This is a genomic window from Phycisphaerae bacterium (assembly GCA_028714855.1).
In the GTDB taxonomy this organism is placed as follows: domain Bacteria; phylum Planctomycetota; class Phycisphaerae; order Sedimentisphaerales; family Anaerobacaceae; genus CAIYOL01.
Window position 1 is genome coordinate 80,158 of record JAQTLP010000004.1, and the last position, 57,671, is coordinate 137,828.

The window sequence follows — 57,671 nt, forward strand, 5'->3', positions numbered from 1 at the left end:
GTTGGTATCATCGTAGTAGCTGATGTGCGGGTGGCCGTCTGAATCCAGGGCAATGGATGTATACCCGCCCACATCCCCTGTGCTGTCGACGGTGTTGATGTCCCAGGCCGCAAGAGCCGGACCTGCCGACAAAAAAAGCATTATACAAGTTTGAAAAAGAAATTGCCTCTTCATCTTTCGCCCTCCCCAAAAATTGTTACTATTTTTATCGCACATAATGTGCGCTGATTGCTCTTTATGGGGATTGCACACAATAGACATGATAGCTCTCTCATACCCTTTTTCTCCTTCTCTCTCTTAGCTTTTGCCCGCAGGCAAAGACAATTTTGATTATACGCTTTACAGCCGGACAGTCAAGGAAAAAACAGGCGAAACGGTGCCTTATAAGTGTAGCCACAGGTGAAACCTGGGGCTAAATATTTTTGAGATTGTTAGCTCTGTTTCGACGTAGGCGGACAAGTATTGACAATAGTGCCTGCGGGAGTTAAGGTATTACCACTATGAAAATTTCGCTGAATTGGTTAAATGATTATATCGAAACGGGCTTATCGGCTGAGAAAATCGTCCAGGTTTTAAGTGATATCGGCCTGCCTTGCGAAGGCGTCGAATCCCTGGGTGACGATACCGTAATCGATATTGAGGTAACCAGCAATCGCGGCGATTGTTTAAGCTATATTGGTATTGCCCGCGAACTGGCCGTTGCAACAGGCAAACAATTAAAAACCCCCGATGTTAAATTAAACGAATCAGCCAAAGATGTTACCAAACTTGCCTCTGTTGAGATTGAACAGCCGGGATTGTGCGCCCGATATACCGCCCGGATTATCAAGGGCGTAAAAGTCGGGCCATCGCCTGACTGGCTCAAAAGCAGGTTAAAAGCGGTCGGCCTGCGGAGTGTTAATAATGTGGTTGACGCGACGAATTATGCGCTGATGGAGACAGGCCAGCCGCCGCACGCCTTCGACTACGAAAAAATAAGCGGAGGCAAAATAATAGTAAGATGCGCCCGCGCCGGCGAGGAGCTTGTCAGCATCGACGGCACTAAATGCAAATTGACAGCCGATATGCTGATTATCGCTGACACGAAAGGCCCTGTGGCTATAGCAGGCGTTATGGGCGGGGCAGATACCGAAGTAAACGAGAAAACCACGACAGTCCTCTTAGAGGACGCGTATTTCGACCCTGTAAGTATCCGTAAGACTTCCCGCCAGCTCGCGCTGCCTTCGGAGGCATCTTATCGTTTCGAGAGGACTGTTGATATCGAAATGGTGGACTGGGCCTCGAAACGCACCGCTCAATTGATTACGCAGGTCGCAGGCGGGAAGGTCGCCAAAGGCGTAGTCGATATTTATCCGAAGAAGCCGGCCAAAAAAGAGATAACGCTGCGACTATCGCGGTTGAACAAGGTGCTCGGTATCGAAATCCCGCAGGCGGAGACGCTGGAAATTCTGTCGGGATTGAGTTTCCAGCCGAAGCAGAAGGGCGATTCGATAACTTGTGCCGTTCCTTCGTGGCGCAGCGATATTTATCGTGAGATTGACCTGATAGAGGAAATCGCCCGCCTGTACGGCTATAACAGGATACCAACTGAACAGAAAATCCGGATTAAGGTCGTCCCCGTCGATTCACGTCAGAAGCTGGCTGAAGCCGTGGGAACATATCTTAACGGCAGCGGCTTTTACGAGACGATTACCGTTTCTTTCATCGATAATTCGATTGCGGAGCTATTCGCTGCTGAGGGTTCCGGCGAGCATTTGAGCGTAAAAGACATAACCAGGAAAAGCGATAACCTGCTTCGCCAGACGCTATTGCCTTCTTTGCTTACCGTTATCAAGACAAACCTCAATGTTAAAAATACTCCATGCAGGATATTCGAGGTAGCCGATACTTTCGTGCCTCGTCCCCAGCAGAGTAAAGAGAATGTCTTGCCGATTGAAAAAGCCAAGCTGACTATTGCCTGCGATGGTGATTTTTCTCTCCTGCGGGGTGTGGTCGAGGGATTGATAAAGAATGTCAACAGGGATGCGGCAGTGGTTTTCGAGGCCGCCGATTTGCTTTGGGCACAGACCGGAGCGAGAATCCTGGTGAACTCGGAGCTTATCGGCACAGCGGGGATTATTTCTCAGGCAGTCAAAGATAAATTCGATTTCAAAGACGTAACGCCCGCGGCCGCGGAGCTGGATTTTGAAATGCTTTCTGTTTTACAGGCCGGCCCACTCAAGGTGGAACCTATCCCGAAATTCCCGGCGATAGAGCGCGACCTTTCGATTGTTATCGATGAGCAGGTCCGCTGGACAGACATTGCCGGGGCGGTGAATAAGAAAGCATCCGACGAACTGGAAGACGTTAAGTTTGTCGGTATATACCGCGGCAAAGGCATTCCCGCCGGCCAGAAAAGTCTCACCCTTACGCTTCGCTTCAGAGACAGCGACGGCACATTGACCCACGAGATGGTTGACCGCTTCCAGGCAGATATTCTGAACAGTCTCACCGAATCCACCGGCGCACAACTGCGAACCATCTAAATTTGCGTTCATAATTTATCTGTGCTGCTGCACTTAAGGAGGCGGGTAAATTTTCTAAATTTTGCTGCAGAAGAAGCGGTCGAAAATCCGAAAGTTTAGGTAAAGGCGAAGCTAAAGATTTTAATTTGCCGCTTTGATTTGCCGATATTCTTATTGATTTTTGTTTTGAAATTTGGTATAAGAAATATAGCAGGCTGACCCCTGCGGTGTGCGTATAGAAAATACGATTTTGAAAAAACCGATACCTATTATTCAGGGAAATCGGGCCTTGATGGGTCGGAAACGCCTACTCGATAGGACTTCTGAACACAAGCAACGATTACCCACTTGGAAATAATGGGTTTTCTTCAAAAGTTTTCTTACGGCACCGGCGGAGGAAAGCCTTGCATTTAGAAAGGCCTGTTTGTTGCAGGCCTTTTTTATTGCCCATTTTTAGCTGCTAAAGTTGGAAATATCGGACTAACAGCGCCCTCCGGAGTATCGTTTCCTTGTGTTTTTGGCCTTAAGCTGAGTGCTGTATTTGTCGATTAAAAAGTAGCGCAAAATATAACTATATAGGTAATAAAAGTGTAAATAAAAGCGTAACGTATGACATTATAAGCCGTTGTGCACCTGTGCTCTTTTTGTTGGAGAGGTAAAAATGCCAAAAGTTTGTAGTTTTACGGTCTTACCCGCATTGCCGGATGCTTTGAAAGCCCTTGAGGGTATTGCCCGGAATTTATTTTGGTGCTGGAACACCGACTTTATAGAGCTGTTTAAGCGCATTGACGGTGACTTATGGGCAGCTTCCGGCCGTAATCCGGTCAAACTTCTCGCAAGTCTCCCGCAGCGTCGCATAAATGAATTGGCCCAAAATCAGGCGTTTTTGTCTGAAATGCGGCGGGTTGAGGAAAAGCTGAAATCATATCTTGATGGGCCGACGTGGTTCGAAAAAAATTATTCAAGATCCGCCAAACCCGTTATCGCATACTTTTGTGCCGAGTTTGGAATTCATGAATGTTTGCCTTTTTATTCGGGCGGTTTGGGGCTTCTGGCAGGTGACCATTTAAAAAGCGCCTCTGACCTTGGTATTCCATTGGTCGGCGTCGGTCTTCTCTATCAAAAAGGTTATTTCCGCCAGTATTTGGACGTCGAGGGCTGGCAGCAGGAAACGTATAGTGAAAGCGATTTCTACAGTATGCCGATCGAGCTGGTTAGGGACAGCAGCGGCCAGCCGTTGACTATCAGCGTGGAATTCCCGGACAGGGCTGTGCACGCCCAGATTTGGTCTGTTTCCGTAGGCAGGGTTAAATTGTATCTGTTGGATACCAACATACAGGCTAATTCGTCCACAGACCGTATGATTACATCCAGTTTATATGGCGGCGACGTTGAAATGCGCATTCGCCAGGAGATTGTTTTGGGCATCGGCGGCTCAAGGGCCCTGGCGGCGATGGATATTAAGCCGGCCATCTGCCATATGAATGAGGGACACGCTGCTTTTATGGTGCTCGAACGAATCCGGCATCTGCGAAGCGAAACGAATATGACTTTTGCCGAGGCTGTTGAAGCCACCAAGGCCGGCAATGTTTTTACGATACATACGCTTGTAAAAGCCGGTCTCGATGAATTTTCAGTCGAGCTCATCGATAAGTATTTTGCTAACTTCTTCCCGGCTCTTGGGATAAGCAGAGAGCAGTTTCTGTCGCTGGGCAGAATCCTTCCTGACGATGCCGGCGAGTCATTTAAAATGCCGATTTTGGCATTACGCCTCAGCAGTTTCGTAAACGGCGTAAGTAAATTGCATGGGCAGGTATCGCGCGAGGTATGGTCGAGTCTTTGGCCGGCGGTTCCTGTTAGTGAGGTCCCCATAATCTCGATTACAAACGGCGTACATACTAAAAGCTGGCTGTCGGATGAAATGAGTTCTTTGTACGGAAGGTATCTTGGGCCGAATTGGACTGATGAAATCGTCAATAACACGGTTTGGGACGGCATCGACCAAATTCCCGAAGAGGAATTCTGGCGGGTACATCAGCAGTGCAAAGGCCAGCTGATTGCTTTTACGCGTAACTGTCTTAAGGCCCAGGTAAAACGCAGAGGTACTTACCATTCTGAATTGAACTGGGCTGAGGAGGTCCTCGATGTTGAGGCGCTGACGATTGGTTTTGCCAGAAGGTTTGTAAACTATAAAAGAGGCAATCTTCTGCTTAGAGACCCAGAGCGCTTCGTAAGGCTGCTTAATAACCCCGATAGACCTGTTCAGATTATTTTTGCAGGCAAAGCTCACCCGAGAGATACCGGAGGCAAAGAGATAGTACGTCAAATTATTAACTTTGCGTCAAAGTATGATGTCCAGCGACGCATCGTCTTTCTTGAGGATTATGATATTAATGTAGCCAGGATGTTAGTCCGCGGCGTGGATGTGTGGCTTAATAACCCTCGAAGACCTATGGAAGCCTGTGGAACAAGCGGTATGAAGGCGGCAATAAACGGTGCTTTGAATATGAGCACCCTGGATGGATGGTGGTGTGAAGGTTACAGGCCTGACGGGGGCTGGGCTATCGGTGCAGAGCAAACTTACAGCAACTCGGATTATCAGGATGAGGTCGAAGCTCGGGCAGTCTATGACCTTCTCGAAAACGAGGTTATTCCTTTATTTTACACCCGCTCGGCGGATGACCTGCCGCGGGCTTGGATAAGCAGGGTTAAAAACTCAGTCAAATGGATAGCGCCGCGCTTCAACACTCACAGGATGGTTGCTGAGTACACACAAAGGTTTTATAACCCGGCTGCGGCTAAATGGCGTTATTTGACTGCGGAAGCTATGGCAAGAGCCAAGGTGCTTTCTACGTGGAAATCCAATATGAAGAAAGCCTGGCCTGAATTTGCCATTAAAGATGTGCAGATACAGGTTTATAATAATGGTGATGGCGGCAAACAGTTGGATATCAGGCAGCCGCAGCTCAAAGTCGGTTCGAAATTGTCTATCAGCGCACTGGTTAAGCTGCCTAAGGTTAGCCCGGATGATGTTTCAGTTGAGCTTTATCATGGGCCGGTAGATTCACATGGAAGTATTAGAAACGGCTCAATTGTGAGAATGGCTTACAAAGAAACTACAGACCGGGACAGTGAGCATTGGTTTGTCGGCTCGATGTCTTGTGGAGAAACAGGCCAGCATGGAGTGGCCGTGAGAGTTTTGCCCAGACACGCTGACCTTGTTAACCCATATGAGCTGGGCTTGGTTCTCTGGGAAACAACGGACGACACAAACGTTAAATAAAAACTCCTCCCCGGCAGACGGAAACGATACGCGGTTTCACTCCTCTTCTTTATTGCGCATAAGCTCATAAACTTCCTCGGGCGAGGTTGCTTTTTCGAGCTTTTGTTTGAGTTCTTCATTAAGCATCAGTTTGCTTATTTTAGCCAGTGCCTGAATGTGCGGGCCGGTCTGGTTGGCTGGTGAGGCCAGCAGGATAATGATTGTTACTGGTTTTTCGTCGATGCTTTCAAAATCAATCGGCTCACTTGCTACTCCGACTGCCATAACCAGCTCTTTGACGGCGTCGCACTTGCCGTGCGGCACGGCGATTCTCGAACCGATTCCGGTGCTGCGGGTTTGCTCACGTGCCAGAACCGCTTTTAAAACCGTTTCTCTGTCTAACAGTAATCTGTTGGCATCGAGCAAATCCACCAATTCTGTTATTGCGGATTGCTTGTCTTTGCTTCCCAGCGGAACTTTGATACAATTCGGTTGCAGAATTTCTTTTAAGGTCATTTCAATCGTTAAGACGGCTTACGCCATTGCTAAAAAGTATACTGTACTGCTTCTAATTTACATAAACCTTCTATTATATGTAATTATCGGTTCAATTGCAACAACTTTGCAAAAAATTTGTAGCCTGTGCCCTCCGAAAACCTGCTTTCTGTACGTTGTTTTCCCCTTTACTTACCTGTTGTAATGGGCTAAAATGGCGTTTCGTTTAATTCACAGGCTATCAACTGCGGATACAGGCGATTTGGAGATTTGGTTATGGAAAAGATAAAACTCTACGATACCACCCTTCGCGACGGCATGCAGGCCGAGGGCGTCAGCTTCTCACTCGAGGACAAGCTCTCAATCGCCGCCTGCCTCGACGAGCTTGGCCTTGATTATATTGAAGGAGGTTTCGCCGCTTCCAATCCCAAGGAAATGCAGTTCTTTACCGAAGTGGCCAAGCTCGGTCTGAAGAATTCTAAAATTGTGGCCTTCGGCAGCACCCGCAGGGCTGATGCGAAAGTTGAGGCTGACGTGTCACTTGCAGCCATTCTCGCCTGCAAAACCAAAGTGGCTACCATTGTCGGTAAGGCCTGGGACATGCAGGTAAAAGCAGTTCTGGGCTGTTCGCTCGATGAGAATTTACAGCTCTGCGTCGACTCCGTTGAATACCTTAAAAAGCACGGCATTGAGGTGATTTTCGATGCCGAACACTTATTCAACGGATACAAGGAAAATAGCGAATATGCGATGAAGGTTCTGGCTGCCGCTGCCGAGGCCGGCGCCGATGTGCTGGTGCTTTGCGATACTAACGGCGGCTGCCTGCCGGACCAGATTTACGAAATTACAAAGGCCGTATGTGAAAAATTCCCGTCGCTCTCAATCGGCATCCATACCCATAATGACAGCGATTGCGCCACCGCCAATACTTTGGCCGCTGTTCGTGCAGGCGCTCGACACGTTCAGGGCACTATCAACGGCTTGGGAGAACGCTGCGGAAACGCAAATCTCTGCACCGTCATTCCCAACCTTGCTTTCAAAATGGGGTTCGATTGTCTGGCTCCCGAAAAAATCAAGACCCTCACCGAGGTTTCGCGATTCGTTTTCGAGCTCGGCAACCTCAACCCGGTAACGAATATGCCCTATGTAGGCGAAAGCGCCTTCGCGCACAAGGCAGGCCTCCACGTTGACGCTTTGCTGAAAGACAAGCGCACTTATGAGCACGTTGACCCTTCCGTCGTTGGCAATGAACGCCGTTTCCTCATCTCCGAGTTAAGCGGCAAATCCAACGTTCTCGCTGAGCTTGAAAAAGCAAAAATCACGCAGGATAAGAAACTGGCAAAAGAAATTCTCACCCGCGTTCAGGAGCTTGAGAACGAAGGCTATCAGTTCGAAACTGCGAATGCCTCCTTTGACCTGCTCATAAAGAAGATACTCGGCACATATAAACCCTCTTTCGAGCTTGTGAAATATTACGTAACTACGGAAAGGCGCACCTCCGGCGAAATGATTAATGAGGCCACGGTCAAACTTAAAGTCGGCGATAAAGTCCAGCATGTTGTCGGCGAAGGCGACGGTCCCGTCAACGCCCTCGATGCCGCTCTGCGTAAAGCGCTCGAAAACCCCTATCCTGTCATCAGGGACATCCGCTTAATTGATTATAAAGTGCGTGTGGTCAACGCTAAAGCCGGCACCGCCGCTCGTGTCCGCGTAATAATCGAATCACGCGACAAAACCTCGACATGGGGCACGGTCGGCGTATCCGAAAACGTCATCGAGGCTTCCTGGCAGGCCCTTTCCGACTCCATCGAATACAAACTGCAGAAAGATGCGAAGTGACCCTTGTCACTTTTCCTCTTATCTTTATGCTTGACTTCTCGTTCCGCTTCTGTATGATTGACCCCCTGTTTCACAGTGTTTTTTAGGAGATAACGCAATGGCAGATAAAAGAGCAGACCTCGCCGGCCCAGGCATCGGTGACTATAATGAGCTGGAAAAAATCCTCCCGCAGGATTACAGCTCGCTGCTGTCCCCCAAGGAAACCCAGATTGCCATTTATGCCGCCAAGGATTACATCGAGCAAAATCTCTGTAAAGAGCTTAATCTTATTCGTGTTACCGTTCCCCTGATTGTCGATGTCGAAAGCGGCGTCAATGACCTCCTTGATCGCGACGGCTCTCGAACTCCCATCGAGTTTCCCTGCGGACTCGGTCTCGATAAGCCTATACGAGCCCAAATCGTTCAGGCCGCCACCAAATGGAAACGTATGGCGCTGAAGCAATTCGGTATGAAAATCGGCGAAGGCCTCGTCACCGATATGAGAGCCATTAGAAAAGATTACTTCCTCGACCACGACCACAGCGCCTACGTTGACCAGTGGGACTGGGAGCTTGCTGTAACAGCCGAGCAGAGAAACCTGGAGTTCTTAAAGCAGGTTGTTGAGAAAATCTGGAAAGTCCTCAAAGGCGCCGAAACCTGCGTCCAGGAACTTTTCCCCAAGCTAAAGACCGATAAATACCCCGATATGCCTGAAAAATTAACGTTTATCCACGCTGAGGAGATACTCGAAAGATACCCAGACCTGCCGCGAAAACAGCGCGAGACAGAAATTGTCAAAGAGCTGGGCGCAATTTTTATCATCGGCATCGGCTGGGTACTTAATGACGGCTACCCGCACGAAATGAGGGCCGCTGACTACGACGACTGGGCAACCGATACTAAATCTCAAACCGGAAAAGATACCCACGGTTTGAATGGTGACATACTCGTCTGGAACCCTATAACAAAACGCCGGCACGAATTGACAAGTATGGGTATCCGCGTTAACGCCGATTCCCTCAAACAGCAGCTAAAGCTCTCTGGCCTGGAAGATTTATTAAAGTTCCCATACCACCAGGCCATCGTAAATAACCAAATTCCCCTCAGCATCGGCGGCGGCATAGGACAATCCCGGACGTTTATGCTCCTGTTGAAAAAAGCTCACATCGGCGAAGTCTCCGCGACCGTATGGCCGAAAGTTCTCAAGGATATTTCCGAAAAGAAAAATATCCATGTTATAGAATAACCGCTGTTTCTGATTCGGCCTCACTCTTGACTGGCTGAAAGCGCTACTGTCGTTATAGAATTCGCAGGCAGTTTCAACGGCTCACCTTTTTTGAAGCTGCCGATTTTAACGCAGTTTTCCTTTTCACTCGAACGATATACGTCTCCCTTGGAAACAGCCGAACCCTTCAAAGAAAAGTTAAGGGTGATATCAGTGCTCGGCGTGGTATTGAGCAGGACCGCTGTTAGTTTTTTGTTGTCCGGGCTGATATACGCTGAAATTCTCAGGCCGGGATTATCGGTCGAGGCTTCAACTCGCTGCCAGCCGGAATCTGTGAAAGCCGAATATTGCTTGAAAGCATAGTAAGCGGGTCTGACGCTGTAGGAATTCGAGTCATTGAGGCCGACCAATCCGTCGTTCGGGTCCCAGAACAAATCCCAGTACAAATACGAAGCTACGTTCTCCACTGTCAGGCTGTTATGTAATAAAACCGCTGTATTCATTGCGCCAGTCCACGTTTTCGGTTGGTCCTCGAATTCCGTCTGGAACACGGGCTTGTCACCATACTGTGCAATAAACTTCTTGAACCTGGTCATTTTTGGAATATATCTGTCGGGGTTTTCGGCACAGCCGCTGCAATCGTAGAGATGGTGCGCGTAGCCATAAATGCGGGATGTGTCTAATTTACTTATATAGCTTTCGATGTGAGAAAAGCCCATCGTTTCGGGGTCGAGCATTTTGGGCATGGCCGGTCCCATTTCAGCCTTCAGTTTTTGCCAGACTGCTTCGAGGGCGGCGTCATAGCCGGCCGTGTTTGGTTCTTCTGTGGGGGCGAGTTTGCACGATTCGTATGGAGCTTCCCAGTCAGGCTCATTCTGCATAGTTATATAGTCCGCTTTGACTCCTGCTTTTGCATACGCGGCCAGGCTGTCTGCCCACCATTGCGCGAATTCGCCATATACGAATTTGCCGTCTTTTTTGGCGAGTGTCCCGCCGATTAAGTTTGCGTCGCTTTTCAGCCGTGCCGGCGGCGTCCACGATGAAATCATAATCTTCAGGTTCCCGCCGAGAGCGGCTTTGCCTTTATTGGCTATTTCAACCGTATAATCGAAGTCGGCTTGGTTCATATCGTAAGTATTTCTGATGCGGAATATATCAAGGCCGAGCTCCTTGAAGAGAAGGTTGTATAATTCAGCTTTTTGTTTATGCTGAACAAGTTCCATCATCCGGAATGCGCCGGATGCCCCCAGACCTTCGATTTTTTGATGCCGTTTATCTGCGTCAATTTCACTTGTTGCGGTAGGTTTGACGGCGGCGGATTTGGCGATTGGTTCCGGGCCATATACGTTCACGTCATCAACGTAAAAATTAACGCCCGGCGCAGCGCCGTCGAAATACACGTCCAGCACCGTCAGTCCGCCGTTAACATCTAATTTGAAGTCACCTGTTAGCAGCGTCCAGTTGCTGTCCGTGACAGCGGTTGCGGTGGCTAAAGTATGATACTTGGTGCCGCTGTCGTCCTGTTGCTCGACCGATAGCAGTACCTTGTCGCTCGGAGCGTTATCGAGTCTTACCCACCCTGATATCTTGTAAGTTTTTCCATCTGTCATTGTGTCGAATACAGATTGCCTTACTCCCTGCCAGGCCGCGACTCTGCCGGTTGCCTTGACGCTGCCCGAACCGCTGTGCACCGGTGCGCTGACCGCCTCGATTGGACAGCCTCTGCCGGCCCAGCCTTCCGTCCCTTTTTCGAAGTCTGGGTTGACCAGGATGTTGGTATCGGCGTAACATGTTAATGACAGACACAATAATAAAAACAAACCTTTGTAAGACATCTGACTGCTCCTTAATCTTAAAATCTTACTTGTTTATTTTCCGGAAAGTACCAGAGTCGTTATCGACTTTGCAGGCAGTTTTAATGGCTCGCCTGCCTTGTAGCTGCCGAGGTTAACGCATTTTTCTGTCTCGCTCGAGCGGTAAACTTCACCTTCAGAAGCGGAAAAGCCCTTCGAAGAAAGGTTAAGGGTAATATCCGTATTGCCTGCGGTATTTATTATGACCGCGGTTAGTTTTTTATTGTCCGGGCTTATATATGCTGAAATTCTCAGCCCAGGATTGTCGGTCGTTGCCTCCACTCGCTGCCAGTCCGAATCTGTAAAAGCCGAATATTGCTTGAAAGCATAATAGACCGGCTTGATAGTGTAGTAGGATAGGTCCATCGGGTTAAAACTCACCATCCCGCTGCTGGGGCCCCAGAACAAATTCCAGTACACATATGCCGTTGCGTTCTCGACTGTCAGAGAATTATGAATCAAAATCACCATACTCATTGCGCCGGCCCATGTGTTCGGTTCGTTCTCGAACTCTGTCTGCATCAGCGGCTTGCTGCCGTATTTTGATTTGAGTCTTTCCATTTCAGGAATATACCTGTCAGGATTTTCGGCGCAGCCGCTGCAGCCGTAGAGATGATGTGCATAACCGTCAACGTGAGATGAGTTTTTCAATTTGTCTATATAATCAATGGTGGTATTCAAACTATACGTTTCCGGTGCGAGCATCTTCGGAATTTCCAGCTCCGGGTCTGCATTAAATTTCTGCCAGACCGCTTCGAAGGCGGCATCATAACCTGCCACGTTTGAATCCTCAGCGGGATTGAATCTGCACGAATTCCATGGGGCTTCGTAGTCCGGCTCATTCTGGATATTCAGATAGTCTATTTTCACTCCTGCTTTTGAATAAGCGGCTAAGCTGTCAGCCCACCACTGGGCGAATTCTGCATACGCATATTTGCCGTTGATTTTGGCAAGCGTTCCGCGGGCTGTATTTCCGTTGCTTTTCAATCTCGCCGGCGGCGACCACGACGAAATCATAATCTTGAGATTTCCATCGAGGGCAGCTTTACCGCCTTTGGCTATTTCCACCATCTCATTGAAAGCGGCCTGGTTGATATCGTAAGTGTTACTTATGCGGAATATGTCCATGCCCAGTTCCTTGAACAGCAGATTATACAGTTCAGCTTTTTTCTGGTGGTTTACGAATTCCATCGTGAAATGGACCCCGCCGGCCCCGAAACCTTCGATTTTTTGATGACGTGTCCCCACATCAATCTGAGCCGTTGCATTTGGTTCGATAGTAATTTTCTCAAGGGCAGCTCCTTCGGGGCCGTATGCGTTTGCGTCGTCAACGTAAAAGTTAATATTCGGGTCAGGACCTTCGAAGTAAACGTCCAGCACCGATAATGTATCGCTCACCTCTAATGTAAAATCACCCGAAAGCAGCGCCCAGTTGCTGTCGGTTGCGGTAACAGTAGCTACGTTATGGTAACTGGTTCCCTTGCCGTCCTGCTGCTCAACCGATAAGGCGACACGTCCGCTCGCGGCGTTATCGAGTCTTACCCATCCGGATATCTTGTAAGTCTTGCCATTGGCCATTTTTTCGAACACGGATTGTTTCACACCCTGCCAGTTCGCGTCTCTCTTCGAAGCTTTCGCGCTGCCCGAACCGCTGTGTACAGGTGATTTGACCGCCTCAATTGCGCAGTTTCGCCCCGCCCAGCCGTCCGTCCCGCTTTCAAAATCGGGATTGACCAGTATGTTGGTGTCGCCGTAAACTGACGCCGATGACAAAAACAGCAGTAAAAATAAAGACTTACAAAAACAATTGGAAAACATCTTGCAGCTCCTTAATCCAGAGTTAATTTAAAATTCCTTAATCAAACATATGTCTTTTTGGGCAGGGTATGATAACATATTAGCCGTTGGTTTGCAATATTGTTGAACATTTGAGGATTTTGTCTTTTATGAATACTAAATATCAAAAACTGCTCACTTTTTGCGTTGTTTTTCTGCTTATTGTAAATGTTTCCCTTAATACGCTCATCGCCGGCGGTCCTTCGGATATTCACGTATGGGAAATGGAAGAAATTGTGCTGGAAGCGGAAAATGATTATGATAATTTCTATACGGATGTGACCTGCTGGGTCGACCTGAAGGGTCCGGATTTCTCGAAACGAATTTATGGCTTCTGGGATGGCTCCAATCGTTTCGTTGTGCGTATGGTCGCGACATCACTTGGCAAATGGCAATGGACCAGCGGCTCGAATCAGCCCGATGATAAAGGCCTTACCGGCCTGTCCGGCGAATTTAACGCAGTCAGATGGACAAAAAAACAAAAGTCGCAAAATCCCAACCGCCGCGGCTTCATTCGTCCCTCACCTAACGGGCACGCCTTGCAATACGCTGACGGAACGCCCTTCTTTATGGTTGGTGACACCTGGCTTGCAGGAACCACCTGGCGCCTGCCTTTCAGGGGCGTTGCATCTCCAAAAGATTATGTGCCCGGCCCGGGTATCAGCTTTGAAGACGCCGTCGCTTACCGAAAAAGACAGGGCTACAATTCCGTCAGTATGATTGCCTGTTTTCCGAACTGGGAAGCGGACTGCCATCCCGCGACTTACGCTGATTCCAGCGGATTATTCCTGAGAAATGCGTGGGAAAAATTTGGTTACCCCGTCGGAAACGGCCATGTGACCGCGAAAGATATGCGCGACGAATTCGGCAACCTCCCCTTTGAGATGTCAACGGAGCACCAGGGCGTCGCTGATTTTGACCGTATCAATCCCAAATACTTTCGCAGTCTTGACGAAAAAATGCGTCATTTGTCCAAACAGGGTTTTGTCCCTTTGATAGAAACCGTAAGAAGAGACAACTGCCCGGCGTGGAAGGCATATTTTGACTTTAATGAATCTTACTCGCGATATGTTCAGTATCTAATCTCAAGATACGGTGCCTATAATATATTCTTTAGCGGCATTCATCTCGATTGGATTCCCAAAGAATATAGTCTCACCGCCGACGAATTCAACGCAGCTTTAACCTATCATTTGAATAAATACGGCCCGCTGCCTTTCGGCCAGCCCCACACAACACTAATCAGCGATTCCACATATACTCAATTCGGCCACGACCAGAATTGTCCTTGGCTGACTATGCACAGCGTCGGCAACAAGCCGCGCGACCATAGTGTTAAAACAGCTCTTGAAACCCTTTTTAATCTTGTCCCCACATACCCGGCCATAAACTTCGAGCCGTATTATACCGGCTGGGACCACGAAATAAATATGCCGAATGGCGAGCGTCCGCCGGCAAATTCCCCGCGTGATAACTATTTCTCACGGGCACAAATGTATGGCTCCGTTCTTTCCGGCGGCCTGTCCGGCCACGTCCACGGAACCGCCGCCTACGACATCACTACAACCGGTGAGCCTGCCGGTGCGCGTCCCCATTTCTGGGTCGCGCTAAAGTATAAATCAGGCGCCTATATGCAGCACCTCGCTGCGTTTGTCTTGTCGCAGGGCAAAAAATATCAGCAATTACAGCCCTGTTCGCAGAATATAAACCCGCAAAAAGCCCCCGGCAGCCCCGAAAGAGGTTTGGATGGCTGGTCGTTTATGTCGTGCACGCCTGAAAAGGATTTTGCACTGCTCTACTTCGAGAACCAGGCTGTCCTGCCTACATTAAGCGGTTTCAAACCTGACTCTTCTTTTTCTTTCCGGTGGTTTAATCCCCGCAACGGCCGGTGGAAAAAGAAAATCACCATTAAATCGAATGAGCAAGGAATATTGGCACTCCCGCCATTCCCGGATGGACAAAATCCTTCCACCATTGACTGGGCCGCCAAAATCACTTTACAATAAACTGCTTTTCTTGGCGGCTTAATGCTCTGCGGCGGACTTCTCGAGATAATTGAATTTCTGTCCGCCCAGCGACGCATCGACCATTAGCCCCGTGTCAGTTGCGACGAATACTGCCATTCCAGATTTATAATCAGCCTTCGCTGCCGCGCCGAGAGTGACAGCTACGCCTGTAACCTGTGCGGAAAACGTGAACTCCTCGGTCTTGAACACGTCTAAATCATTTTTAGTCTTGAAGAATATTATCTCTCGGAAGAACTCGCCCCCGAACGAGAACCCAAGCGTTGCCTGCGACATACTGCAGTACCCGACCATTTTACCCTGCTCGTAAACTTCGCCCTTGCCGTAAGCGCCGCCGGCAAGAAAAGCCCCTTTGAATACCTTCGGCAGCACCGCCCAGCCGTAGGAGTTGTCGAAGAATTTCTGTATCTTAGGGTCTTTCTCCTTGAATACCGCTATTGCCTCACTTGCCTCAGCCGACAAAACCGCTTTTCCCTCCGGCTCTTCCGGTGCAATAGCGCAGCCGGCCGATACAATCGCCAAACACAAACACATCATAATTATTTTCGTCTTCATATATCACTCCTTTCAATTGTTTCCTTTGTCTTGCTTGGTTTATAGCCGATTGCCGCCTAATTGTCAATACAAAGACCGTAAGCTCATTTGTCAGCTCGAAATTTTCGCATCCGCCCCATTTTGACAGCGTTTGATATGTTAAGACTAAAAAACTTTAGCTTGCTATACCGCAGCTAAGCACGGCACCTTAAAGCAGTCTTTTCTGAAACAGCAGTTGGTATATGGGCAGTTGCCGTTGTTTGAATTTCCATAGCAGGGCGTATTGCCTTCCGTCCTCTGGATGGTATGGATTAGCTCCGCCTTTTTCATCTTGCCGGATTTTATGCCTAATTTCTTCGCCTTCTTTTTGATGGCTTCCATCTTCATATTTGTTTACCCTTCGTCAATTTCACTCTGTTGAAAATCTAAAATTTCACGGGATTAACCTTTATTATCGTCAAAACCGTTTGTTTCAGAACAGCAAAATTTACAAAAAATATAAATCGTAAATGAATCATCCTTCTTTTCCCTTATTGGTTGGCTCCCAGCTTCGCTGGGGGTTGCATAATCTTAGTTCGAGAGAGTTATAGTTTTTTGGGAGTGTTGACATTAGCCTGTTATCATAGTAGTATCTTGCCTGTTTGTGTCTTTTTGTGTTTTACTAAATAGAAAAAGCATAAGATGAGTAGTGCTTCTCCAAGAATTGTAGAGCTTGTCGAAACTTTCGATTGTAACATCGAAACGTACCATTCGCAGCAATACTACAATGAGACCCAGCTTCGCAGAGAGTTCGTCGCCCCGTTTAAGGAAGCGCATGGAAAATATGCACAAGGCTATTGGCGAAAATGATGTTTACAAATGGGCCGGAAATGTTATTACGTAATTAACTGCTTGAAGAAAAGAACAGGAAGTTAATCAATGCAAGTTAAAGAGATAATGTCAAAGGAAGTAATAACTGTAACACGCTCTGTAAAATTGAGAGAACTGTTAGAGTTATTTAATAAATTTCATCTTTTCCCTTTGGTGCCTGTAGTTGAAGAGGACAACCGCCTGGTGGGGATTGTTTCTTTTAGCAATCTTATCGATGTATTTAGTCCGTATCATCAGGAAATATTGAAAACGGTTCCTTTCTTGGACGATCGGGAAGAAGATATATTTAATGTAGAACTGACCAGGGATATCGGAGACTTGTTAATCGTTGATGATATTATGGAGACAAAGTTCGTTTCTTTACAAGAGGATGCCTCTTTAGAGGAAGCTTTTAAGTTAATGAAGTTACATCTTAAAGAAGAATTTCTGGTAACAGATAAAACAGGAATATTAGTCGGAAAGATTGGCATATTCGACATAATTCGGAGAGTATTTCAGGAAAAGGGCGTTATTTAAGTGAATACTATATTAGGATTGGGGTTTATTCTGCTTGCAGGTTTATTTTCGGCAAGGCTGATAAGCAAAATTAGATTTCCAGCGGTAACCGCTTATCTTGTAATAGGTATACTTACCGGGTCTTCGCTGTTAAAACTCATTCCTGTAGAAATTATTAATGCATCAGGACTAATTTCAAATATAGTTTTAGGAATAATCGCCTTTAGTATTGGCCAAAATTTTTCTCGAGATAACTTTAGAAAGATTGGCAAATCAGTGGTATGGATTTCAGTTCTGGAGGCATGCGGGGCCTGGCTTTTAGTTACATTAACTTTCTTATTGATACTAAGGCAGCCTTTTTATATTTCTCTTCTTTTCGGAGCGCTTTCTTCCGCTACTGCCCCGGCGGCAACGGTAATGGTGATAAGAGAATATCGCGCTAAAGGCATTTTTACTGATACGCTTTTAGGGGTCGTTGCTATTGATGATGCCTGGTGCCTTATTATTTTTGCTGTTTCCTTGGCAATATCCCAGGCCGTTTATAGCCACAGGTTGGCTGCATTTTTTTTGATTAGGGTATTTTTAAACTCCATCTTGAGTATACTTGGTGCCTTTATCTTAGGAAGCATCAGTGCAATCCTGTTATCTTATCTCTCTCGTTTTATTCGTACGCAGGCAGAGCTCCTGATTTTCACCCTCGGATTTGTTCTTTTAAGCATAGGAATAGCTATTTGGCTGCACTTGTCCGTCCTTTTAGCAAATATGTTTTTAGGGGCAATCTTAGTCAATATCAACAAATCTTCATTCAGCTCTTTTGAAGTTTTAAAAACAATAGATTCCCCGCTATTCTTGCTTTTCTTTGTTTTGGCCGGGGCAAATTTGGAAATAGGTCTTCTGCCCAAATTGGGATTAATTGGTTCGGCATATTTAGTATTTCGCGTGGCAGGTAAGGTAGCTGGCGCAAGATTAGGAGCTCGTATTTCTAATGCATCCGGTAGCATAAGAAAATATTTAGGCCTGGGCTTAGTGCCCCAGGCAGGCGTTGCTTTGGGCTGCGCTTTAGTTGCTAAAAGTGACTTTCCAAATATAGGCGGTATGATTTTTACTACGATTGTTGCTACTACAGTTGTTTATGAATTGGTCGGTCCTTTATGTACAAAATATGCCTTGCAAAAAGCAGGAGAGATAAACGTTGAACACCACCAAATGGTGTGAAAATCCTTTTGAGCATTTGGATGATTTGAAAGAAGAATTGAGGGATAAGTATGTTCTGCTGGCCAATAAGATAATGGAATAACTCCATTCAATTTTTTAGTGAGGTGTATATGTTTACATTATTAAAGATTAGCGGAATGGCCGTGACAGCCATTATTATTGGTGCTGTAATTTTGATTGTTTTGGCTTTCGGAGCAGTAAAAAAGTTTTTCCCTGAAAAGCCGCGTAAGCCCTTGGGAAAAGCATAAAATTTTGTCGAGCCCTTGCTGCAGTGTCCCGTCCGCCGACTTGCCTGCCCTCGAATGTTGTCGTCGGGGTTCGTTTGGGCGTTTGTATTTAGCCCCGCAATTTATTGCGCAGGTTCTCTCTCATCCATCTTCCATCGTCCGCTTTCGGCGACCCATTCTCCAATTTATAATTCGTAAATTATAAATCGCCTCCCTACCCACTAATTCCCTTCGAGCCAGTTCACCGCAAGCTCGGCATAATCACGGAAATCCACATCTCCGTCGTAATTCAAATCTGCCTCATAACACCACCCGTTATATAGACAATCCTCGTTCAGCCATCGCTCGACCAACAATGCTAAATCAGAATAACCACAACCGCAATCGTGGTTCAAATCGCCTTTGAGATTCGGCAGTGTCAAATCTACCCTTGGCGGTAGAATTGTCCAATCTACCAATGGTGCTTCATCGAATGTAAAACCGCCATCAGTATACATGATATTCGTATCTGCGGTGCCGCCGCCGACCAGGAATTTCTCGACATAAGCGTTCACATGAGGTTGCTGTGAAGCGGGGAACACGCAGTGATCATGACCGCCGACCCCGGAAAAACCCATCTTATCGGGTATCCCGAGTGCTTCCCATATCTTATGCGTAATATTGCCATTTTGCCAACAACTCTGAACGCACAACCAGCCATGCGAGGTGTTTTCAATGAACAGAAGCGCATTCGGTGCGCACAATCCCGCTAACTCGTGATGATCAAACGGCAGTTTATCCGCGTTATTGACGAATTGTGTGAAATTAGCACTGAAGAGACCCAGGCCAACGACCCCGGCCATCGTCTCGCAACCGCCTTCGGATTGAATACCGCGCCAGCTTGCCGCGCCGCCGGCTCCTGATTCCTGGGGGATGGTGAGCTTAATCCGCGGGTTGAATGCACCGCAAACCAAAGCGCCCTTCCCGCTGGCTGAACACCCTGTAATACCAAGCCTGTTTGGATCGATATTGGCTGCAGGGGTCTTTTCGAGTGCGTCTATTAAACGGCTCAAGTTCCATGCCGCTTTCATCATTGACGAGACGGATGGATCGCTCCCATACAAGGTATTGAACGGAGTTGCGGAAGTGGACAGATTCATGGTAGCCACTCCCAGATTGCGGATCGCTGTTGCGCCAATACTGATACTGCCGCCGTAACCTATCATGGCAGGATAAGGTGGGCTCCCTGTGGGGGGATAGGTTATCGAACAAGAGAAGGATGTTGAATGTCCATTATCAGTTACATACACTGTGATTGAGTTACCATTAAATGAACCTGTTGTAGCGGAATAAGGCGTCTCTGGCATATAACCTAACTCAAATTCCTGAATCAGCTCGGCTATTTCCGCACGACGGCATGTCCATTCATCTTTCGTCATGCATGAACCAGACACGAATTCAAAGGGGTCAGGATAGTAGGGATTATCCACTAAGGATGAGAATGAAGGCATTGGCGGAACAGTACACTCGTTGCCGCCGGTGCCGCCTTGTGTAACTGTTACAGTTTGCCAAGCATCTCCTGTCGTAGTAACGGCTACCGTTGCTGCTCTTGATAAGAGGCCATTTTGCTGAGCGGTAACAGTTACTGTATCATTGTTTGAACCTGATGCCGGATCAACAGTCAGCCAGTACTCTGAACTTGAGACAGTCCAGCTTGTATTTGATGTAACGGTAAAAGTGCCTGTGCTGTTTGCTTCCGCGGAAATTCTAAGCGATGTTGGAGAAACAGAAGTAGCACTGCCTCTGACGTCGTCGAAATACACATTTCCTGTGCTTCCGCCGCTGCCGTCGCCGAAGCCGATGGTAATCCCGGCAACATTGGACAGGTTCACGTCGGCAAATTCCGTCAGCGGAATGCTCCAATTGCTCCATTGTTTCCGCCTGACATCGCTCGTGTTGTCGTATGTTACAGTCGCGGTGTTAGGCGGACTGTCACCGTCGGTCAGCTTCACATACATTTGCTCGTCGGTGGGGTTACTTAGGTCCCCGTAGAAATACAGCACCAATGCCTGGGCGCCGATGCCGAGCCAGTCAGGGTCGACCATTCCCAAATCAGCAACATCTGCGCTGACTTCGGAATAGTAAGGAGGCAGATTGTTATTATAAATATACCGCATCGATTTACCGCTGCGGGCGATAGCGATATCGATAGAAACTTCTGCGCTGGTGCCGCTGTTTTGCCATATATTCTGCATGGCGGCGTTGTCCTCATAAGAACTGAAATTGTCCAAAACAAAATGCGGCAATACCTTGAAACTCCAGACTTCGCCTTTGAAGATTGTGTAGTCAGGCGCGGCATTGACCTCATCAATACGCCAGTAGTAGGTTTTGCTAAAATCAAGAAATCCGGGAGGGTCATAAGTCGTGGTTGACTGATTTTGACTGACCAGTACGCCCAGCGAATTGTCTCTGTCGGCGTTGTTGATATCGTTAAAATCGGTGCCGAAATATACATCGTGTGTTTCAGCAAGTCCGCCCTTTTTCCATTCGAGGACCGCATCTATCGGCGCGTCTTCTGCGCCGTCAACCGGAACAGGATGGTAAGCATAGCTTGGCAGGACGAATGCCTGCAAGGCGTTCGGTTCCACCTGTAAGGCGTTGACAAAAGCGAAAGGCTCGGCTGCTGGACTGCTTGGGCCCCTTTCGCTTGTCAGGATAATTCTGCCTAAATCATCCGATGTGGCTCTTCCGCTAAAGGCCCACTTCCAGAAATCTTTAGAGGAGCTGGAAGAATAGTTATCCTGCAGAGGCTGATTTGCCGCTCCGCCGATGAAATTGGTGTCAAAAATATGTGTGCCGTTGGCGTACCAGTTCGCCACTCGATTAGCGTCTAAGATTTGGCTGTCCCATGACCATATGGTTATGTTGCAGTCCCGGTTGGTGCCAAGTCCCCATAGCGTGATTGTAACTCCGCTCGGATTAACACCGTAGACAAAATCGCGATAAATCCTCTCGCCTGCCCGCGGGGAATAATAGCATGGGTCGCCCGGCATCACGGGTGTGCCGGCGTATCTCGACCATCCGCCGCAGGGGTCATCACGTCTTACTGAGTTAATGCTGCCGCCGAGGTCAGTTATAACGCCATTTACTTCACTGCCGCTGGTTGTAATGCTGAGCGGCATAAAGCCGACCTGGGTATTTACATCGTCATTGTTTGCCCAGTTGTTAAGGTCCAGCCTCAGCACAGGAGGAGTAGTAGAGGCATCGGTGGTTGCCGAGCGAGCAAGCGACCAACTGGTCATATTCAAAGCGCTGTCACGTGCCCTGACCCTGAATGTGTACACAGTGCTCGGGGTAAGGCTTGTTGCAATGTAATTGGCGTCTGTTTGCCATGTGCTGCTGGCTGTGGGGACACTGGAGCACTCAAACAAGTACTGTATGGGAACACTACCGGCTTGATCCAAAGCAGTTACTGCAGCCATCTGAATTGAATTTGGCCCAAGTGTTATCGGGACAATCCACCACTTCGCCGGGACCGGCCTTGGAGCAGTGGTATCTGCGCCGTAACAGGGTGATAAAGCAAGGGCTGAAATCAAAAGCAAATACAGGGGAAAATATTTAACAGACATCTTCATACGCCTCCTTATCAGGGTAAAACTCTGAGGGTTTTACCGGTTTTAATAATCCTCACCCTCTTACCCCGTAAGGAGCAAACCGCCCGAGCCCAATGAACCGTACCTTGAAACAGTGGGCACATTTTACGTACGAAATTTCAATTTCTTATAATATACCACACTTGCTCCGGATTTTCAACCAATTTTTGCCCTTTTTGGGGATTAAAATAGGCATTTTGGCTCTCCAAACGCGGATTTTCGTGATAAAGGTTGAAAGACACCGCCAAGAGTTATTTTGCTGCCTTTATCGCATCCGCGAGGTTTAGCGTGCCTTCGTATAAAGCCCTGCCGATTATTACAGCTTCAACCCCCGTTTCGGATAGCTTTTTAATATCGCTTATTGTGCTTACGCCGCCCGAAGCGATAACAGGAATCCGCACCGTTCCTTACCCATACCGCAGCTTTTAAATCTTCAGTTTCCATTTCGGATTTTTATCCGCCTCTGGCCGATGATGGCAGGGTTCGGTTAGCCCCCCTGACTCGTGCCGGGGGGTACGTTACTTTATCTTGGGGGGGGGTAATGTCGTCCCTGTATAGACCGGGACAGGGGAAAATAGGGATAGTCACCTGTTTTTACTTTTTAACTTGCCTCCACAATTTCCAATCACGCCCAACTTCTGGGACCATATTTATCTGTATGCTATTGAATATGTTCGGGTTCTCTACAAGAGATTCCAAGGGGATGTCCACTTCATAATTATAGAACCAGCGTCCCTTGAGCTGGTCTCCAGCGATGTCCCAGTACCCGATGCCACACATAGATGGAATATCGATCCATCGCCACTGAAAAACAATCCGAGAGGTGGTAAGTCGTCCTCTAATCTCTCCAACCCATTCCTCTTCATGATACTGGTACTTGCCAATAATGTCATAAGAATCTTGGGCAAGTCGAACAAAACCATGGTTGCTTTCCCACAAACCCGAGAAGTTTTGTTCTCGTTTTGCCATCATAGGTAATTGTAAGGCCGGCGTCTCGATACACTCTTGGAATTTCTTCCACAGAAAGTCACTCTCTTTTCTGTAGGCGGCCATTTCTTCTATAATCTTGCCGGAAAGTTCCTCGAATTGATGAGCAAGTGTCTTCGCCCCGTGTGGCAACAGCCCTTGAATGGTGATACCTAGAGACTCAAGCACTCCGGAGATGGGGTTCTGGTACGAGTACGACTTCATTCCGTCGCCAACAAATGCGGCGAGTCTCTCCTTGGCCGAGTGTACACTGTCTAAATCCGTGTGATCAATCTTTATTGTATTGACATCTGACACATCAAATGGGATGGATTCACCTTTTTCAATAAGCTGGACAACTGGCTTCCCAATGAAATGTCTCACCGCAAGCTCGTAGTAGACGTTGGGATTAGCACCGGTCAGATCTGCTATCACTAAGTCTGCAGTGATGAGCTCACGCATTACACCCTGGGAAATAAGAAAAGGTTGCGTCATTTGGTCAGCACGGTATGCACTGAACCCAAGTTCCTCACAGACCGGTTTGATGATGTGTCGCAGGATTTTGTCTGAACGACGACGGATATCAGAGTCATCGTCCCCAATGGGTGAGATGACAAAACATCGCTTATTTGGCGGCAATATCTTGCCACTTCGTGTTTTCACGGGTTTTCTCCATTCCTTTCCTGTGTGCTAACAATGCTTATACAGTCTATTCAAAGACTTCCGCCGGACGGCAATGTTGACAGGCAAAGGTGTGATTCTCCGCATCTTCCGGCCTTAACTTTTTACTGAATTAACTATAAACCCTTACGAACCACGCGTCAATCCCAATTCCCCCGATCCGTCAAAGCAAAACTTATGGCCATATTTTCCCTTGCAATCAGCGCAGTCCTCGGTTAAAAGATTAGAAGAACAAATCGACCAGATGCTTTACAATCTTTACAGCCTGATCCTCGAAGCATAGTTTACCTCGCCGTCCTTTTGGCGTAGCGCAGACCTCGGCGTAGTGAAACGAAGACGGGCCCACAATCTCAAAATGACCTTGTCATCCTGAGCGAAGTCGATGTTAATTTAGGCAACTTTTAAACTTTTCTGTCGTCTGTCATCCGCCAAACTCTGTATGTAAAAAATCTACCCGCGAAGCGGCTCCACAATTTTGCATTTTGCACTTTGATTTTTAATTTTTCACACTTTTTTACCAATTTATACCATTTTTAAGCAGCTTTTTTGCTACCCCAAATTTCCCAAATTACCTATTTTAACTAAAGTTTTTTCTTAACGCCTACCGATAGCTATACTACCTATTTTAACATTTTGCCTCGGTAGACACACAAGTTTGAGAAAATAGGCAACATATAACGATTGTAAAGCTATTTTGGAGACCTATATTATGGCAACAGAAGCTGTTCTTGAGCGTTATTTAGACACTTTACTTCAGGGCGACCGCAAGGCCTGCCGGGGCGTTATAGAGGAGTCCCTCCAGACCGGCACCCCAGCCAATTCCGTTTATTCCGATATTATCTGGCCTATTATGGTTGAAATCGAGCATTTAGTCCGTGCCGACAAGATTACGACCACTCAGGAGCATTTGGCCACTCGGATTAACCGCACAATCGTTGACCAGCTTCAGAACAAGCTGCCGCGTAAACCCCGTAAAGGCAAGAGGATAGTGATTTCCTGCGCCCAGGCTGAGCTGCAGGAACTCGGTGCTCAAATAATGGCGGACTTGTTCGAAAGCGATGGCTGGGAGGTCAAATTCCTCGGCGGCGGCCTGACTAGCGACGATATCCTTGCATTCATACACGAAAGTGCTCCCGATATTCTCCTAATCTACGGCAGCGAACCAAAGCAGGCGCCTGATATCCGGCAACTCATTGACACAATTAGAGATATAAACGCCTGGCCCGATATGCGGATTATGGTATCAGGTGGGCTGTTTAACCGTGCAGAGGGGCTCTGGCAGGAAATTGGCGCCGATTTATTCGCCGCCACGGCACTCGAAGCCATCCAGGTAGCTTCACAAGACACACCAATCGAGCCGGAGGCAGGAACAGCAGGCCGGCGTAGAAAAAGAGGACTGCCGGCGGTTAAAAAAATACAAGTTCAAGTCCTGAAGTAAGTTAGTATCTAACCGCCGTAAATTTAGTGTTTGGTACCCAATCGCCATATTCACAAAGTTTGGGCAGCGTGAGATTCAATTTCCAATTGACGATTGGGGGTTAGGGATTTAGTATTTACAAGTGTCTATGTTTAACGAATGGCACATAGTTCCGCTGGAATAGGGGCTTTTTGGAGAAAAAATTATGATTGGGGCACTTGGGGCCAAGGCGATAGAAGATTTAAGTGATTTGGGGCGGTTCGGCAGGTTTGTCTGGCGTGCGATATTGGCATCCGGCTCGAGCATAGCCAGAACATCGACGTATCCCCTGATATGGACACAGATGAATATAATCGGCGTTCGCAGTGTGCCGGTTGTGATGATAACGGGAGCGTTCGTGGGGATGATATTGGCGGTGATGGCATACGACCAGCTTGCCGGTATGGGGCTGGAAGAACACTTGGGAGTTTTAATTAACGTTTCAGTTGTTAAAGAGTTAGGCCCGGTTCTTACGGCGGTGATGCTGGCAGGGCGGGTCGGCGGAGCTTTGACGGCAGAGCTTGGGACGATGAATGTTACCGAGCAGATAGATGCGGTCAGGAGTATGGGGACCGACCCGGTAAGATACCTGGCTGTTCCGCGGCTTCTGGCGTGCCTGTTTCTTACGCCGGTGCTGATTATCTATGCGGATTTGCTCGGAGTATTGGGTGGATATTTTATCGGGGTCATTCAGTTCGGAATTAACAGCCGGGCGTATTGGAGCTTCAGCGCATACGGGGTAGAGCTGTGGGACGTGGTTGTCGGGGTTGTAAAGGGATTTTTCTTCGGAGCGGCAATCGCGGTAATCAGCTGTTATAAGGGCTTTACGTGCAAAGAAGGTGCGCATGGAGTAGGTCAGGCGTGCACGGATGCGTTTGTGGCCAGCTTTATCTCTATACTCGCGCTGGATTTTGCGCTGGCAGTGATTTTCAAGGCGATTTACAATACGTTCTGGCCTTTGAAAAGTCTGGTTGGGTAGAAAGTAAAGAAGCAAAAATGGAAGTGAAAAAAGACGAGCAGAATAATCGGACAGCAGAGGGGAACGGTAACGGTATAATCGTTATTAAGAACCTTACCAAGCAGTTCGGTAATAATATTGTTCTGGATAATATAACACTATCCATAGAGAAGGGCAAAACGACGGTGGTAATCGGGCCGAGCGGATGCGGCAAGACTGTTTTGATAAAGAATTTCATAGTGCTGCTTAGGCCGAGCTCCGGAGAGGTTTATTTTAAGGACAAGCGAATAGATAATCTGCCTGACAGGGAATTAAACGAGGTACGCACCCATTACGGTTTTCTTTTTCAGGGAGGGGCACTGTTTGACAGTCTCAGCGTAGCCGAGAATATAATGTTCCCGATATGGCAGCATCATGACCATGCGAAAATTGACTGGAAGCAGGCCGAGGACGTCGTCAAGACCAAACTGGCAATGGTAGGTCTAGATGGATTTCAGCAATTTTATCCTGCGAACCTTTCCGGCGGTCAGAAAAAAAGAGTGGCGTTGGCAAGGGCCATCGCGCTGAATCCGGAAGTGATTTTGTACGATGAGCCAACGACGGGACTGGATCCTATTCGAGCAGATGTAATCAACGAGCTTATTTTGAAGCTTCAAAGAGAACTCGGCGAGACGGCGGTAGTTGTTACCCACGATATGACAAGTGCGTATAAGGTAGCGGACCGCATCATTATGCTGCATAACGGCAAGATAATTGCCGACGGCGATGCCGACCATATTCATAATCATCCCCATCCTGCAGTTCAGCAGTTTATCAGCGGCCAGGTCGGTCAAGACGACCTTGCGGTTCTGCGTGCAAGCGGCATTATATCGAAGGCCCAATTCCTGCCTCGGGATTTTGAGGAAGACAAGAGCGATGCACGAGAGAATTGAGGACGCGGTCGGAGATTTGGCCAAGATTGTGCGAGGAGATGTTTTTACTGACATACTGCACAGGGCTGCATACGCCAGCGACGCCAGCATTTATCAGATAATTCCCGGATGTGTTGTTGCGCCCCGCGACGCTGCAGACGTTGCGGCTGTTGTGAAATATGCCTGCGCCCACGGTATAGCGATAGCAGCTCGCGGCGCCGGCAGCGGGTTGGCGGGCGAATCGTTGTGCAGCGGCATAGTCTTCGATATGAGACGGTATATGAACAAGATTATCGATGTGGAAGACGGCGGCGCGGCGGTGATTTGTGAGCCGGGGGTGGTGCTTGACGATTTGAATAATTACCTGTCGGGTTACGGCAGAAAAATCGGGCCAGACCCGTCGAGCGGCAACCGCGCAACGGTGGGCGGGAGTGTGGCGAATAACGCCACAGGCGCTCATTCGCTCGAATACGGTTATATCGGCGACTACGTGGAAAGCGTTGAAGCGGTGCTGGCGGACGGCAGCGTGGTTGAGTTCAAAAATGATTTTGACCCGGAGGAAGCAGTGGACGAGAAACTTGCTTCGATTGCAAAAGGATGCGCAGCGGTCCTTTCGGGCAAGGAGGCAGTCATAGCAAATGCGTTGCCGGTGACAAAGCGGAATCGCAGCGGGTATTCGATAGCGGGAATTTATCACGATGGGAAGATAGATTTGGCGCGCCTGCTGGCAGGGTCGGAGGGGACATTGGGCATTTTTACGAAAGTTAAGCTCAGAACGGTTGCGGTGCCTAAGGCGAAAGGGCTGCTGCAGCTTGAGTTCGATTCATTAATAAAGATGGCACAAGCGGTGCCGATTATTGTGGATAGCGGGGCGTCGGCGTGCGAACTGATGGACAGGGCTTTGATAGATATGGCGGTTGAGGCACTGCCGGAGCATCGGAATGTTTTGCCTACCGGCGGAGTTGTTGTTATTTTGGTTGAGCATACTGGCGAAACGGCGGAGCAAGTGAGAGAAAAAATAGAAAATACCGATTCTAAAATCGGGGTGCTGGCGAGTGGACGAAGAATTGTTTTTGAGCCGAGACAGCAGAAGCAGTTGTGGAAATCCCGCAAGGATTCGGCGGCGCTTCTTGAGAGACGAAAGGGGAGAAAGCGTCCGGTTCCATTTATTGAGGATGTTTCGGTAGAGAACAGGCGGCTGGCGGAATATATTTCTGGTTTGGAGAAAATCGGAAAGCGGTATGACGTTGCGATGTCTTTTTATGGCCATGCCGGTGATGGAGAACTGCATGTGCGGCCATATCTGGATTTGGGCGACCCGGCTGATGTAGAGAAGATGCGGTCGATTGCGAATGATGTTTTCTCTCTTGCGTGGTCGCTGGGCGGGACAATCAGCGGTGAGCACGCAGTCGGGCTGGTCAGGGCAGCTTTTTTACGGCGGCAATACGGCGATGAATTTTATGAGCTGCTGCGGGCGATTAAGAATGTGTTCGACCCGAGCGGGGTGATGAATCCTGGTAAAATCATCAGCGATGACGCTGATGTTATGGTCAGGAATTTGCGGGCCGGGCATAAATTGGAGCCGGGGAGACTTAAAACGGATTTGCATTTCGGAAGCGATGAATTTCGCGCCGAAATTGAGCAGTGCAGCGGGTGTGGGGTTTGTTTGAGCAGGGAATCCGATTTGCGGATGTGCCCGGTATTTCGTGCGATGGGGGAGGAACTGGGCAGCTCACGGGCAAAAGCGAATGTGCTTCGCTTGTGGATTACGGGGGAGTTAGAGGAAAAAGATTTCGAGTCGGCGGAGTTCAGGAAATTTCTGGATTTGTGCGTGAACTGCAAGGCGTGCTCGGTGGAATGTCCGGCCGGGGTTGACATTTCCAAGCTGATGACGGCGGCGAGGACGGAGTATGTGAGGCGGCGGGGGCTGAGGCGTGCGGAGATTTCGCTGAGCCATAACCGGTATCTGAGTATGCTAGGCAGTATTTTTTCGCCGATTTCGAATTTTGTTACGCGGCTGTCGATTTTCAAATGGTTTTTAGAGCAATTTTCGGGGTTAGACCGGCGAAGAAGTATGCCGTCTTTCGGCAGCGGGTCGTTCGTAAGGGCGGGAAGGAAATACTTGAGAGCCTGTGCACCAATTGAAAAGCCGGTCGATAAGGTTGCGTATTTTGTTGATACGTACGCAAATTATAACGACCACGAGTTGGGGTTTGCGGTGCTCGAAGTTCTGCGGCACAATGGTATTGATGTGATTTTGCCGAAGCAAAGGCCTGTGCCGCTGCCGGCGATTGTGTATGGAAATGTAAAAAGGGCACGCAAGGATTTGGAGTATAATGTCAAACATTTGGCCAAGGCGGTTCGAGACGGGTACAAGATTGTCTGTTCTGAGCCGAGCGCGGCATTGTGTTTGAAACAGGAGTTGAAGCATTTTGTTGCGGGGGAGGATGCGAAACTTGTTTGCGAGAATACGTATGAGCTAATGATATATCTTTCGGATTTGTCCAGGCAGAATAAATTGAAGCCTGTTAAGAATCGCATATCTCGCAGTTTCGTTTATCATCAGCCTTGTCATTTATATGCTCTTGGCGAAGGCAGGGCGGGGGTCGAGCTTTTGAAGAAAGTTTGTTACGCGAATATAACCGAACTTGATTCCGGCTGCTGCGGGATAGCGGGGACGTTCGGGTTTAGCAAGAAAAATTACGAGCTTTCCTCGCAGATAAGTGCAAGATTAAAGGATGCGATGGAAAAATCGCCTGTTAAAGAAGTTTTGACGGAATGTGCCGCGTGCAAGATGCAGATAGAGCATATAAGCGGTGCGGCGGTTGTGCATCCAATAAAGATATTGGCGGAAGCATATAGAAGTATGTAAGGACCTTGCTGGTTTACGGGATATAATCCCGGAGTTTGCGGTGGTAAAGGGTTTCGGTGTTTTTCATCAGCTCAAGTCCTTTTATCCAGCCTAATGTTATCAGAGCCATACTAATCAGCACGACACTAAGCGCGAGGGCGATATCGAAGGTAATTTTTTTTGAATACATAACGAGCGCTACAAAAGCGAAAGGGATTAGGAATACAGAAAGCCTTGTAAGAATCATAACTGTTAGAAAAGCAAGAACTCCCAAAAAGACAAGCTCCGGAGAATTCCCAATATATGGCTTAACGGCTGCATAGATATCCAGATTATTTCTAAAAAACGTCGGGATGCCTTTCCAGAGCAGCAGCAAGCCTGTGACCATCGCACAAGGTCCGAGAGTCGTGCAGACCATAATGAAAGATGACATCCATTCGCGATGGATTTTATCATCCGGAGAGGCTTTTTCATTAATCATAATATTTGCCCGCCTTAACCTTTTAGTTACCTCCCAGCGGCGATTTCGGCCTTTTGGTATGTCGGGGAAAACATCTTCCCATTTTTCACCTATAAGACATCTATATAACCATCTTAATGGGAAGCGAGGCCGAAAATAATCTGCGGTTTTTACAATATGAAGCAAAGAGAAGATTTCCTGGAAGCAGTAACCGACGGCATAGGCCAGGCCGAATCCAATAACGTAGAATATGATATTGGCTGATTCCGGGATGATGGTGATATTGATTGCTTTTTTGGAGATATCTATTTTGCCCCAGACATATAAAAAGCTAAGTATGACCGAAAGTCCGCCTACGATATAAGTTATATCCCTGACGACAAAGTTTCTGATAGATTTAACCAGTTTACTCATAAAAAGCCTACTATTTTATCGGCTATATTATGGAGGACATTTAGCGCAAATGGAGCGGAACAGGGTTGTGCTTAAGTAGCGGTCACCGCGGTCGGGCAGGATAACGACGATTGTGCCGGATTTCATCTTCTCGGCTATTTTCAATGCGCCGGCGACGGCTGCGCCGCTGGACATTCCAACGAAGATTCCTTCGCAGGCAGCCAGTGTCCGGGTGGTTTCGAAGGCCTGGCCATCGTCAATGGTGAGTTTTTCGTCGAGCATCTTGGGGTCATAAATCGGAGGGACAATGGATTCAGTCATATTTTTGAGGCCCTGGATTGTGTGGCCTGTGGGCGGTTCGATTCCGACGATTTTGACGTCCGGTTTTTTCTCTTTGAAGAACATACTTGCACCCATCAGGGTCCCGGTCGTACCCATACCGGCGACAAAGACGTCGATTTCGCCGTTGGTTTGGGAGAGGATTTCGGGGCCTGTCGTTTCGTAATGGGCGAGGAAATTGCTTTTATTAGCGAACTGGTTGGGCATAAAGTAGTTGTCCAAATCATCGTTGAGAAGCTGATGCGCCTTTCTGATTGCGCCGTCGGTGCCTTCTTTTGCAGGGGTAAGGACGACTTCAGCGTTCATGGCCTGCAGGACAAGCTGTCTTTCGGTACTGACGCATTCGGGCATACAAAGTTTAACGCGGTATCCTTTAGCTGCGCCAATCATAGCAAGGGCGATGCCTGTGTTTCCGGATGTTGGTTCGAGGATGATTTTGCCTTTTGTAAGCTGGCCTGATTCTTCGGCTTTGTTTATCATATAATAAGCGGGGCGGTCTTTGATGGAGCCGCCGGGGTTTGCACCTTCGAGTTTTCCAAGGATTCTGACCTTTGGTTTTTTGCCGTTAAGCTTATTCAACTCTATAAGAGGCGTATTTCCGATGGCGGATAGTATGCTCATAAAACCTTACTCCAGAGTCTGATAGTCAATTGATTTTACCTGGATTATTCTATATGTTAGATTAGAGAAAGTAAAGGTAATTAAGAGCTAAGAGCGTAGGAACGTAAGAGCTTAAGAGTGGAAAGGAAATTAGATGGGAGAGGTCGGATATAAGAAGCTGGTTGTTTGGCAAAAAGCGGACGAATTTGCTTTTCGGGTTTATACAGCAACAAGGGATTTCCCCAAAGATGAAATTTATGGGATTATATCCCAATTGCGGAGAGCGGGATTGTCTGTCCCGACTAATATTGTTGAGGGGTATGGTAGAGGTGGCAGAAAAGAATTAAAGCAATTTTTGAATATAGCTTTAGGTTCTTTGGCGGAAACGAGATATCTATTAGATTTTTCACTAAGGTTAAAGTATTTGAATTCCGTAACATATAAGCAATTACAGGATTTGGCTGAAGAGGTTGGTAAGTTGTTATGGAAGTTTTATAAGGCACAAGAAGAACCAAGAGCTTAAAAGCGAAAGAGCGTAAGGGAAAGATTTAATTGGCTACAGAAAGTTTATGAGAATGAACCAGTATGAAAATGAGGAGAAAAAGGAGTTGAGGGAGATAACGGAATATAACAAAGATAGTCTTCGGTTACTTACAAACCACGAGTGGATGGAGAAGGTTGCAGTAAGGACATTTTTGCGAATATGTGACGTTGAATTTAAAGATGCTGATTTGAAGAAAAGTGATAAGGAACCGCCAGATATAGTCTTTAAAGACGCAAAATTTGAAGTTACAGAGGTTCAAGATGAAGGCAGAAGAAGAGGTGATGAGAGTAAAGAAAATATAACGAAGAGTGAACAAGCGAATCACCTATTAGACTTAGGGGGAAAGTGGGAGAATTCTGCTCCCATGGAATTTTCAGAGTTATTAAAGAAAGTTCAAGAAGGGATGGATATTAAATTTGAAAAGTATAAAAGCCCGGAGACTTGTAAAGAACTTGACCTTTTAGTCTATGTGAATTTGAAAAACCGGCATTTGGCAACTAAAATTAAAATGGATTATTCAAGTGGGATTTTAGCCGAAGTGAGGAAACAGGGGTGGAGATCTGTTTCTTTTCTCACGGGGTTATGTGCAGGGGTGATATTTGCTGACGAGTACGTGCCAGATTTTTTAAAAAAATTGCAGGGAGTTACTAAGATAACCAGCAGCCCAGATATCTATGAAGATAGTTAGCAGATAGTTTCCTAAAGTATATGAATTAACGATTATAAAAGAGTTACGAGAAAACAATGGAGAATCTTAGGCGGGCGGTTTTGTGGGATGCGGCGGAGGGCAAGAAGGTTAGTTGCAAGCTGTGTGCGCATCGGTGCGTGATTGGCGAGGGCAAATTGGGCAGGTGCTGCGTGCGCAAGAATATAGACGGCGTGTTGTATTCGCTGAACTATTACAAAATTTGCTCAGCTAACCCAGACCCGATAGAGAAAAAACCTTTGTATCACTTTCAGCCGGGGTCGAGCAGCTTTTCCATCGCCACGATGGGCTGTAATTTTCGCTGCGAATTTTGTCAGAACTGGCAGATAAGCCAGGCAGTTGTCGAAGATGGTCAAATTGACGGGCAGGCGATAAGCCCGGAGCAGATTGTAACTGCGGCGGTTCGCAGCGGGTGCAAATCAATCGCATATACCTATACCGAGCCGACGATTTTTATGGAGCTGTGCAGCGATTGCGGGCGGCTGGCAAAGAAAAAAGGCCTGGCAAATATTTTTGTCAGCAACGGCTATCAGACCGTCGAGGCGATTGATTTTTCCAAAGACTGGCTTGACGGGATAAACGTCGATTTGAAGGCGTTCAGCGAGGATTATTACAAGAGGTTATGCAAGGCGCATCTGCAGCCGGTGCTCGATACGCTTAAATATATTGCGAAGGAGACGAAAATCTGGCTTGAGATTACGACTTTGTTGATACCGGGCGAGAACGATTCAGATGATGAATTGAAGCAGCTCGCTGAGTTTATCGTTAACGAGGTTGGCGCCGATGTTCCGTGGCATATCAGCCGTTTTTCTCCGCAGTACAAGTATGTTGATTCTGCGCCGACGCCGGTGAAGGCGCTCGAACGTGCGGAGCAGATAGGCAGAGAAGCGGGGCTGCATTATGTATATCTTGGTAATGTGTCTGGCTCGAAATCGGAGAGCACTTTTTGTTATAACTGCGGCAGGGTTCTGATAGAACGCGCCGGCTACCGGATATTAGCCAATCATATAGCGAACAGCTGCTGTCCGGACTGCGGGACAAAGATAGCGGGCTTCGAATTATAATTTACAGCCAATTCACTCCTTCTCTGCCTTTGAACAGCATTTTAAAGACGTCGCGGGTCATAGGGACATTATAGTCATAAGAAGCCAGAATCGCGGAATCCTCAGCATTTACAATTCTTACGGTCAGATAGACCCTGTCGGAGGCTATAGCGTAAGTGCCGACGACCACCGCCTGCGCTCTGTGTTTGGTGACGATATCCGACAGCTCACGGCTGAGCATAAATTCTCCCGAGCCTTCCTTGATAAAAATTGTTGTGCGCATTTTGAGCTCAATGGTGGTGTAGCCAAGCTGTTTGAACCGTGACGAGATTTGCTCGGAAACCATTCTGCCGAAGGTGGAGGACTCGCTCAGATTATCGACGTTGACCAGACTTGCGACCAGAAGAGGGGTATCCTTTGGCATATCTTTGGGCAGTTTTCCGATGAGATATTCCGCTGCTTTATAATTGGCAGAGGTGACGACATCGTCATTGGCGTCAACGAGCCTTATGTTGTTCTGAACGGCGGTCAGGAGTATTTCGTGTTCGGCTTTCTCTCGCTCAGTGAGATTTTTGAGTTGTTCCATTTTGGCCTGATCCCGGGCCTTTCGTAATTCATAGCTGTCGTATTTTGATTCGGAAATGTCGATAGCTGATTTCGGGGTTTTGGCGGTTTCACCACATCCGGAAACTATCAAGCAAAGCAGTGCCAGTAATGCTGATTTCATAATATATTTAGTCATTGGTTAAAATGCCTCCATTGTTTTTTGCTGTATTGTATAGTCGTCGATTTTATCCTGTCAAGCTTTTTCGAAGGACCTGCTGAGGGAACTGAAATTACGTGCAATTTAGACTGTTTTTAACTAAAATAAGCGGCCGATAAGTAATTATGAAGATAATCGCAGATGCCAATATACCGTTTGTAAAGGATTGTTTTTCATCTGTCGGCGAGGTTGAGGTTTTCCCCGGCCGGGAGATAACACGAGATGTTGTCGGCGAAGCAGAGTGTTTGCTGGTCCGCAGCGTGACGAAGGTGGATTCGAATTTGCTGGCAGGCAGCAGGGTCCGTTTCGTTGGGACGGCCACTATCGGCTTTGACCATATAGATATCGGAAATCTATCGCGGAACAATATAGGTTTTGCGTCGGCGCCCGGCTCGAACGCCAATTCGGCGGCTGAGTATGTTATAGCCGGGCTATTTGAAATCGAGCGAAAGTACAAAATAAAACTGGAGGGCAAATCGATAGGTATTATCGGGGTTGGCAACGTCGGCAGCAAGGTCGCCGAGAAGTGCGCTTCGCTTGGTATGAAGATATTGCTGAACGACCCGCCTTTGCAGCGGGCCAGCGGTGATGTGAAATACCGGCCGTTGGAAGAGCTTTACGATTGCGATTTCATAACACTTCATACGCCATTGACTTTCGAAGGGGCTGACAAGACATTTCATCTGGCTGGTGAGAAGTTTTTCAAATCACTAAAAGCCGGCTGTGTTTTCATTAATGCTTCACGGGGCGAAGTTGCCGACGGAAAAGCAATGAAGGCATCGATGCGGTCGGGTGAGCTGGAAACAGTGGTGCTCGATGTCTGGGAGAATGAGCCGAATATAGACACCGAGCTTCTGGAGATGATTGATATCGGGACGCCGCATATAGCTGGCTATTCGCTGGACGGCAAGATTACGGGGATGATTATGATATATAAAGCGGCCTGCGAATATTTCGGATTAAAGGCCGAGCGTGATATTGAGGAATTTTTGCCTGAGCCGGATGTTCCGCAATTAAAGATAAATCCAGGCAGCGGCAGCGATCAGGACGCGATTCGGAAAGCCATCGAGAAGATTTACAAAATCAGCGAAGACGACGGGAAACTGCGCAAGATTTTGAATGTGCAGGCGAAAAGGGGCGAATTTTTCGATAACCTGCGGAAGAGTTACCGGGTGAGGAGGGAATTTCAGAATACAGAAATAATAACCGCAGAGAACACAGAGAATTTAAGAAAAAAATTAGAGGGAATAGGATTTAAAGTAAAAAGTGGCAAATGATGTGAAAATAGTTAATTGGGGGAGATGGCGGCTGGACTTTTCGGAGGGAACTTTGGTAATGGGTGTGCTCAATGTTACGCCGGACTCATTCAGCGACGGAGGGCAATTCTTTGATGCCGACAAGGCGATTGAACAAGGCCTGAAAATGGCTGCCGATGGCGCTGCAATAATAGACGTAGGCGGGGAATCGACCCGGCCTGGTTCGGCGTCGGTGCCGGCTGAAGAGCAGATAAGACGGGTTGTGCCGGTGTTAGAGGCGATTGCGAAGAAAGCTGATGTGCCGATTAGTATCGATACGACAAATTACGAGGTTGCTGAGGCTGCTCTGAAGGCGGGGGCGGCGATGATAAACGATATTACGGCCTTGAGCGACCAGCGGATGGGAGAGTTGGCGGCTGAGCGCGGTGTGCCGGTTGTTTTGATGCATATACAAGGAACGCCGGCGACAATGCAGGTTGAGCCGAAATATAAAAACGTTATTGCAGAAGTTTTGGCCTTTTTACTCGAAAGAGCAAAGCGAGCAGAGAAATTCGGAATACCGAAACAGCTAATCTTTATTGATCCCGGAATCGGGTTCGGCAAGACGGCTGAGCATAATCTTTTGCTGTTGAGACATATTGACAGATTTGTCGACAGCGGCTATCGTGTTTGCCTCGGGACAAGCAGGAAGAGTTTTATCGGCAGAATTACCGGTAAAGAAAAACCAGCGGAGCGGATATTCGGCACTGCGGCGACGGTTGCTTTGTGTGCTGCCGCGGGAGTCTCGATTGTGCGGGTACACGATGTAGCGGAAATGGTTGATGTGGTCAAGATAATTAATGCGGTAAAGTGTATAGAGGTGTGATATGAGTATAAGTAGTCACTTGGGTATTATTTTAGTATTAATTGTGGGGCTGGTAACAATCTTCGGCATTGTCGCAATAGCAGCCGTTGAGACAAGGCGTATGGAAAAGGGGGAGCCGTCTATAATAACAGGGGAGAAGAGCGATAAAGCGGAAGAAGAATCGTAATACAAGAAACGAATCTTAGATAACCTCTAAAGCGATTTTGAGTGCTTCATCTGTGTTCTTGACGAAGGCGAATTTGAGACCTTTTTTTGCTTCTTTTGGGACTTCGGGGAGGTCCTTTTTGTTTCTGGCGGGGAGGATAACAGTTTTAATTCCTGCCTGTTTAGCGGCGAGGATTTTTTCCTTCAGGCCGCCAATGGGCAGGACAAGGCCTCGCAGGGTTATTTCCCCAGTCATTGCGACATCGGGTCGAACGGCTTTTCCCAATAATAGGGAGACCAGCGAAGTGAACATTGCGATGCCTGCGCTTGGGCCGTCTTTTGGGATTGCGCCGGCGGGGACATGGATGTGATAATCTAATTTTTTGAATTTGTCCGGCTCGATATTTAGTTTTTTGGCGTTAGATTTTACGACTGAGAAAGCGGCCTGTGCGCTTTCCTTCATAACGTCGCCGATATGACCTGTAAGCTGCAGTTGGCCTTTGCCCGGCATAGAGGCGGATTCGATAAAAAGCAGCTCACCGCCGACGGGCGTAAACGCAAGTGCGGTGGCGACGCCAGGGATTCCTGTTCGCATGGCCAGTTCGGATTCGAATTGCGGCGGGCCGAGGATTTTTGCGAGGTCTTTTTTATCAATAGAGGCCTTTCTTCTTTTAGCTTTTGCAATTTGAGTAGCGACGGCCCTGCAGACGGCGGCTATATTCCTTTCGAGGTTTCGGACTCCCGCCTCGCGGGTGTAGTCGCGAATTATCGCAAGGGTTGCCTGGTCTTTTATGGTAAGGGAGCTTTTGTTTAAGCCGTGCTCAGTGAGCTGGCGCGGGATGAGATACTTTTTCGCGATATTAAGTTTCTCATTTTCGGTATAGCCGGGCAGTTCGATAACTTCCATTCTGTCTCGCAGCGCCGGCGGGACAGGCTCGGTATAATTTGCTGTGCCGATGAACATAACAGTTGACAAATCAAAGGGCTGGTCGAGGTAATGGTCTGTGAAGCTGAAGTTCTGTTCGGGATCGAGGACTTCGAGCAGCGCGCTCGAAGGGTCGCCTCTGAAATCGGCCCCGATTTTGTCCAGCTCATCGAGCATAAATACTGGGTTTTTACTTTGGCACTTTCTCAGCTCCTGGAGGATTCTTCCCGGCAGGGCGCCGATGTAAGTTCTTCGATGTCCGCGAATGTCAGCCTCATCCCTTATTCCGCCGAGTGATATGCGGATAAATTTTCTTTCCATCGCCCTCGCGATGGATTGCCCGAGAGAAGTTTTGCCGACGCCCGGGGGGCCGACAAAACAAAGTATAGGGCTTTTCCCTGTTGGGTTCAGCTTACGGACGGCGAGAAATTCGAGTATGCGTTTTTTTACTTTTTTCAGGTCGTAGTGGTCAGTGTTGAGTATTCGCTCGGCCTTGTTGATATCCAGCCGGTCTTTTGTTTCGATGGACCAGGGCAGCTCGCAAACCCAGTCCAGATATGTTCGGATAACGCTGTATTCGGGCGAAGCTGGTTGTATTTTACTCAATCTGTCGAGGTCTCGAAGCGCCTCGGCCTCGACCTTTTCGGGCATTTTGGCTTTTTTGATATTTTTGCTGATTTGCCTGAGCTCTTCGGTTTGCAAGTCGCCCTTGCCAAGCTCGGACTGGATGGCTTTTAATTGTTCCTGCAGGAAATATTCGCGCTGACTTTTATCCACCGCTTCTCTTACCCGGCCTTGGATTTTGTGACTGAGCTCGAGGACTTCCAGATTAGCTGCCAGAGCGGCGGATATTTCTTCGAGGCGCTTGGTGGCGTCGAGCTCTTCGAGCAAGTGCTGTTTTTTTGCAGGGTCGAGGTTGAGATTGGCTGCCAGGAAATCGGCCAAGGCGGAGGGATTTTCGATATTTTCCAGCAGCACAGAAGCCTCTTCGGGGATATTCGGGCTTAATGCTATGACGCGATTTGCCGTCTGGCGGACGCTGACGATGAGCGCCTGAAGTTTTTTTGTCGTTTTAGTCTGGACATCGAGCTGCTGCACCACGGCTTTTAGATATGGCTCCGTGGCTATCGGTTTTACGATTTTGAAACGGACTATACCGTGGACTATAATGTTAATCGAGCCCTGCGGTATTTTTATTAGCTTTAGGATGGAGGCGGCGGTCCCCACGGAGTAGATGTCGCTGAACTTCGGTCTGTCAGTTTGAGGGTTGTGCTGCGTGACGAGCCCTATGATGGATTCATTGGGTTTGATGTCGGCAAGCAGGTTTTTGCTTCTCTCCCGTCCAATTGACAACGGCATTACCGTGCCCGGATAGGCGACAGCATTTCGAATCGGCAAAATGCTGATTACCTCCGGCAGTTTGAACTCGTGGTTGTGCTCACGCGATTCTGAGGTTTCGTTGTGCAGATAGCGTTCAAAGCCTGGAGGGTCTTCTACGGCCATTCCGAATGGCCAACTACTGTGGGGAAATAACAGGTTTTCCGGGTTGCCTGGCATTTTATTTATATCGGTTATTTTTGATACAAAGTGTGATAATAAATGGTTAACAGGACGAATGCAAATAATAAAGTTGACGATTTAAAACGAGAAATGCAGATTAAATACTTTCTGGTTTAGGTATGGTTTACTTCTCACTTCAATTCAACTGTTGACCTTCAGAATAGGTATCCTGCGAAGCTTTAATGACAATTGGGCTAATAACGCCGCTCGGCAGCAGCTCATCGAGGTCCGGCGTGATGTTAATGACGCCGATATCGCCCGGCTCGGTTGTCTCCGAACCGCCGTCATCTGCAGTTGCTCCGATGTTGCTGACGTATCCGCTCGAGTAGCTGCTGGTGTCATACATCGAAATGACCGTTCCGTAAATTTCAGCATTGCCTCGAATATCCACAATGCCGCCGACGATTGCGCCGGTAAGAACATTGTTCTCGCCGTTGTTAGGGTTGGTGTTGCCGAGGTTCACGTTAAAGTTCGGCGCAAGAATCGTTGCGGGCACATTGGTGTTGTTCTGGAAGGTTTCTTCGCCGGTGAAATACAGGCAGTTTCTCATCCACCAGTTGGTGCTGTTCGCATAGTCGGGCGTGTTGGTAATGATGGGGCCGTTAAATGTACAGTTCTCAAACCGTACATTATTGTAAGTGCTGCCGGTCGTGCTGCAGTCAAGGTATAGAATGCCTTCGAACGTGCAGTTCTTAAAAAGTGTGCTTTTCAGGACGCCGCTGCTGATTGAGTAAGCAGAAACTTTTTTATTTGAAAATGTCTGATTTTCATATTTATAGCGGGATAGTTTCTGGCTTCCGGAAGAAGACGGCAGACTATAATTGCCTGCTGCATGCGGAAAGTATTCCGTTACAGTGGGAATGCCGGTGATGGAAAGGGCGGTCGTTTGAGCTTGGTACTGGCTGGTGTCATAATCGCTTATTTTCATTCCGGGCATATCGACGGCTTTATCGCCGTAGTTGACATTATAGCCGATGTCGTCGCACTGGCCTTGTATCTGGTCGCCAGGGCTGATTACCCTGTTTCCCTCGCTGTCATATACGGTATTACCGTTGGCGTCCAGTGTCTCAAGGTCGTAAGGCATCTTGATTTTAACACGATTACCCTCTGCGTCGAGAACAGGATTGCCATACTTGTCAAACTTGTCTGCATACAGGTCAGGACCGGGCTGGTTTGTATTTGGATTAATGTTGCTAAGAATGGTATTAATGGTTCCATCGATCGTGGATTCGCTGCTTATATTAAAAGGCGAGATATCCTGGTATTGCCACGAACTGTAAACATTGCCGTGTATGGTCGAGTCGCCGGCGAGCCACATTCGACCTCTGCTGGCAATGGCGTAAGTTAAAACCTCGTTGTCTTTGGTGATTGTCGAATTTATCCTGACCTGTCTGCGTACCTGCCCATCAACTCCTATTCCCTCAATCTGGATGGAATTGGCATCTCGACAAAATCTGACCTGAAAAGAAGCATTTGCCGCTCCGAAATTTATAGCGGGAGTTACAATTTCATTTTCAGTTTGTGCGGCATTGCCAGTTACCCATGGCTGGTTTTGAATCTGAGAGCAAAGTGTAGCCCATACAATATTCGCCTGGTCCTGGGTCACATAGTTTAGGCCGTTGCTCATTGATGGTATACCTGCCAAAGTCAGTGTTGTCTGCTTGATGATATATCTTCCGCATTCCAGGCCGGATTGGGCAGCTGACAGCGCCGTGTTGGCCTTGCGCTGATTACCCGTGATTTGCAAGTTGACGCCGGACAGCGAGGCCATTGAAACAGCCAGGGCACAAAAGACGAGAACAAATATCATAGATATGATAAGGATGCTTCCCCTGTTTTTGGGGTAGATTACTTTATTTACGGGTTTCATTTTCCCCCTCCGGAAAACACCCCATGCCAAATAGGCGATTTAAGTCATTATGTGTCAAATAAAGTATAAGAAGTGTTTAGCATAAAGCCCAAATAGTTGATTGAAGGATGCCGGAGATATACTGTTTTATTTTAATGTCCGATAAAAAGGGGCGTTTCGTAAGCAATTTGCCCTCTTTTGGCTGATGAAGCACATCGATAGGGGTTATTTATTAAAGTGAAACAAAGAAAGTTTTGTCAAACACAAGTCTTACTGGTTGTCTCTTGCACCGGCAAGCCAGCGGATGTCTCCGCCAGCACCTTGTACTGTTTGACAGCTAATTGCAGAAAACACGACGAAAAGCAACAGTATTATTAAGATGGCTTTTTTGACCATTTCCTTTTACTCCACGAAAGTCCTTTTTTATTTCTTATATATTTATCGTCCTAACACCGGCCAAAAAATAAACATATTAATTGGAATTTTTCATATTAACCGCTTTGCCGCATAATCAACGTTCCGAACAGATTACTATTTGATGGCAGAATGATAATTTTGCAGCGATTTTACAGTGCTTGGTTCTGTCTGGTGGGCGGCAATACCCTTTATGGCGGCAGCGGCAGCGGCTGGTGTCGTAATATAAGGAACCTTGTATTTTATAGCTGCCTTTCGGATGTAAGAATCATCGGATATACTTAACTTGCCGGCGGGGGTGTTGATGATTAGCTGAATCTCGGCGTTTTTAATTGCATCTACTATATTAGGTCTTCCCTCATGCATTTTGAGGATAAGTTCAGCTTTGATGCCTTTGTCTGCGAGGAAACGGCCAGTGCCTTCGGTGGCCTTTATTTTGAAGCCGAGTTTGGCAAAAGCCTTTGCTGTTTCGAGTATTGCAGCCTTGTCCGTGTCGACGACCGTTATTAAAACGGTGCCTTCAGAAGGCAGGATTAGGCCGGTGGCCTCCTGTGCTTTGAAGAAAGCCAGTCCGAATGAATTTGCCAGTCCCAATACTTCGCCTGTGGAGCGCATTTCCGGGCCGAGGAGTGGGTCAACGGTGTGGAACATATTAAATGGGAAGACAGCTTCTTTTACGCCGAAGTGCGGAATTTTTCTATGCTTTATGTTGAGGTCAGACAATTTTTTCCCGAGCATAAGCTGCGTGGCGATGCGCGCCATCGAAATGTTGCAGACCTTTGAGACCAGCGGGACAGTTCGCGAGGCGCGAGGGTTAGCTTCAAGGACATAAACGATGTCATTGGCAATGGCATACTGCATATTCATCAAGCCGACGACGTTTAATTTCGTTGCTATGGTTTTGGTGTATTCGCAAATAGTGTCAATGTGCTTTTGAGGAATGCTGACGGGCGGAATTACACAGGCCGAGTCACCGGAATGGATGCCGGCCAGCTCGATGTGCTCCATAACCGCGGGCACAAAAACGTCGGTACCGTCGGAGATAGCATCGGCCTCGGCTTCAATGGCGTTTTCGAGGAATTTGTCAATCAGGATGGGTCTTTCCGGTGTTATTTCGACAGCGGCTGCGACGTACCGCTGCAGCATTTCCTTGTCGTGGACAACCTCCATACCGCGTCCGCCGAGAACATAGGACGGCCGAACCATCAGTGGATAGCCGATCTGTCCGGCGATGGTAAGCGCTTCGTCGAGATTACTTGCCATACCGGATTCGGCCATAGGAATACCAAGTTTATCCATCATCTTGCGGAACCGGTCGCGGTCCTCAGCTAAATCTATGGTATCTGGTGTAGTGCCGATTATTTTTACGCCGGCCTGTTCGAGTTCTCTTGCGATATTAAGCGGTGTCTGACCGCCGAACTGAACAATGGCACCTTCGGGTTTTTCCTTTTCGTAGATACTCAAAACATCTTCAACTGTAAGCGGCTCAAAGTAAAGCTTATCGGAGGTGTCATAATCTGTTGAGACAGTTTCCGGGTTGCAGTTGACCATGATTGTTTCAAAACCTTCGTCTCGCAGAGCAAAAGCGGCGTGGACGCAGCAATAATCGAATTCGATTCCCTGGCCTATACGGTTTGGTCCGCCGCCGAGGACCATTATCTTGCGGTTTTTACTTACGCTGACACTGTCAGGTGCGTTGTAAGTTGAGAAATAATAGGCTGCATTTTCGACGCCGCTGACCGGCACCGGCTCCCAGGCCTCGACGATGCCGAGCTTTGTGCGCTGCTGGCGGATTTTATCTTCTGAAACGCCGAGCAATCTGGCAAGGTATCGGTCGGCAAAACCATCTTTTTTGGCCTGTATCACCAAGTTGTCTGGAAGCTGCTTACCCTTGTATTGGAGAATTTTCTCCTCGAGTTGGACGAGTTCAGCCATTTGTTCGATGAACCATCGTTTGATGTAAGTTTTCTCGCAAAGGGTATCGATATCAGCTCCCTTGCGAAGCGCCTCATACATAATGAACTGCCGTTCGCTTGTAGCCGTGCTCACAAGTTTCATCAGTTCATCGAGAGAGAGTTTATTGAAGTTCTTTGCAAAGCCCAGACCGTATCTGCCGATTTCGAGCGAGCGGATGGCCTTTTGGAATGCTTCCTTATAATTTTTGCCGATACTCATCACCTCGCCGACGGCCTGCATTTGTGTTCCGAGCTTGTCCTCGACGCCTTTGAACTTTTCAAAAGCCCACCGGGCAAATTTAACAACTACATAATCACCGGATGGAGTATATTTTTCGAGCGTTCCGTCTCTCCAATAGGGAATTTCATCCAGAGTCAGTCCGCCGGCGAGCATCGAGGAGACAAGGGCTATCGGAAAGCCCGTGGCTTTTGAGGCAAGCGCCGATGAACGCGAAGTTCTCGGGTTGATTTCGATTACGACTACGCGGTCGCTTTTGGGGTCGTGGGCAAACTGTATGTTTGTGCCGCCGATGACCTCGATTGCGTCAACGATGTCATAGGAGTATTTTTGCAGGCGCTTTTGCAGTTCCGGGTCGATGGTGAGCATTGGCGCGGTGCAGTATGAATCGCCTGTATGTATACCCATAGCGTCGACGTTTTCGATAAAGCAGACGGTTATCTTCTGGCTCTTCGCGTCGCGGACGACTTCCAGCTCTAATTCCTCCCATCCCAAAACGGATTCTTCGACGAGAATTTGCTTAACGAGACTTGCCGCGAGTCCCCGTCCGGCTACAGTTCGCAGCTCCTCCACATTATAGACAAGCCCGCCGCCGGTGCCGCCCATAGTATAAGCGGGGCGAATAACGACGGGATATCCCATTTTGTCGGCGATTTTTTCGGCTTCTTCCACGCTGAAGGCCAGCTCGCTTGTTGGCATATCGATGCCGAGCTTGTTCATTGTTTCTTTGAATGCGCCGCGGTCCTCGCCTCGCTTGATGGCATCGACCTGAACACCGATTACTTTGACGCCGTATTTTTTGAGCACGCCTGCATGAGCAAGTTCGGAAGACAAATTAAGCCCGCTCTGGCCTCCGAGGTTGGGCAGCAGGGCATCGGGGCGTTCGGCTTCGATGATTTTCGTCATAGTCTGGAGATTGAGCGGCTCGATATAGGTTATATCAGCCATACCAGGGTCGGTCATAATGGTAGCGGGGTTGGAATTGGCCAGGACTATCTTGTAGCCCAGCTTGCGAAGTGCCTTGCAGGCTTGTGTGCCGGAATAGTCGAATTCGCAGGCCTGGCCGATGATGATTGGACCGGAGCCTATAATCATAACTTTTTTTATGTCGTTACGCTTCGGCATCTGAAATCCTCCTGTTTTCTCAGCGTTCCATAAAAGCTACAAATTTGTGCATTCCATTAAAATTACAAATTTGTCGCGAGGGATTAAACTATAAAAAAATTGCGATGTCAAATAAGAAAAGTTTATAAAACCGGTAAGGAGGGTTAATTTTTTAAGTAATCCCGGCCTTTACGTGTAAGGAATTTTTAATTATTGTTACTATTACTATTGAAAGCAGGTATTCCGGATGACAGACGATAAATGTGAAACAACATTCAAACAATGGCTTGGTGAGCACCAGGGGCTGATTTTCAAGGTTATCCGGGCCTATGCAGACACGTTGGAAGATCAGGATGACCTGTTTCAAGAGGTTCTTTTACAGTTGTGGTTCTCAATTCCTAATTTTCAGGGGAAGGCAAAAGTGTCGACGTGGATTTACAGGGTTGCGCTGAATACAGCTTTGGTTTGGAACCGCGGTGAAAAGAAGCGTCGAAAACATAGTGTTCCGATGACAGAATTCAGCTCGCAACAGGGCGATAGTCCGGAACAATCGGAAGAAATCATCGGGCGATTATATGGGGCAATCAGGAAACTCTCGAAGGTCGATGCGTCGGTTGTCCTTATGCACCTCGATGGTCTGGCGTATGGTGAAATGGCTGAAATACTCGGCATCTCGGAAAACAATGTCGGCGTAAAATTGAATCGAGCCAAAAAACAACTGGTTCAATTATTGAAAGGGCTTGTAGATGACTTTTAACGAATTACAAAAAACCTGGCAAAAAGAAACAGGCATTTCAAAACTGACTGTCGACTCAGATTTGCTTCTTCGAGAAGTCAAGAGGAATAAAGAGCACTTTGAATCAACCATCTTCTGGCGGGATGTCCGAGAAGTGGGAGTGAGTTTTGCCCTCGCAGTATTTTTCTTGTATCAAGGTATGAAATTGAACCTGTGGTTTTTATATCTTCCTGCATTGGCGTGTATTTTTGTGGGAGTTTTTATGGTAATTGACAGGGTTATTCAAAAGAAAAAAACACCGAAACCCAGTGCTCCTTTGGCGGGCTGTATCAAAATTTCGCTTGCACAGGTTAAGCATCAGATATGGTTGCTGAGGAATGTTCTCTGGTGGTATCTGCTTCCATTAGCGGTTGGAGCAGCCTTGTTTTGGGGGCACGTAGGTTGGCGGGTCCGCAATGACAGCGGGACCGGATTGATATTCATCGGCGGATGCTTTGTCGGACTTATTATTCTTTGCACAGGTGTATATTATTTGAATCAATATGCCGTGCGGAAAGGATTGATGCCCCGAAAGCAGGAGCTTGAGGCGCTGCTGAAAAATCTCAGCAACGATAATAAAGCTACATAGTCGTAGTCATCTCTGCAAAATACGAACTGCGGGCAAATGGCAAGGAGATAACCCATTTAAAGCCGAGGTCAGTTGCTTTTTGTTTCCACCAGTCGAATTTCGCAGGCGGTATGTATTGGACAACTTCGAGCGAATTTTTCGAGGGTTTAAGGTATTGGCCGATTGTGATTCTGTCACAGCCGGCGTCCCGCAAATCTCTTAAGGCTTGCTCTACCTCGGCATCTGTTTCTCCCAAGCCGAGCATAATCGATGATTTTGTTAGGGCGTCTTTATAAGTTTGGCTGGCCGATTTAAGCAGGTCTAAGGAGCGTTGATAATTTCCGCCGAGGCGGGCTTTTCGGTATAAAGAGGGGACGGTTTCGATATTGTGCGCGAAAACAAACGGCAAAGCATCAGCCAGAATTTCGATAGCTTGCCCCTGACAATTTCGAAAGTCAGGCGTTAGTATTTCGAATTTCACGTCTGGGCATCTGTTTCTTATTTGGTTGATGCAATCGCGAAAGTGGCCTGCGCCGCCATCGGGCAGGTCATCGCGATTGACGCTGGTGATTACGAGGTATTTGGCGTTCATTTGCTCTGCCATCTCAGCTATTCTTGCCGGCTCGGTTGGGTCGGGCGGAAGGGGTTTGCCGCAGGTTACCGAGCAGAATTTACAATTCCGCGTGCAGACCTCGCCCAGAATCAGGACTGTTGCTGTGCCCCTTGACCAGCACTGGCCTCGGTTTGGACAGTTGGCATTATGGCATATTGTATTTACCTTGAGAGAGTTTAAGATTGTCTCAGTGGAATTGTATTTATCATCTGCTGGCAGAGGCCTTTTCAGCCATTCCGGCAATCTGCGCCGGCCGAGATGTCTTTTTAGAATTCCAGACAATTGGTTTTTAACTTCATCCATCGGGTGTGTGATTGCGGTTTCGTTCAGTACGGATGTCATTTTGACGTTTTCAAGACCGCAGGGTATGATGTAATCGAAGATGCTCAAATCGTTCCGGATATTTATTGCCATGCCGTGGCTGGTTACAGATTTCGACACGCGCACGCCGACCGAAGCTATTTTTTTGTCGTTTACCCATAAGCCTGGAAAACCTTTTCGCCTTTGGGTTTTGACATTCAGTTGTTCCAGCAGCTCAATGCCGATAGCTTCAAGTTTTCGGATATATTCACTGATGTCTAAGCCAAGCTCTCGCAGATTTAGAATCGGGTAAAAAACCAGCTGTCCCGGATTGTGTGCCGTTGTTCCGCCGCCTCTTCGGACATCGACAACGTCTATATTCTGTTTTTTCAGACTTTCAATGTCTGCGCAAAGCTTGTTGGCGTTTTGCCGGGCGCCGAGAGTAATGACCGGCAGGTGCTCGGTGATTAAAATGGTGTTCGATATTTCGCCATGCTGCCTTTCTTTGTGCAGTTGGTGCTGCTGCAGCAGGACGTCTCGGTAACCAGCAAGACCGCAATCGACAATACGTAAAGATGAGTTTTTAGTTTTTTCAGCTATTGTCAGCACGATGATAATATAGCAGAAAAATAAGGATAGCGGAACTTAACGTTAATTATTTTGCAATAGTGGTTTGAGCGGCGTGGAACATTCTGACGCCGCCGCGGTCGAGCTGGACAATTAAACCTTTTTCGGGATCGACGCCGATGCAGTTGCCGGTAAATTTCCTGCCGTTGTAAATGACTGTTATTCTCTGGTTCAGCAGGGTGTTTAGTTTGCGCCATCGGTCAATTATTTTTTTGCCTGTATCTTCCGCTGCTTCAAGCCAGTGGTCTAACGAGGAAAGTAGTCTCCTTGCCAGCGAGATGCGGTCGCATACCAATCGGCCTTCGATGTCGATGCTTGTCGCGGTTGTTTGCAGCTCGTCGGGGAACAAGTTTTTCTTTTGGTGGCAGTTTATTCCTATGCCTATTATATAAGCGGTGCTGCCGTTGACCTTTTTTGACTCTACCATAATGCCCGCCACTTTTTTACCATTTAAGATTATATCGTTAGGCCATTTGATTTTTGCGTGGCTGTGGGCGATTTTTCCGACGGCCTCGGCGACTGCTACGGGACAGGCCAGCGAGAGCATCTCAGGGTTGCACTTGCAGGAGGTCAGAAGAATCGAACAAAGAATACTGTCGCAGCGCCTGCTGAGCCATTTGGCGCCGGTCCTGCCCCGGCCGGCGGTTTGCTCTTCGGCGAAGATTGCAAGGCCGTCGTTGTCTTTGTTTTTCGCGTATTCGGCGGCGATGTCATTTGTGCTCGATGTGTGATTGTAGACGAGGATTTTTCTGCCGATACGCTTGGTGTTTACCTTTATTTTGTCTGGGTCGAGATGTTCGTGCGCTGGAGACATAGTTCAACTGTCAACCGCAATGTCAACGGCCCTTGCCGAGTGAGTGATTTCACCTACGGCGATTCTGTCGATGCCGCACTGGGCAATAGCGGATACATTGCTCAGCGATATATTACCGGAGGCCTCGAGTAGCGGCCTCCTGCCTTTGCGGCACATTCTGTTTCGCATATCCACGGCGTGTTTTAACTGCCACTGGCCCATATTGTCGAGTAGCACAATGTCTATGCCAGGAATCTTCAGGACGTAGTTCAGCTGGTCGTCAACGTGGTCGACTTCTACGGCGACAAATTTAGCGCCCTTTAATTTTTTTGCGCGTTCGATTATTTTTTTCAGTTTCGGGTAAAAGTTTCTGCCGAGTAGCGACAGATGGTTATCTTTAATCAGCACGGCGTCGTATAATCCGAGGCGGTGATTATGTCCGCCGCCGCAGCGGACGGCGTATTTTTCGATGGTTCGCCAGCCGGGCATTGTCTTTCGGGTGTCGTAGATTTTTGCTTTTGTCCCTTCAACAGCGCGGACAAATTTGCGAGTTGTCGTGGCTATACCGCTGAGCCGCTGCAGAAAATTGAGCATAACCCGCTCGGCGCTTAGCATGGCGCGCACCGGGCCTTTGATTGTGGCGATTTTACATCCGACATAAGCTACCTGGCCATCCTTTACAATGACCTTTAACTTAAGTCTCTTGTCGAAAGCAGCGAGGATTTCCTTGGCGATACCCATTCCGCACACCACTATTTCCTCGCGGGATATGATATTTGTTTTGGCAATAACGTTGTCTTTAAAGAGAAGCTCGCTGGTTATATCGCCGCTGCCGAGGTCTTCTTCGATTGCCATTTTGATTAGCTGGCGTGCTTCTTTGTTGTTCAGTTGTTTCATTTGAATTTTTCCCTTTGCTTTTTCGCGGCTAAAAAGCTTCTTTTCTTTTTCTTCGATTCTATGAGGGCGAATTCCGGCAGTTCTTTCAGTTCCTGCAGCTGGTCTCGCAGAAAAGCCGCCTTTTCGAAATCCAGCTCCTGTGCCGCTTCGAGCATTTCTTTCTCAATCTGGCCGGCCAGTTCTACCTTGTCATATTCACGTTCTTCGAACCGGATCGCCTCGCGGGCGGTCTTTCTTGCCTTTATCTGCTCGGTCAGACTGCTGCGAATCTCCTTTTTTATCGTTTCAGGCGTAATATTATGCTCTTTATTGAATTGTAGTTGAATTTTACGCCGTCTTTCAGTTTCGTCAATAGCTTTTTGCATCGATTTGGTGATGGTATCGGCGTATAAAAAGACGGTGGCGTTGATATTTCGTGCGGTTCTGCCGATTGTTTGTATCAGCGAAATATGACTTCGCAGGAATCCTTCTTTGTCAGCATCGAGAATTGCGACGGCTGATACCTCCGGCAAATCAAGTCCTTCCCGCAGCAGATTGATTCCGACCAGCACGTCAAATTCGCCGTTGCGAAGGTCGCGCAGGATCTCGATTCTTTCGAGCGTGTCGATTTCGCTGTGCAGGTAGCGGCATTTAAAACCTTTCTTCGTAATAAAGCCCGCTAGGTCTTCGGCCATTCTTTTTGTCAGCGTTGTAACGAGTATTCGCTCTTTGGCCTTGACCCGTTTTTCGATTTCACCGAGTAGATGCTGTACCTGATTGCCGGCCGGATGAACGAAAATTTCCGGGTCCACCAGTCCCGTTGGTCTTATGATTTGCTCGATGACCTCGTTGTTGCATTTTTCCAGCTCGAAATCGCCGGGCGTCGCGGAAACGAAAACGACCTTTGCCCATTTCTCCTGAAACTCTTCGAACCGTAAAGGTCTGTTATCCAGAGCGCTTGGCAGTCTGAATCCATGCTCAACTAAGATGTTTTTCCTGCTCCTGTCTCCGGCCCACATCGCTCGTATCTGCGGTATCGTAACGTGCGATTCGTCTATGAATAATAAAAAGTCCTTCGGGAAATAGTCAATCAGTGTATAAGGTTTGGCTCCCGGTGGCAGGCCTGCCAGGTGCCTTGCGTAATTTTCAATGCCGCTGCAGTAACCGACCTCCTGCATCATTTCAATGTCATACATCGTTCGGGCCTTCAGCCGCTGCGCTTCGAGAAGTTTGCCTTCCTGGTTGAATTGCTGAAGCCGTTCTTTCAGCTCGGCCTTTATGCTCTCTATCGCTGACTCGACCCGCTCGGCGGGCATAATGTAATGCTCAGCCGGATAGATAAAGACCTGCTCTTCAACGGCAAGGGTCTCTGCTGACGTGGGATTTATATAGCTGATTTTTTCGACGCGGTCGCCGAAAAATTCGAAGCGGATAGCGAAAGTTTCGTAAGATGGGTACAGCTCGACCACGTCGCCTCGAACGCGGAATTTACCCCTCGCGAAGTCGAAATCGTTTCTGGTGTATTGCAGATCTGCGAATCTGCCGAGAAGGTCGTTTCTGTCGATTCTGTCGCCCGTTCGCACGGCTACTACCGATGCTTTGTAGTCTTCCGGCGAACCCAAACCGAAAATGCAGGAGACGGATGCGACAATAATGCAATCGTTTCTTGTCGACAGGCTTGTAGTCGTTGAAAGCCGCAGACGGTCGAGGTCGGCGTTTTTCGAGGCGTCCTTTTCTATGTAAATATCGCGCTGCGGGATATAGGCCTCCGGCTGATAGTAATCGTAATAGCTGACGAAATATTCGACAGCATTTTCTGGAAACAGCTCCTTGAATTCCTCGTAAAGCTGGGCGGCCAGCGTCTTATTGTGCGATATGACAAGGGCCGGCCTGTCGAGTTGAGCCAGGGTCTGGGCCATTGTGAATGTCTTGCCGCTGCCCGTTACGCCCATAAGCGTCTGGAATTTCTTGCCTGCGCGCAGACCCTCTACAAGCCGCTTTATCGCTTCCGGCTGGTCACCCGCGGGACTGAACGAACTATTTAGTTTGAATATGCCCATTTGATAGTCTCAAAACAACTTATTCTACGCCCGGAAGCTGCAAAACTCAAGGAAAAGGGCGGGGTTGACATAGCTGTTTCAAACTGGGACAATCGCAGCCAAAGATAAAATCAAGGGGTAAAGTGAAATGAAAAATATAATTCTTCTTATGGTTATGGCTTGTCTGCTCTCCGGTTGCGCCGGCAAAGGACAGACACTGATGAATATCAAGACCGAAGCGGACGTCACAGCCAAACAGCCTTTGCCGGTAAAGGTAATGCCTCATGATGAGAAACCGTTGCAGATCCAGATTGTCCCGGATGAGATTATCGTTGGAGCGGTTATTGCCTCTTTGATAGCTGTTGTTGCAACAATTTTCGCTGCAATTGCAGCCTGGCGTGCCGCTGACAGTGCTAAGCGTGCTGCGAAGGAACTCTCGAAAATTTTAAAAACAAACTTGAAGAAATAAGGCGTATTGAAGGTGCGTAAGTATCAAACGGAGAGTTTGTTTGAGACGGATGACGTCCAGCAAAGCAAATGCAGTCATATTATTCGCGTGGCTTTTGAGTCTGCGGCGGATATGGAATTTGACTACCTTGTGCCGGACGAATTCTGGCCGATTGAGCCGGGGCAGCGGGTCGAGGCCCCGTTCGGCAGGGGTAATAAGCTCGAAAAAGGTTTTTGTGTTGAAATAATATCGGGGGAACAAAGCCGCAAAGACACAAAAGGAAAAGGCCGTGAATTTAAATTAAAAAAGGTTTGCGGTGTAATTGATAAAGAGCCGTTGCTGAATGCCGATTTGTTGGAACTGGCTCGGTGGATTGCCGGTTACTATGTCTGTCCTCTGGGGCAGGTCCTTGCTGCAATGGTGCCGGGGGCGGTGAAAAAAGGAGCGGGGGTCAAAACAGAAAGACAAATTTATCTCGCTGGCGTTGCTGAAGGGACAATCGAAAAATTAAGGGGCAAAAAGCAGAAACAAATCATCGAATACCTGCAGCGGAAAAAAGCCTTTAATTCTGACTCGGCGGCGGACCTGCAAAGTTTATTGGCAGAGCTTGACTGCACAAGTGAACCCTTAAAGAGCTTAGCTGAAAAACAGCTCATCAAAATAGTTCGCAGGACGGTATTAAAATCGCTGCCGGCTATTCCCGCGGGGATGGTGATAAAAACCGACCGCGTTGTATTGAATCAGGAGCAGCAAAAGGCATTAGCTCATTTTAAGGCCAAAATAGATTCGGGCGAGTTCGGCGTCACGCTTTTATACGGCGTCACCGACAGCGGCAAGACCGAGCTTTATATAAGGTCAATTGAGGCGGTTTTGCAAAAGGGCATGGGCGCTATCGTCCTGCTGCCGGAAATCGCCCTTACCGCCCAAACCGTTCAGCGGTTCAGCTCAAGGTTTAAAAAAATAGCTGTGATGCATTCTGGCCTGACTTCCGCCCAGCGCAACGCCCAGTGGCATAAAATAAGAGATGGCGAAGCAGATGTTGTTATCGGCGCCCGCTCGGCGGTTTTTGCGCCGCTGCCGAAGCTCGGCCTTGTCGTTGTTGACGAAGAGCATGAGCCGAGCTTCAAGCAGGATACTGCCCCCCGTTATAATGGACGGGACGTGGCGATAAAATGGGCGCAGCTGTCAAACGCACATTGTATTTTAGGCAGCGCAACACCCTCGCTGGAGACGCTTTATAACAGCCAAAATAAAAAGTATTTTAGTATGATGCGTTTGCCCAAAAGGGTGATGGACCTGTCCTTTCCCGAGATGAGACTCATTGATTTGCGGAACGAATTTCACACAAAGGAAGGCATAAATCTGATTTCCGAGCCGCTTGCCGAACATCTGGAAAAAGTGCTGGCTAAAGGCGAGCAGGCAATTTTGCTTTTGAACAGACGCGGTTACAGTAATTTTGTTTTCTGCCCGTCGTGCAAATATACGCTGCACTGCCGGAATTGCGATGTAACTTTGACGTTTCACAAATCGCCGCCTCGCGATGGCAGCCGGATGCGGACGGTTACAGGCAAACATATAGATTACGGTTTCGCGGTATGTCACTATTGCGGGGCGCAGACCCTCGTGCCGCAGAAATGTCCTTTGTGTGGTGCCGGCTTTGCGATGTTCGGGTTTGGCTCGCAAAGGCTCGAAGGTGAGCTGGCTAAAAAGTTCTCGCAGGCCCGTATAGCGCGTGTTGACAGCGATTCTATGGCCGGGCGCGACTATTACCACGTCCTTAGGGATTTCAGCGATGGCAAAATAGATATATTGGCCGGAACACAAATGCTGGCCAAGGGTCTGCATTTTCCGAACGTAACACTGGTCGGCATTATCAGCGCCGATACCTGCCTTTATCTGCCGGATTTCAGGGCGAACGAGCGGACGTTCCAGTTGATTTCTCACGTGGCCGGCCGCGCGGGACGCTCTGTGAAAAAAGGAGTGGTATTTGTTCAAACATTCCTGCCGGACCAGCCGGCCATACAATTTGCGCTCAAAAATGATTTCGACGGGTTTGTTAAAGAGGAGTTAAAGCACCGCAGGGCCTGCAATTTGCCCCCGTTTTGGCGGTTGGCCGGTGTGATTATGCGGGACAGGAATTTCGATAGACTCGAAGCCGCTTCTGTTGTGATACGCAGGAAGGTCGATGATATTGTAAAACGAGACGACCTGAAGGTGACTGTCAGGGGGCCGATGCCGGCGGTGATAAATCGGATACAGCAGTTCCACAGGATGCAGATAATTATCCAGTCGGCCAAAGCTGAAACTATACAGCGATTATTTACAACGCTCCGGGCCGACCTGTGGCGGCTTCGTCCCGCAGTCAAGGTCGCCATAGATATAGACCCTGTCAACTTATTGTAGCTTGCAATTCCGGCATTTATGTGCTATATTTCCCATTTCTATGTCTTTCGGGGCGTAGCTCAGCTTGGATAGAGCGCTTGGTTCGGGACCAAGAGGCCGGTGGTTCAAATCCACTCGCCCCGATTTTTTACTAATGAGGGTTTGTGATGCCGATTTTTGAATATAAATGCGATAAATGTGGCAAGATAACCGAGTTGCTTGAAACAAGCGGCAGCCGCGGCGTTAGGAGCTGTGCTCATTGCGGCAGCAGCAAACTGACAAAACAGATTTCGGTATTTTCGGCGCAGGTCAAGGCGGGGCAATCAAAAAAATGCTTCGGCTGCAGCGATAACACCTGTCCTCATTCGAACGGGTAAATACTCGTAAATATGAAACGGTAAAATAGGAAGCAATGGACGAGAAAAAAAACGGTTATAACTTCAACGAGATAGAAAAGAAGTGGCAGCGGTTCTGGGAAGAGAACAAGACATTTAAGGCCAGGGACTGCGACAATTCCAGGTGCAAGTATTACGTTCTCGATATGTTTCCCTACCCCAGCGCTGCCGGCCTGCACGTCGGCCATCCGGAAGGTTATACGGCCAGCGACATTGTTTCCCGCTATAAGCGGATGAAAGGTTTCAACGTCCTGCATCCTATGGGCTGGGATGCGTTCGGTCTGCCCGCAGAACAGTATGCTGTTGCAACTGGAACGCATCCTGCTCAGACCACTCAAAAGAATATTGATGGTATGCGCCGGCAAATCGAATCACTGGGCTTTAGCTATGACTGGGACAGGGAGGTTAATACTACCGACCCGAATTATTACAAGTGGACGCAGTGGATATTTCTGAAATTCTACAACAGTTACTTTGATGAAGATGAGCAAAAGGCCAAGCCTATCGAAGAACTGCCGATACAAAAAGATTTGAGCGAGGAAGGAAAACGGATTTTCATAGATGGTCACCGTCTGGCTTATGAAGATTTCGCCCCGGTCAATTGGTGTCCTGAGTTGGGCACTGTTCTTGCGAACGAGGAAGTTGTCGGTGGTGTAAGCGAACGTGGCGGCCATCCTGTTATAAGAAGACCAATGCGGCAGTGGATGCTGAGGATAACGAAGTACTGTGAGCGTCTTCTTAAGGGGCTTGACGAGGTTGACTGGCCGCATTCGATCAAGAAGCTTCAGCAGGACTGGATCGGCAAGAGCATCGGCGCAGAGGTTGATTTTAAAGTTGACGGATACGATATTAAACCTATCCGTGTTTTTACAACTCGCCCGGATACCTTATTCGGGGCGACGTATATGGTACTGGCGCCAGAGCATGAACATGTCGATATGATAACGACTGATAAATATATAAATGCGGTAGAAGACTACAAATTCAAGGCTCTTAACAAAAGCGATTTGGACAGGACAGATTTAGCTAAAGAAAAAACCGGCGTATTTACCGGTGCTTACGCAATCAATCCAGTAAACAACGAAAAAATCCCAATCTGGATAAGCGACTATGTTTTAATCAGCTACGGCACGGGCGCAATAATGTCGGTGCCGGCCCACGATGAAAGGGATTTCGAATTCGCCAAAAAATTCGATTTGCAGATTATTCCGGTTGTCGAACCGGATGACCGTGAGCAGGCCGAGTTGGTTAAGAAAGGCCAATTTTGTTTCATCGGCGACGGCAAAGCAATAAACTCCGGCCGGTTTAGCGGCCTGACAACAGCCCAGTTCAAAGAGCAAATTACAAATTGGCTCGCAGAAAAAGGCCTCGGCGGAAAAGCGGTTAACTATAAACTGCGCGACTGGCTTTTCAGCAGGCAGCGCTATTGGGGTGAGCCTTTTCCGATATTGCATGCTGAGGATGGCAGAAGAATTGCTCTGACTAAAGAAGATCTTCCTCTAAGATTGCCGGAGGTGGATGATTATAAGCCGAGCGGGGATGGTGAGCCGCCTTTGGCAAAAACGACTGACTGGGTCAATGTGACACTGGCCGATGGAGTAAAGGCCAAACGCGAAACCAATACAATGCCTCAATGGGCGGGAAGCTGCTGGTATTATCTGCGTTACCTTGACCCGGAGAATCCCCGCCAGGGCTGGGACCCGGAGAAGGAAAAATACTGGATGCCTGTCGATTTGTATATTGGAGGTGCGGAACACGCGGTGCTGCACCTTTTGTATTCGCGGTTCTGGCACAAGCTGCTTTTCGACTTAGGTTTCGTCAGCACCAAAGAGCCGTTCAAAAAGCTCGTCAATCAGGGAATGATTTTGGGCGAGGACGGCCAGAAGATGAGCAAATCTCGCGGCAACGTGATTAATCCAGATAAAGTCGTCGCCGATTATGGCGCCGATTCGATGCGGCTGTACGAAATGTTTATGGGGCCGCTGGAATCAATGAAACCTTGGAGTATGCAGGGCGTTGAAGGTGTGTTCAGGTTTCTTAAGAGAACCTGGTCGATGATAGTTGATGAAGATATCGGCGAGCTTGTCGAGAATATTAAAGATGCCGATGCTGATGAGACAACCCTTAGATTGCTGCACCAGACTATAAAGAAGGTTGGAGATGATATTGAAACATTCGGTTTCAATACCGCGATCAGTCAGATGATGATTTTTGTAAATCACCTCAGCAAGCAGGAAATCAGACCAAAATCCGTTGTTGAGAAATTCCTTCTGGTTCTTGCGCCGTTCGCTCCTCATATTGCTGAAGAGCTTTGGGAAAGATTAGGCCATACCAATACCCTTGCTTACGAACCTTGGCCTGAATATGACGTACGGATTATCAAAGAAAAGGAAATTGAGCTGGTTATTCAGGTCAACGGTAAAATAAAGGATAGAATTGTTGTTTCCGCCGATGCCGACGAAGAGCAGATAAAACAAAAGGCACTGGCCGGCGAAAAGGTTAAAAAAGCTTTGGACGGAAAAGAGCCAAAAAAAATTATCGTCATCAAGTCCAGGTTGGTGAATATTGTTATTTGACATAATTATTTAGAAAGGGAAAGGTATTATTATGTGTCGCGGTTTTAATTTCAGAACTGTTTTCAATGGGTTTATTGTTTCCTGTGTGATTTTAGCTGTTTTTACGTCCTGTTTGGCCGCTGCAGGGCCGAATAGCGGCGGGCAAAAATTGGTAGCGGAAATTGTATCTAAAGCTGTGCAGAAACAACGAATTTTGTATAAACTTACCACTATCGATGAATTTAAACAAATTGCCGGAGAACCTCTAAAAGAAACAAAAAGCACTATTGGGGGAATAGAAATTTGTGAGCTCGCATATTCAGATGTTT

The 57,671-nt window shown here is 47.9% G+C and carries 43 protein-coding genes, 1 tRNA gene, 1 other RNA gene and 1 pseudogene (1 of these 46 running past the window's edge); 28 read left to right on the plus strand and 18 right to left on the minus strand.

The window, feature by feature from the left end; genetic code table 11:
• The first annotated feature begins 500 nt into the window (after window positions 1-500).
• The 3 genes from pheT (at window position 501) to glgP (ending at window position 5,787) form a co-directional block, all read left to right on the plus strand.
• Window positions 501-2,525 (plus strand): phenylalanine--tRNA ligase subunit beta, encoded by a 2,025-nt coding sequence (gene pheT, locus PHG53_04300; GenBank protein ID MDD5380847.1) that lies wholly within the window; start codon window positions 501-503, stop codon window positions 2,523-2,525.
• Between the two features lie 195 nt (window positions 2,526-2,720).
• Window positions 2,721-2,906: non-coding RNA, 6S RNA (ssrS, locus tag PHG53_04305), on the plus strand.
• 259 nt (window positions 2,907-3,165) lie between these two features.
• On the plus strand, window positions 3,166-5,787 hold the full coding sequence (glgP, locus tag PHG53_04310) for an alpha-glucan family phosphorylase (protein MDD5380848.1): 2,622 nt from the start codon (window positions 3,166-3,168) through the stop codon (window positions 5,785-5,787).
• Window positions 5,788-5,823: 36 nt separating this feature from the next.
• On the opposite strand, the gene PHG53_04315 is transcribed toward glgP, so the two are convergent.
• Window positions 5,824-6,282, minus strand: a complete 459-nt coding sequence (locus PHG53_04315) for a PTS sugar transporter subunit IIA (protein ID MDD5380849.1) — start codon at window positions 6,280-6,282, stop codon at window positions 5,824-5,826.
• 255 nt (window positions 6,283-6,537) lie between these two features.
• On the opposite strand from PHG53_04315, the gene cimA reads away from it, so the two are divergent.
• Entirely contained in the window at window positions 6,538-8,100 is a 1,563-nt protein-coding gene (gene cimA / locus PHG53_04320) for a citramalate synthase (protein ID MDD5380850.1), read from the plus strand.
• Between the two features lie 97 nt (window positions 8,101-8,197).
• Window positions 8,198-9,325 (plus strand): aspartate--ammonia ligase, encoded by a 1,128-nt coding sequence (gene asnA, locus PHG53_04325; GenBank protein MDD5380851.1) that lies wholly within the window; start codon window positions 8,198-8,200, stop codon window positions 9,323-9,325.
• Window positions 9,326-9,345: 20 nt separating this feature from the next.
• On the opposite strand, the gene PHG53_04330 is transcribed toward asnA, so the two are convergent.
• Together PHG53_04330 and PHG53_04335 are read right to left on the minus strand one after the other, a co-directional pair.
• Window positions 9,346-11,139 (minus strand): carbohydrate binding domain-containing protein, encoded by a 1,794-nt coding sequence (locus PHG53_04330; GenBank protein ID MDD5380852.1) that lies wholly within the window; start codon window positions 11,137-11,139, stop codon window positions 9,346-9,348.
• A 33-nt stretch (window positions 11,140-11,172) separates the two neighbouring features.
• Entirely contained in the window at window positions 11,173-12,975 is a 1,803-nt protein-coding gene (locus tag PHG53_04335; GenBank protein ID MDD5380853.1) for a carbohydrate binding domain-containing protein, read from the minus strand.
• Between the two features lie 128 nt (window positions 12,976-13,103).
• Here PHG53_04335 and PHG53_04340 point away from each other — a divergent pair, with 128 nt between their 5' ends.
• Window positions 13,104-14,999 carry a DUF5060 domain-containing protein gene (locus PHG53_04340; GenBank protein MDD5380854.1) on the plus strand — a complete coding sequence of 632 codons (1,896 nt, stop codon included), beginning with the start codon at window positions 13,104-13,106 and terminating at the stop codon, window positions 14,997-14,999.
• Window positions 15,000-15,017: 18 nt separating this feature from the next.
• Here the strand turns inward: PHG53_04340 and PHG53_04345 are convergent, their stop codons facing one another.
• Together PHG53_04345 and PHG53_04350 are read right to left on the minus strand one after the other, a co-directional pair.
• Window positions 15,018-15,572: a lipid-binding SYLF domain-containing protein gene (locus tag PHG53_04345; GenBank protein MDD5380855.1), complete on the minus strand. Its 555-nt coding sequence runs from the start codon at window positions 15,570-15,572 to the stop codon at window positions 15,018-15,020.
• A 162-nt stretch (window positions 15,573-15,734) separates the two neighbouring features.
• Window positions 15,735-15,938, minus strand: coding sequence for an SAP domain-containing protein (locus PHG53_04350; protein ID MDD5380856.1), 204 nt, complete (start codon window positions 15,936-15,938; stop codon window positions 15,735-15,737).
• Between the two features lie 294 nt (window positions 15,939-16,232).
• Between PHG53_04350 and PHG53_04355 the strand changes: the two genes are divergently transcribed.
• The 4 genes from PHG53_04355 to PHG53_04370 all read left to right on the plus strand — a co-directional run bounded on the left by PHG53_04355 (window position 16,233) and on the right by PHG53_04370 (window position 18,379).
• Entirely contained in the window at window positions 16,233-16,400 is a 168-nt protein-coding gene (locus PHG53_04355) for a hypothetical protein (protein MDD5380857.1), read from the plus strand.
• A 69-nt stretch (window positions 16,401-16,469) separates the two neighbouring features.
• Entirely contained in the window at window positions 16,470-16,937 is a 468-nt protein-coding gene (locus PHG53_04360; GenBank protein MDD5380858.1) for a CBS domain-containing protein, read from the plus strand.
• Complete coding sequence (locus PHG53_04365; protein MDD5380859.1) at window positions 16,938-18,131, plus strand: cation:proton antiporter; 1,194 nt, start codon at window positions 16,938-16,940, stop codon at window positions 18,129-18,131.
• A 110-nt stretch (window positions 18,132-18,241) separates the two neighbouring features.
• Complete coding sequence (locus tag PHG53_04370) at window positions 18,242-18,379, plus strand: hypothetical protein (GenBank protein ID MDD5380860.1); 138 nt, start codon at window positions 18,242-18,244, stop codon at window positions 18,377-18,379.
• Window positions 18,380-18,579: 200 nt separating this feature from the next.
• On the opposite strand, the gene PHG53_04375 is transcribed toward PHG53_04370, so the two are convergent.
• The 3 genes and pseudogenes from PHG53_04375 to PHG53_04385 all read right to left on the minus strand — a co-directional run bounded on the left by PHG53_04375 (window position 18,580) and on the right by PHG53_04385 (window position 23,619).
• Window positions 18,580-21,972 carry a hypothetical protein gene (locus PHG53_04375; protein MDD5380861.1) on the minus strand — a complete coding sequence of 1,131 codons (3,393 nt, stop codon included), beginning with the start codon at window positions 21,970-21,972 and terminating at the stop codon, window positions 18,580-18,582.
• A 269-nt stretch (window positions 21,973-22,241) separates the two neighbouring features.
• Window positions 22,242-22,391, minus strand: a pseudogene (locus PHG53_04380) (HisA/HisF-related TIM barrel protein).
• Between the two features lie 193 nt (window positions 22,392-22,584).
• A complete protein-coding gene (locus PHG53_04385; GenBank protein ID MDD5380862.1) occupies window positions 22,585-23,619 on the minus strand; it encodes a hypothetical protein in 1,035 nt (344 codons plus the stop codon).
• Window positions 23,620-24,346: 727 nt separating this feature from the next.
• Between PHG53_04385 and PHG53_04390 the strand changes: the two genes are divergently transcribed.
• From PHG53_04390 to PHG53_04405, 4 genes are all read left to right on the plus strand, one after another.
• Window positions 24,347-25,075 carry a cobalamin-dependent protein gene (locus tag PHG53_04390; protein MDD5380863.1) on the plus strand — a complete coding sequence of 243 codons (729 nt, stop codon included), beginning with the start codon at window positions 24,347-24,349 and terminating at the stop codon, window positions 25,073-25,075.
• 184 nt (window positions 25,076-25,259) lie between these two features.
• Window positions 25,260-26,072 carry an ABC transporter permease gene (locus tag PHG53_04395; protein MDD5380864.1) on the plus strand — a complete coding sequence of 271 codons (813 nt, stop codon included), beginning with the start codon at window positions 25,260-25,262 and terminating at the stop codon, window positions 26,070-26,072.
• Window positions 26,073-26,089: 17 nt separating this feature from the next.
• Complete coding sequence (locus PHG53_04400) at window positions 26,090-26,983, plus strand: ABC transporter ATP-binding protein (protein ID MDD5380865.1); 894 nt, start codon at window positions 26,090-26,092, stop codon at window positions 26,981-26,983.
• Window positions 26,967-29,834, plus strand: coding sequence for an anaerobic glycerol-3-phosphate dehydrogenase subunit C (locus PHG53_04405; GenBank protein MDD5380866.1), 2,868 nt, complete (start codon window positions 26,967-26,969; stop codon window positions 29,832-29,834). Before PHG53_04400 ends, PHG53_04405 begins: the two co-directional genes overlap by 17 nt.
• A gap of 13 nt (window positions 29,835-29,847) precedes the next feature.
• On the opposite strand, the gene PHG53_04410 is transcribed toward PHG53_04405, so the two are convergent.
• Entirely contained in the window at window positions 29,848-30,687 is an 840-nt protein-coding gene (locus PHG53_04410) for a hypothetical protein (protein MDD5380867.1), read from the minus strand.
• Window positions 30,688-30,714: 27 nt separating this feature from the next.
• On the minus strand, window positions 30,715-31,626 hold the full coding sequence (locus tag PHG53_04415; GenBank protein MDD5380868.1) for a cysteine synthase family protein: 912 nt from the start codon (window positions 31,624-31,626) through the stop codon (window positions 30,715-30,717).
• Window positions 31,627-31,759: 133 nt separating this feature from the next.
• On the opposite strand from PHG53_04415, the gene PHG53_04420 reads away from it, so the two are divergent.
• From PHG53_04420 to amrS, 3 genes are read left to right on the plus strand one after another with little or no spacing between them, the layout of a single operon-like run.
• Entirely contained in the window at window positions 31,760-32,128 is a 369-nt protein-coding gene (locus PHG53_04420; GenBank protein ID MDD5380869.1) for a four helix bundle protein, read from the plus strand.
• 46 nt (window positions 32,129-32,174) lie between these two features.
• Entirely contained in the window at window positions 32,175-32,837 is a 663-nt protein-coding gene (locus PHG53_04425) for a DUF1780 domain-containing protein (protein MDD5380870.1), read from the plus strand.
• A gap of 56 nt (window positions 32,838-32,893) precedes the next feature.
• On the plus strand, window positions 32,894-33,919 hold the full coding sequence (amrS, locus tag PHG53_04430) for an AmmeMemoRadiSam system radical SAM enzyme (GenBank protein ID MDD5380871.1): 1,026 nt from the start codon (window positions 32,894-32,896) through the stop codon (window positions 33,917-33,919).
• A gap of 1 nt (window position 33,920) precedes the next feature.
• Here amrS and PHG53_04435 read toward each other — a convergent pair whose 3' ends face one another.
• Window positions 33,921-34,640 carry a FlgO family outer membrane protein gene (locus tag PHG53_04435; protein ID MDD5380872.1) on the minus strand — a complete coding sequence of 240 codons (720 nt, stop codon included), beginning with the start codon at window positions 34,638-34,640 and terminating at the stop codon, window positions 33,921-33,923.
• 146 nt (window positions 34,641-34,786) lie between these two features.
• On the opposite strand from PHG53_04435, the gene PHG53_04440 reads away from it, so the two are divergent.
• From PHG53_04440 to PHG53_04450, 3 genes are read left to right on the plus strand one after another with little or no spacing between them, the layout of a single operon-like run.
• Window positions 34,787-35,938: a 4-phosphoerythronate dehydrogenase gene (locus tag PHG53_04440; protein ID MDD5380873.1), complete on the plus strand. Its 1,152-nt coding sequence runs from the start codon at window positions 34,787-34,789 to the stop codon at window positions 35,936-35,938.
• A 1-nt stretch (window position 35,939) separates the two neighbouring features.
• Window positions 35,940-36,782, plus strand: a complete 843-nt coding sequence (gene folP / locus PHG53_04445) for a dihydropteroate synthase (GenBank protein ID MDD5380874.1) — start codon at window positions 35,940-35,942, stop codon at window positions 36,780-36,782.
• A gap of 1 nt (window position 36,783) precedes the next feature.
• Window positions 36,784-36,948, plus strand: coding sequence for a hypothetical protein (locus PHG53_04450; GenBank protein ID MDD5380875.1), 165 nt, complete (start codon window positions 36,784-36,786; stop codon window positions 36,946-36,948).
• Between the two features lie 15 nt (window positions 36,949-36,963).
• On the opposite strand, the gene lon is transcribed toward PHG53_04450, so the two are convergent.
• The 3 genes from lon to carB form a co-directional block, all read right to left on the minus strand.
• Entirely contained in the window at window positions 36,964-39,354 is a 2,391-nt protein-coding gene (gene lon / locus PHG53_04455) for an endopeptidase La (GenBank protein MDD5380876.1), read from the minus strand.
• A gap of 193 nt (window positions 39,355-39,547) precedes the next feature.
• Window positions 39,548-41,281: a pilus assembly PilX N-terminal domain-containing protein gene (locus PHG53_04460; protein MDD5380877.1), complete on the minus strand. Its 1,734-nt coding sequence runs from the start codon at window positions 41,279-41,281 to the stop codon at window positions 39,548-39,550.
• A 510-nt stretch (window positions 41,282-41,791) separates the two neighbouring features.
• The gene (gene carB / locus PHG53_04465) at window positions 41,792-44,992 is read right to left on the minus strand and encodes a carbamoyl-phosphate synthase large subunit (protein ID MDD5380878.1); all 3,201 of its coding nucleotides are present in this window, start codon (window positions 44,990-44,992) and stop codon (window positions 41,792-41,794) included.
• 226 nt (window positions 44,993-45,218) lie between these two features.
• Here carB and PHG53_04470 point away from each other — a divergent pair, with 226 nt between their 5' ends.
• Complete coding sequence (locus tag PHG53_04470; protein ID MDD5380879.1) at window positions 45,219-45,728, plus strand: RNA polymerase sigma factor; 510 nt, start codon at window positions 45,219-45,221, stop codon at window positions 45,726-45,728.
• On the plus strand, window positions 45,718-46,335 hold the full coding sequence (locus tag PHG53_04475) for a hypothetical protein (protein ID MDD5380880.1): 618 nt from the start codon (window positions 45,718-45,720) through the stop codon (window positions 46,333-46,335). The genes PHG53_04470 and PHG53_04475 overlap by 11 nt, the downstream gene beginning before the upstream one ends.
• Here PHG53_04475 and lipA read toward each other — a convergent pair.
• Genes lipA through uvrB form a run of 4 tightly spaced genes read right to left on the minus strand, consistent with a single transcriptional unit; the run spans window position 46,328 to window position 51,583 of the window.
• A complete protein-coding gene (gene lipA / locus PHG53_04480) occupies window positions 46,328-47,836 on the minus strand; it encodes a lipoyl synthase (protein ID MDD5380881.1) in 1,509 nt (502 codons plus the stop codon). The two genes, PHG53_04475 and lipA, sit on opposite strands and share 8 nt — an antisense overlap.
• 46 nt (window positions 47,837-47,882) lie before the next feature.
• The gene (locus PHG53_04485; GenBank protein ID MDD5380882.1) at window positions 47,883-48,668 is read right to left on the minus strand and encodes a biotin--[acetyl-CoA-carboxylase] ligase; all 786 of its coding nucleotides are present in this window, start codon (window positions 48,666-48,668) and stop codon (window positions 47,883-47,885) included.
• A gap of 3 nt (window positions 48,669-48,671) precedes the next feature.
• Entirely contained in the window at window positions 48,672-49,544 is an 873-nt protein-coding gene (gene nadC, locus PHG53_04490) for a carboxylating nicotinate-nucleotide diphosphorylase (protein ID MDD5380883.1), read from the minus strand.
• Window positions 49,541-51,583, minus strand: a complete 2,043-nt coding sequence (gene uvrB, locus PHG53_04495) for an excinuclease ABC subunit UvrB (GenBank protein MDD5380884.1) — start codon at window positions 51,581-51,583, stop codon at window positions 49,541-49,543. Before uvrB ends, nadC begins: the two co-directional genes overlap by 4 nt.
• A 127-nt stretch (window positions 51,584-51,710) precedes the next feature.
• Here uvrB and PHG53_04500 point away from each other — a divergent pair, with 127 nt between their 5' ends.
• The 6 genes from PHG53_04500 to PHG53_04525 all read left to right on the plus strand — a co-directional run.
• Window positions 51,711-52,031, plus strand: a complete 321-nt coding sequence (locus tag PHG53_04500; GenBank protein MDD5380885.1) for a hypothetical protein — start codon at window positions 51,711-51,713, stop codon at window positions 52,029-52,031.
• Window positions 52,032-52,043: 12 nt separating this feature from the next.
• Window positions 52,044-54,413 (plus strand): primosomal protein N', encoded by a 2,370-nt coding sequence (gene priA, locus PHG53_04505; protein MDD5380886.1) that lies wholly within the window; start codon window positions 52,044-52,046, stop codon window positions 54,411-54,413.
• A gap of 48 nt (window positions 54,414-54,461) precedes the next feature.
• Window positions 54,462-54,536 (plus strand) — tRNA-Pro (locus tag PHG53_04510).
• A gap of 23 nt (window positions 54,537-54,559) precedes the next feature.
• Entirely contained in the window at window positions 54,560-54,769 is a 210-nt protein-coding gene (locus PHG53_04515) for a zinc ribbon domain-containing protein (protein ID MDD5380887.1), read from the plus strand.
• Between the two features lie 35 nt (window positions 54,770-54,804).
• Window positions 54,805-57,363: a leucine--tRNA ligase gene (gene leuS, locus PHG53_04520; GenBank protein MDD5380888.1), complete on the plus strand. Its 2,559-nt coding sequence runs from the start codon at window positions 54,805-54,807 to the stop codon at window positions 57,361-57,363.
• Window positions 57,364-57,394: 31 nt separating this feature from the next.
• A protein-coding gene (locus PHG53_04525) for a S8/S53 family peptidase (GenBank protein ID MDD5380889.1) crosses the window boundary here: on the plus strand, window positions 57,395-57,671 show its 5' portion. Its footprint extends 1,103 nt past the window's final position; the window shows 277 of its 1,380 coding nt (coding positions 1-277); its start codon is at window positions 57,395-57,397; the stop codon falls past the right edge of the window.

Bases quoted from the DNA above. Each gene is read 5' to 3' on its own strand.
- PHG53_04370 (MDD5380860.1), top strand. From the start codon at position 18,242: ATGTTTACATTATTAAAGATTAGCGGAATGGCCGTGACAGCCATTATT.
- uvrB (MDD5380884.1), bottom strand. From the start codon at position 51,583: ATGGGCATATTCAAACTAAATAGTTCGTTCAGTCCCGCGGGTGACCAG.
- PHG53_04415 (MDD5380868.1), bottom strand. From the start codon at position 31,626: ATGAGCATACTATCCGCCATCGGAAATACGCCTCTTATAGAGTTGAAT.
- PHG53_04375 (MDD5380861.1), bottom strand. From the start codon at position 21,972: ATGAAGATGTCTGTTAAATATTTTCCCCTGTATTTGCTTTTGATTTCA.
- PHG53_04475 (MDD5380880.1), top strand. From the start codon at position 45,718: ATGACTTTTAACGAATTACAAAAAACCTGGCAAAAAGAAACAGGCATT.
- PHG53_04410 (MDD5380867.1), bottom strand. From the start codon at position 30,687: ATGAGTAAACTGGTTAAATCTATCAGAAACTTTGTCGTCAGGGATATA.
- PHG53_04330 (MDD5380852.1), bottom strand. From the start codon at position 11,139: ATGTCTTACAAAGGTTTGTTTTTATTATTGTGTCTGTCATTAACATGT.
- PHG53_04405 (MDD5380866.1), top strand. From the start codon at position 26,967: ATGCACGAGAGAATTGAGGACGCGGTCGGAGATTTGGCCAAGATTGTG.
- PHG53_04355 (MDD5380857.1), top strand. From the start codon at position 16,233: ATGAGTAGTGCTTCTCCAAGAATTGTAGAGCTTGTCGAAACTTTCGAT.
- PHG53_04395 (MDD5380864.1), top strand. From the start codon at position 25,260: ATGATTGGGGCACTTGGGGCCAAGGCGATAGAAGATTTAAGTGATTTG.
- PHG53_04345 (MDD5380855.1), bottom strand. From the start codon at position 15,572: ATGAAGACGAAAATAATTATGATGTGTTTGTGTTTGGCGATTGTATCG.
- lon (MDD5380876.1), bottom strand. From the start codon at position 39,354: ATGGCCGTAGAAGACCCTCCAGGCTTTGAACGCTATCTGCACAACGAA.
- PHG53_04460 (MDD5380877.1), bottom strand. From the start codon at position 41,281: ATGAAACCCGTAAATAAAGTAATCTACCCCAAAAACAGGGGAAGCATC.
- carB (MDD5380878.1), bottom strand. From the start codon at position 44,992: ATGCCGAAGCGTAACGACATAAAAAAAGTTATGATTATAGGCTCCGGT.
- PHG53_04335 (MDD5380853.1), bottom strand. From the start codon at position 12,975: ATGTTTTCCAATTGTTTTTGTAAGTCTTTATTTTTACTGCTGTTTTTG.
- PHG53_04515 (MDD5380887.1), top strand. From the start codon at position 54,560: ATGCCGATTTTTGAATATAAATGCGATAAATGTGGCAAGATAACCGAG.
- nadC (MDD5380883.1), bottom strand. From the start codon at position 49,544: ATGAAACAACTGAACAACAAAGAAGCACGCCAGCTAATCAAAATGGCA.
- PHG53_04390 (MDD5380863.1), top strand. From the start codon at position 24,347: ATGGCAACAGAAGCTGTTCTTGAGCGTTATTTAGACACTTTACTTCAG.
- glgP (MDD5380848.1), top strand. From the start codon at position 3,166: ATGCCAAAAGTTTGTAGTTTTACGGTCTTACCCGCATTGCCGGATGCT.
- PHG53_04420 (MDD5380869.1), top strand. From the start codon at position 31,760: ATGGGAGAGGTCGGATATAAGAAGCTGGTTGTTTGGCAAAAAGCGGAC.
- PHG53_04435 (MDD5380872.1), bottom strand. From the start codon at position 34,640: ATGACTAAATATATTATGAAATCAGCATTACTGGCACTGCTTTGCTTG.
- PHG53_04400 (MDD5380865.1), top strand. From the start codon at position 26,090: ATGGAAGTGAAAAAAGACGAGCAGAATAATCGGACAGCAGAGGGGAAC.
- PHG53_04360 (MDD5380858.1), top strand. From the start codon at position 16,470: ATGCAAGTTAAAGAGATAATGTCAAAGGAAGTAATAACTGTAACACGC.
- PHG53_04440 (MDD5380873.1), top strand. From the start codon at position 34,787: ATGAAGATAATCGCAGATGCCAATATACCGTTTGTAAAGGATTGTTTT.
- PHG53_04350 (MDD5380856.1), bottom strand. From the start codon at position 15,938: ATGAAGATGGAAGCCATCAAAAAGAAGGCGAAGAAATTAGGCATAAAA.
- PHG53_04315 (MDD5380849.1), bottom strand. From the start codon at position 6,282: ATGACCTTAAAAGAAATTCTGCAACCGAATTGTATCAAAGTTCCGCTG.
- pheT (MDD5380847.1), top strand. From the start codon at position 501: ATGAAAATTTCGCTGAATTGGTTAAATGATTATATCGAAACGGGCTTA.
- PHG53_04340 (MDD5380854.1), top strand. From the start codon at position 13,104: ATGAATACTAAATATCAAAAACTGCTCACTTTTTGCGTTGTTTTTCTG.
- PHG53_04485 (MDD5380882.1), bottom strand. From the start codon at position 48,668: ATGTCTCCAGCGCACGAACATCTCGACCCAGACAAAATAAAGGTAAAC.
- leuS (MDD5380888.1), top strand. From the start codon at position 54,805: ATGGACGAGAAAAAAAACGGTTATAACTTCAACGAGATAGAAAAGAAG.
- cimA (MDD5380850.1), top strand. From the start codon at position 6,538: ATGGAAAAGATAAAACTCTACGATACCACCCTTCGCGACGGCATGCAG.
- PHG53_04470 (MDD5380879.1), top strand. From the start codon at position 45,219: ATGACAGACGATAAATGTGAAACAACATTCAAACAATGGCTTGGTGAG.
- PHG53_04425 (MDD5380870.1), top strand. From the start codon at position 32,175: ATGAGAATGAACCAGTATGAAAATGAGGAGAAAAAGGAGTTGAGGGAG.
- asnA (MDD5380851.1), top strand. From the start codon at position 8,198: ATGGCAGATAAAAGAGCAGACCTCGCCGGCCCAGGCATCGGTGACTAT.
- PHG53_04450 (MDD5380875.1), top strand. From the start codon at position 36,784: ATGAGTATAAGTAGTCACTTGGGTATTATTTTAGTATTAATTGTGGGG.
- amrS (MDD5380871.1), top strand. From the start codon at position 32,894: ATGGAGAATCTTAGGCGGGCGGTTTTGTGGGATGCGGCGGAGGGCAAG.
- PHG53_04500 (MDD5380885.1), top strand. From the start codon at position 51,711: ATGAAAAATATAATTCTTCTTATGGTTATGGCTTGTCTGCTCTCCGGT.